Annotated in this window: 43 protein-coding genes and 1 pseudogene (1 of these 44 running past the window's edge); 30 read left to right on the top strand and 14 right to left on the bottom strand. The window is 58.1% G+C overall.

Annotated features, from left to right (window positions below; translation table 11 throughout):
* On the top strand, positions 1-374 hold the 3' portion of the coding sequence (gene nth, locus H8F21_RS26280; RefSeq protein WP_203477721.1) for an endonuclease III. It extends 265 nt beyond the left edge of the window; the window shows 374 of its 639 coding nt (coding positions 266-639); the start codon falls outside the window, past its left edge; the stop codon is at positions 372-374.
* A gap of 104 nt (positions 375-478) precedes the next feature.
* Positions 479-658: a PA3496 family putative envelope integrity protein gene (locus tag H8F21_RS26285; RefSeq protein ID WP_136474879.1), complete on the top strand. Its 180-nt coding sequence runs from the start codon at positions 479-481 to the stop codon at positions 656-658.
* Between the two features lie 94 nt (positions 659-752).
* Here the strand turns inward: H8F21_RS26285 and H8F21_RS26290 are convergent, their stop codons facing one another.
* Positions 753-1,379, bottom strand: a complete 627-nt coding sequence (locus tag H8F21_RS26290; RefSeq protein WP_136474878.1) for a response regulator transcription factor — start codon at positions 1,377-1,379, stop codon at positions 753-755.
* A gap of 426 nt (positions 1,380-1,805) precedes the next feature.
* On the opposite strand from H8F21_RS26290, the pseudogene H8F21_RS30185 reads away from it, so the two are divergent.
* Positions 1,806-2,027, top strand: a pseudogene (locus H8F21_RS30185) (hypothetical protein); the annotation flags it as partial.
* Between the two features lie 380 nt (positions 2,028-2,407).
* Here the strand turns inward: H8F21_RS30185 and H8F21_RS26300 are convergent.
* Both H8F21_RS26300 and H8F21_RS26305 read right to left on the bottom strand, forming a co-directional pair.
* Complete coding sequence (locus H8F21_RS26300) at positions 2,408-3,625, bottom strand: argininosuccinate synthase (RefSeq protein ID WP_136474877.1); 1,218 nt, start codon at positions 3,623-3,625, stop codon at positions 2,408-2,410.
* A gap of 129 nt (positions 3,626-3,754) precedes the next feature.
* Positions 3,755-4,696, bottom strand: a complete 942-nt coding sequence (locus H8F21_RS26305) for a flagellar protein MotY (RefSeq protein WP_203477733.1) — start codon at positions 4,694-4,696, stop codon at positions 3,755-3,757.
* Positions 4,697-4,826: 130 nt separating this feature from the next.
* Between H8F21_RS26305 and pyrC the strand changes: the two genes are divergently transcribed.
* Both pyrC and rnt read left to right on the top strand, forming a co-directional pair.
* A complete protein-coding gene (gene pyrC / locus H8F21_RS26310) occupies positions 4,827-5,873 on the top strand; it encodes a dihydroorotase (RefSeq protein ID WP_203477735.1) in 1,047 nt (348 codons plus the stop codon).
* Positions 5,870-6,538, top strand: coding sequence for a ribonuclease T (gene rnt / locus H8F21_RS26315; protein WP_136474874.1), 669 nt, complete (start codon positions 5,870-5,872; stop codon positions 6,536-6,538). Before pyrC ends, rnt begins: the two co-directional genes overlap by 4 nt.
* Before the next feature lie 62 nt (positions 6,539-6,600).
* On the opposite strand, the gene H8F21_RS26320 is transcribed toward rnt, so the two are convergent.
* Positions 6,601-7,203, bottom strand: coding sequence for a peroxiredoxin (locus H8F21_RS26320; RefSeq protein WP_136474873.1), 603 nt, complete (start codon positions 7,201-7,203; stop codon positions 6,601-6,603).
* Between the two features lie 235 nt (positions 7,204-7,438).
* On the opposite strand from H8F21_RS26320, the gene H8F21_RS26325 reads away from it, so the two are divergent.
* Together H8F21_RS26325 and bfr are read left to right on the top strand one after the other, a co-directional pair.
* Positions 7,439-7,657 carry a bacterioferritin-associated ferredoxin gene (locus H8F21_RS26325; RefSeq protein ID WP_136474872.1) on the top strand — a complete coding sequence of 73 codons (219 nt, stop codon included), beginning with the start codon at positions 7,439-7,441 and terminating at the stop codon, positions 7,655-7,657.
* A 198-nt stretch (positions 7,658-7,855) separates the two neighbouring features.
* Positions 7,856-8,326, top strand: a complete 471-nt coding sequence (gene bfr, locus H8F21_RS26330; RefSeq protein WP_116548853.1) for a bacterioferritin — start codon at positions 7,856-7,858, stop codon at positions 8,324-8,326.
* 66 nt (positions 8,327-8,392) lie between these two features.
* Here the strand turns inward: bfr and grxD are convergent, their stop codons facing one another.
* Together grxD and H8F21_RS26340 are read right to left on the bottom strand one after the other, a co-directional pair.
* Positions 8,393-8,728, bottom strand: a complete 336-nt coding sequence (grxD, locus tag H8F21_RS26335) for a Grx4 family monothiol glutaredoxin (RefSeq protein ID WP_203477737.1) — start codon at positions 8,726-8,728, stop codon at positions 8,393-8,395.
* Positions 8,729-8,819: 91 nt separating this feature from the next.
* Entirely contained in the window at positions 8,820-10,928 is a 2,109-nt protein-coding gene (locus H8F21_RS26340; RefSeq protein ID WP_203543491.1) for a molybdopterin oxidoreductase family protein, read from the bottom strand.
* Positions 10,929-11,307: 379 nt separating this feature from the next.
* On the opposite strand from H8F21_RS26340, the gene argF reads away from it, so the two are divergent.
* Both argF and H8F21_RS26350 read left to right on the top strand, forming a co-directional pair.
* On the top strand, positions 11,308-12,228 hold the full coding sequence (gene argF, locus H8F21_RS26345; RefSeq protein WP_203585646.1) for an ornithine carbamoyltransferase: 921 nt from the start codon (positions 11,308-11,310) through the stop codon (positions 12,226-12,228).
* Positions 12,225-13,334, top strand: coding sequence for an ABC transporter ATP-binding protein (locus tag H8F21_RS26350; protein WP_203543493.1), 1,110 nt, complete (start codon positions 12,225-12,227; stop codon positions 13,332-13,334). Before argF ends, H8F21_RS26350 begins: the two co-directional genes overlap by 4 nt.
* Positions 13,335-13,369: 35 nt before the next feature.
* Here the strand turns inward: H8F21_RS26350 and H8F21_RS26355 are convergent, their stop codons facing one another.
* Positions 13,370-14,149 carry a PhzF family phenazine biosynthesis protein gene (locus H8F21_RS26355; protein ID WP_203585647.1) on the bottom strand — a complete coding sequence of 260 codons (780 nt, stop codon included), beginning with the start codon at positions 14,147-14,149 and terminating at the stop codon, positions 13,370-13,372.
* A 92-nt stretch (positions 14,150-14,241) separates the two neighbouring features.
* Entirely contained in the window at positions 14,242-14,712 is a 471-nt protein-coding gene (gene ybaK / locus H8F21_RS26360; protein WP_203477763.1) for a Cys-tRNA(Pro) deacylase, read from the bottom strand.
* Between the two features lie 283 nt (positions 14,713-14,995).
* Here ybaK and H8F21_RS26365 point away from each other — a divergent pair, with 283 nt between their 5' ends.
* From H8F21_RS26365 to H8F21_RS26415, 11 genes are all read left to right on the top strand, one after another.
* Positions 14,996-15,847 carry an MIP/aquaporin family protein gene (locus tag H8F21_RS26365; protein ID WP_203477773.1) on the top strand — a complete coding sequence of 284 codons (852 nt, stop codon included), beginning with the start codon at positions 14,996-14,998 and terminating at the stop codon, positions 15,845-15,847.
* 66 nt (positions 15,848-15,913) lie between these two features.
* Entirely contained in the window at positions 15,914-17,413 is a 1,500-nt protein-coding gene (gene glpK / locus H8F21_RS26370; RefSeq protein WP_203477788.1) for a glycerol kinase GlpK, read from the top strand.
* A gap of 121 nt (positions 17,414-17,534) precedes the next feature.
* Positions 17,535-18,290 carry a DeoR/GlpR family transcriptional regulator gene (locus tag H8F21_RS26375; protein ID WP_203477791.1) on the top strand — a complete coding sequence of 252 codons (756 nt, stop codon included), beginning with the start codon at positions 17,535-17,537 and terminating at the stop codon, positions 18,288-18,290.
* 178 nt (positions 18,291-18,468) lie between these two features.
* Positions 18,469-20,007 (top strand): glycerol-3-phosphate dehydrogenase, encoded by a 1,539-nt coding sequence (gene glpD / locus H8F21_RS26380; RefSeq protein WP_203585648.1) that lies wholly within the window; start codon positions 18,469-18,471, stop codon positions 20,005-20,007.
* A 310-nt stretch (positions 20,008-20,317) separates the two neighbouring features.
* Entirely contained in the window at positions 20,318-21,250 is a 933-nt protein-coding gene (locus tag H8F21_RS26385; protein WP_203477795.1) for a glutamate/aspartate ABC transporter substrate-binding protein, read from the top strand.
* 99 nt (positions 21,251-21,349) lie between these two features.
* Complete coding sequence (locus H8F21_RS26390) at positions 21,350-22,096, top strand: amino acid ABC transporter permease (RefSeq protein WP_203477797.1); 747 nt, start codon at positions 21,350-21,352, stop codon at positions 22,094-22,096.
* Entirely contained in the window at positions 22,093-22,761 is a 669-nt protein-coding gene (locus tag H8F21_RS26395) for an amino acid ABC transporter permease (protein WP_203478320.1), read from the top strand. The genes H8F21_RS26390 and H8F21_RS26395 overlap by 4 nt, the downstream gene beginning before the upstream one ends.
* Positions 22,758-23,492, top strand: a complete 735-nt coding sequence (locus H8F21_RS26400; RefSeq protein WP_203477799.1) for an amino acid ABC transporter ATP-binding protein — start codon at positions 22,758-22,760, stop codon at positions 23,490-23,492. The genes H8F21_RS26395 and H8F21_RS26400 overlap by 4 nt, the downstream gene beginning before the upstream one ends.
* 68 nt (positions 23,493-23,560) lie before the next feature.
* Entirely contained in the window at positions 23,561-25,468 is a 1,908-nt protein-coding gene (gene aauS, locus H8F21_RS26405) for a two-component sensor histidine kinase AauS (protein ID WP_203543499.1), read from the top strand.
* Positions 25,465-26,790, top strand: coding sequence for a two-component response regulator AauR (gene aauR, locus H8F21_RS26410; RefSeq protein WP_203477803.1), 1,326 nt, complete (start codon positions 25,465-25,467; stop codon positions 26,788-26,790). The genes aauS and aauR overlap by 4 nt, the downstream gene beginning before the upstream one ends.
* A 32-nt stretch (positions 26,791-26,822) precedes the next feature.
* Positions 26,823-27,149 (top strand): GlpM family protein, encoded by a 327-nt coding sequence (locus H8F21_RS26415; RefSeq protein ID WP_168198509.1) that lies wholly within the window; start codon positions 26,823-26,825, stop codon positions 27,147-27,149.
* 13 nt (positions 27,150-27,162) lie between these two features.
* Here H8F21_RS26415 and H8F21_RS26420 read toward each other — a convergent pair whose 3' ends face one another.
* A complete protein-coding gene (locus H8F21_RS26420; protein ID WP_203477805.1) occupies positions 27,163-28,155 on the bottom strand; it encodes an alpha/beta fold hydrolase in 993 nt (330 codons plus the stop codon).
* A 206-nt stretch (positions 28,156-28,361) separates the two neighbouring features.
* Here H8F21_RS26420 and metR point away from each other — a divergent pair, with 206 nt between their 5' ends.
* Positions 28,362-29,279: a LysR family transcriptional regulator gene (gene metR / locus H8F21_RS26425; RefSeq protein ID WP_203543501.1), complete on the top strand. Its 918-nt coding sequence runs from the start codon at positions 28,362-28,364 to the stop codon at positions 29,277-29,279.
* A gap of 3 nt (positions 29,280-29,282) precedes the next feature.
* Here the strand turns inward: metR and H8F21_RS26430 are convergent, their stop codons facing one another.
* Both H8F21_RS26430 and H8F21_RS26435 read right to left on the bottom strand, forming a co-directional pair.
* Positions 29,283-29,921 carry a LysE family translocator gene (locus H8F21_RS26430; RefSeq protein ID WP_203477809.1) on the bottom strand — a complete coding sequence of 213 codons (639 nt, stop codon included), beginning with the start codon at positions 29,919-29,921 and terminating at the stop codon, positions 29,283-29,285.
* A 24-nt stretch (positions 29,922-29,945) separates the two neighbouring features.
* Positions 29,946-30,359 carry an NUDIX hydrolase gene (locus H8F21_RS26435; protein WP_203585649.1) on the bottom strand — a complete coding sequence of 138 codons (414 nt, stop codon included), beginning with the start codon at positions 30,357-30,359 and terminating at the stop codon, positions 29,946-29,948.
* Between the two features lie 143 nt (positions 30,360-30,502).
* Between H8F21_RS26435 and H8F21_RS26440 the strand changes: the two genes are divergently transcribed.
* Positions 30,503-34,801 carry a DEAD/DEAH box helicase gene (locus H8F21_RS26440; RefSeq protein ID WP_203585650.1) on the top strand — a complete coding sequence of 1,433 codons (4,299 nt, stop codon included), beginning with the start codon at positions 30,503-30,505 and terminating at the stop codon, positions 34,799-34,801.
* Positions 34,802-34,940: 139 nt separating this feature from the next.
* Positions 34,941-36,560, top strand: a complete 1,620-nt coding sequence (locus H8F21_RS26445; protein ID WP_203477816.1) for an FMN-binding glutamate synthase family protein — start codon at positions 34,941-34,943, stop codon at positions 36,558-36,560.
* A gap of 225 nt (positions 36,561-36,785) precedes the next feature.
* Here H8F21_RS26445 and H8F21_RS26450 read toward each other — a convergent pair whose 3' ends face one another.
* Positions 36,786-38,207, bottom strand: a complete 1,422-nt coding sequence (locus tag H8F21_RS26450; RefSeq protein WP_203477819.1) for an amino acid permease — start codon at positions 38,205-38,207, stop codon at positions 36,786-36,788.
* Positions 38,208-38,646: 439 nt separating this feature from the next.
* On the opposite strand from H8F21_RS26450, the gene H8F21_RS26455 reads away from it, so the two are divergent.
* The 3 genes from H8F21_RS26455 (at position 38,647) to H8F21_RS26465 (ending at position 43,288) form a co-directional block, all read left to right on the top strand.
* Positions 38,647-41,781: a biosynthetic peptidoglycan transglycosylase gene (locus H8F21_RS26455; RefSeq protein WP_203477822.1), complete on the top strand. Its 3,135-nt coding sequence runs from the start codon at positions 38,647-38,649 to the stop codon at positions 41,779-41,781.
* Positions 41,782-41,951: 170 nt separating this feature from the next.
* Complete coding sequence (locus H8F21_RS26460; protein WP_203477824.1) at positions 41,952-42,521, top strand: PadR family transcriptional regulator; 570 nt, start codon at positions 41,952-41,954, stop codon at positions 42,519-42,521.
* Entirely contained in the window at positions 42,518-43,288 is a 771-nt protein-coding gene (locus tag H8F21_RS26465; RefSeq protein ID WP_203585651.1) for a siderophore-interacting protein, read from the top strand. Before H8F21_RS26460 ends, H8F21_RS26465 begins: the two co-directional genes overlap by 4 nt.
* A 9-nt stretch (positions 43,289-43,297) precedes the next feature.
* On the opposite strand, the gene H8F21_RS26470 is transcribed toward H8F21_RS26465, so the two are convergent.
* Positions 43,298-43,951, bottom strand: coding sequence for a Pr6Pr family membrane protein (locus tag H8F21_RS26470; protein WP_203477834.1), 654 nt, complete (start codon positions 43,949-43,951; stop codon positions 43,298-43,300).
* A gap of 4 nt (positions 43,952-43,955) precedes the next feature.
* A complete protein-coding gene (locus H8F21_RS26475) occupies positions 43,956-44,180 on the bottom strand; it encodes a VF530 family protein (protein ID WP_203477836.1) in 225 nt (74 codons plus the stop codon).
* Between the two features lie 209 nt (positions 44,181-44,389).
* Between H8F21_RS26475 and H8F21_RS26480 the strand changes: the two genes are divergently transcribed.
* The 4 genes from H8F21_RS26480 to lon all read left to right on the top strand — a co-directional run bounded on the left by H8F21_RS26480 (position 44,390) and on the right by lon (position 52,982).
* A complete protein-coding gene (locus tag H8F21_RS26480) occupies positions 44,390-46,438 on the top strand; it encodes a TonB-dependent receptor (RefSeq protein WP_203477839.1) in 2,049 nt (682 codons plus the stop codon).
* 200 nt (positions 46,439-46,638) lie between these two features.
* Complete coding sequence (locus H8F21_RS26485) at positions 46,639-47,997, top strand: carbohydrate porin (protein WP_203477842.1); 1,359 nt, start codon at positions 46,639-46,641, stop codon at positions 47,995-47,997.
* Between the two features lie 30 nt (positions 47,998-48,027).
* Positions 48,028-50,436 (top strand): glucose/quinate/shikimate family membrane-bound PQQ-dependent dehydrogenase, encoded by a 2,409-nt coding sequence (locus tag H8F21_RS26490; protein ID WP_203585652.1) that lies wholly within the window; start codon positions 48,028-48,030, stop codon positions 50,434-50,436.
* A gap of 122 nt (positions 50,437-50,558) precedes the next feature.
* Entirely contained in the window at positions 50,559-52,982 is a 2,424-nt protein-coding gene (gene lon, locus H8F21_RS26495) for an endopeptidase La (RefSeq protein ID WP_203477847.1), read from the top strand.
* Positions 52,983-53,250: the final 268 nt, after the last annotated feature.

The following is a 53,250-nucleotide window of genomic DNA, read 5'->3' on the forward strand; positions in this document are numbered from 1 at the left end:
TAATCGAAACCTGTCGCTTGCTGGTGGAACAACACGGTAGCCAGGTTCCGCAAACACGCGAAGAGCTCGAAGCTTTACCTGGCGTAGGTCGCAAGACCGCCAACGTAGTGCTCAACACAGCATTCAGACAATTGGCAATGGCTGTGGACACGCACATTTTCCGCGTCAGTAACCGCACCGGCATTGCGCCAGGCAAGACAGTGCTTGAGGTTGAGAAGGCGCTAATGAAATTTGTGCCTAAACCCTACCTGCTCGATGCTCACCATTGGTTGATTCTGCACGGACGCTACGTATGCCTGGCACGCAAGCCGCGATGCGGCAGTTGCCGGATCGAAGACCTGTGCGAATACAAGCAGAAAACCTCTGACGATTGAGACGATAGTGAGAATTGAGCTCACTCGATTGAAAAAATCTTTTTTACCCGCTCATCAAATCTCGCTATAAGGTGCGCAAATGGCCTTTAGGCTTGGAGTGACATATGAGCACCGTTAAAGAAGACCTGGATGTAGATGAAGAAGTCTCTTCTGTTGAGTCAGACGATGTGGAACCGACTGTCGAAGTAGCGAAAATCAACCTCAGCAAGCGCCGTACCATTGATAACCTGCTGGAAGAACGTCGCCTGCAGAAACAGTTGGCTGATTATGACTTTGACCTCTGACACTCCGAAATTAAATTGCCAGTAAATGCAAACAGCTCAACAGTAGACGCTGCGGCAAAGCCTCCTTTAGGAGGCTTTGCCACTTTTGAAACCGTCAAAGCAAACCGTTGCGCTGCGCCAACTCGATGAGGTCAACCAGTGAGCGTGCGTTGAGCTTAAGCAGCAGGCGGGTCTTGTATGTGCTGACTGTTTTGTTGCTCAAGAACATGCCATCTGCAATTTCCTTGTTGGTTTTACCTCGCGCCAGTTGCTGCAGCACCATCATTTCTCGCCCTGACAGACGCTCGACCATGTCCGCCTCACTTGCTCCTCCCAGGTTGGTGCGCACCGAATGCAAGGCCTGGTTCGGAAAGTAGCTGTAGCCGGAGAGCACCGCCTTGATTGCACTGAGCAACTCAGTCAGGTCCTGCTGCTTGCAGACGTAACCCGCAGCACCTGCCTGCATGCAGCGCATCGAAAAATGGCCTGGAGCCTGCGAGGTCAATACCAGTACTTTGGCTCCCGGACAGGTGATGGTGAGTCGGGCGATGACTTCAAGGCCGTCAAGCTTGGGAATGCCGATATCAAGAATGACAATATCCGGATCATGTTCCCGTGCCAGTTGTAATGCGTCCACGCCATTATCCGTCTCCGCGATGACTTCATAACCATGCCGTTCCATCAGCATACGTACCGCCAGGCGAATGACCGGATGATCATCCACGATCAGCACTTTATTCATGGGCAGATCCAATTGTTCGCTATTCGATTTTTTTTGAGCTCGCACAATAGCCTAGTCACAAGACATATTGTATTGCGACACCCGCGAGCAAATGCACACAAAGATAAAACCTACAACTAATGAGGATTAATCCTACAAAATACATAAATCTGGACACTTAATACTTTTCCAGCAGTGCCTCTTAGTGGTACAGAAATAAACATCACAGCTCAAAATAGCACTTGAACACTCAAAGGTCTTCAGACTCAGCCCCTTTATACGTGCAGGAAATTTCCTTTAAAAGGGATCGATATATGCCGCGCGCTACAGGAAAACAGAAAAGCCAGGCAATAAGTTCCCCATCCAGAAACCCCGCCTAGTGCCAAGCAGCTGTACTTCTAGAAAAAATACAACTCGACTGGAAATGCCAAGGACGAGGAAAGCACTATGAGCAATGCAGAGCCCAGAAGCCCATTGACCATCATTGCAATATTCGCCGGAATAATCGAAGCGTCGGCACTTGCTTCATTACCGTTCCTCAGCGAAGAAAGCCAAACTACCTACACATGGTTTCTAGTGGGCTTCCCGTTTTTTCTTACTGTTCTTTTCTTTCTTACGCTGAACTTCAATTACAAATCTCTTTATTTGCCTTCCAATACCGAATCGGCGCCCACCTTCCCTGCTCATCTCTCTCTGGATTCTGCCCTGGACGTAGATGCATCGATAGGCGACCCGCTACTACCTTCAATGCAAATAAAGAAGGATGAGGCACTTACTAAAACTGAGGAAGAGGCGAGTCCCCAACCTGCTCAACGATCCGAGAAGCCATCGCAAAGTGTGCAGACAAGGGTAACCATTACTCTGAGTGGAACCAGGGCCAACCAACTGTGCGAGCACTTTGCAGCGCACGCACTTAAACAGGCGCAATTTCAAGGCAGCATATGGACGCTCTACAACATGGAAACTGGAACTCGCACCACCCTTACAACTCAATCATTCGACAGATAAAAAAAACCCCGGGCAAGCCCGGGGTTCTTTCAAACAGCCATTCAGATTAGCGAACGGCCCTTGTTTGCAGCTATACGCATGCGCAAAGCGTTGAGCTTGATGAAGCCTGCCGCGTCTGCCTGATTGTAAGCGCCACCATCTTCTTCGAAGGTCGCAATATTGGCATCGAACAGGGAGTCGTCAGACTGACGGCCAGTGACGATCACGTTGCCCTTGTACAGTTTCAGGCGAACGACACCATTCACGTTTACCTGGGAGGCGTCGATCATCTGCTGCAGCATCAGACGCTCCGGGCTCCACCAGTAGCCGGTGTAGATCAGGCTAGCGTACTTGACCATCAGCTCGTCTTTCAGGTGAGCGACTTCACGGTCCAGGGTAATCGACTCGATCGCCCGGTGCGCGCGCAGCATAATGGTGCCGCCTGGAGTTTCGTAGCAGCCACGGGACTTCATGCCGACATAGCGGTTCTCGACGATGTCCAGACGACCGATGCCGTTCTCGCCACCAATGCGGTTGAGGGTAGCCAGCACGGTTGCTGGCGTCATTTCAACGCCATCGAGGGCGACGATGTCACCGTTGCGATAGGTCAGTTCGATATAGGTAGGAACGTCGGGCGCCGCTTCCGGCGACTTCGTCCACTTCCACATGTCTTCTTCGTGTTCGGTCCAGGTATCCTCCAGCACGCCACCCTCGTAGGAGATGTGCAGCAGGTTGGCGTCCATCGAATATGGCGATTTTTTCTTGCCGTGACGCTCGATTGGAATGCCATGCTTCTCGGCATAATCCATGAGCTTCTCGCGGGACAGCAGGTCCCACTCACGCCAAGGTGCGATGACTTTAACACCTGGCTTGAGCGCATAGGCACCCAGCTCAAAACGTACCTGGTCATTACCTTTACCGGTAGCACCATGGGAAATGGCATCGGCGCCGGTTTCGTTGGCGATTTCGATCAGGCGCTTGGCGATCAGCGGACGAGCGATGGAAGTACCGAGCAGGTACTCACCTTCGTAAACGGTGTTGGCACGAAACATCGGGTATACGAAGTCACGCACAAATTCTTCGCGCAGGTCATCGATGTAGATTTCTTTCACGCCCATCGCCTGAGCCTTGGCGCGGGCCGGTTCGACCTCCTCGCCCTGCCCCAGGTCGGCAGTGAAAGTCACCACTTCACAGTTGTAGGTGTCCTGCAGCCACTTGAGAATCACCGAAGTATCAAGGCCGCCGGAATACGCCAGTACGACCTTTTTTACGTCCGCCATGCCATCACTCCACGGGGTTGTACGGAAAACCGTCGATTCTACCGACCTTGCAGAATAATTTACAGTGGGGCGACAGCTTGTGACGACAAAGCGACAGGAACTGTCGAGAGCGCGACGGACGGTCGCAGCTCAGGACTTAGCTGAAGGTTTGCCAGGGTCTGTTTGTGCTGCCGGGTTGACGGGGGGCTCAGAGGCTTTCTCTGCAGCTGTTTCAACCGGTGTCACGCGATCGAGTTGAATGTTCACCCGGCGATTGCGAGCACGATTGGCAGCTGAGTTATTAGCCGCCAGCGGATAGCGCTCACCATGAAAGCGCACGCTGATCTGGTCTTCAGCAATGCCATGCGCCTTGAAGTATTCCATCACTGCCAGGGCGCGGCGCCGGGACAGATCACGGTTGGTCAGGCGGTTGCCACTGTTATCGGAGTGTCCATCGATTTCAATCCGGTTGACCGTAGGGTCGGCCTTGAGGAACGCCAGGATAACGTCCAGGCGCGCTTTAGCGCTGGCGTCCAGTTCAATACCGCCTCCAGGAAAACCTACCCGTGCCTGACGTACCTGGTCATAGTTCATCGGCAACAGCTTGGCTGCACAGAGTTGGTAGTCACCGTAAGCCTTGCTGAACTTTACCGGCAACAAGCGTACTTCCATCGCCCGTCCGGCTTCGCCTGCATGGTTGCGAATCACGGTGCTGCGTCCGTCGAGCAGGCCATTGATCAGACGGCTGGCCTGGCCTTGGGTACTGGTGAACAGCACGCCACTGCGCGCCATGCGTACCGATCCCAGGTTGATATCGCCGCGCCCCGGCTGCCAGGGCGCTGCAGCGGCTAGAAGGGCGGCTGAGCCGCTGCCCAATACATTGCTACTTGAGCGCAATTGAAAAGTGGCTTGTTCACCAGCACGGCGCACGAACTCGCCGCTGCCGAAATCGGCAACAGGTTGAACAAGGCGGCATTCGAACTGATCGCCTTCGACCTTCCACTCAATATTCTCCAGACGCGTCTGGAAAGTGAGTGCCGTCGCAGGCAAGCAGGCAAACACACTGAGCAGGGCTAGATAACGCTGGCGCACGGGCGGCTCCACAGATTTTCACGGTATACCCGCAGGCTATCGGTCGAGCGCGGCAAAACTTGATAGCGAGTGCTCGCCCCCCGCTTTTCCGGTAGCATTCACCCTGAGTACGACCCGCCTGGAATCCCCAATGTCCGACCGCCTGACCCTCCTGCGTCCCGATGACTGGCACATCCATCTTCGCGATGGTGCTGTCCTGCCCCACACCGTTGGCGATGTTGCGCGCACCTTTGCTCGCGCAATCATCATGCCCAACCTGGTACCGCCAGTGCGCGATGCTGCCGAAGCTGGCGCCTATCGTGAGCGCATCCTGGCCGCTCGCCCAGCCGGTAGCAGCTTTGAACCGCTGATGGTGCTGTACCTGACTGATCGCACCCAACCCGAGGAAGTCCGGGCAGCCAAAGCTACTGGTTTCGTGCATGCGGCCAAGCTCTACCCGGCCGGCGCCACGACCAACTCCGATTCTGGCGTCACCAGCATCGACCACATCTTCCCCGTGCTCGAAGCCATGGCCGAAGTCGGCATGCCATTGTTGGTACACGGTGAAGTGACGCGTAGCGAGATCGACGTGTTCGACCGCGAGAAGCTGTTCATCGACGAGCATCTACGGCGCGTCGTCGAACGTTTCCCGACCCTGAAAGTGGTCTTCGAGCACATTACCACCCGTGAAGCCGTGCAGTTCGTCAACGAGGCCCCAGCCAACGTCGGCGCGACAATCACCGCCCAACACCTGCTGTATAACCGCAACCACATGCTGGTTGGCGGAATTCGGCCGCATTTCTACTGCCTGCCGATTCTCAAGCGCAACATTCATCAGGTGGCCTTGCTGGACGCAGCAACCAGCGGCAGCAGCAAATTCTTCCTCGGCACCGATTCGGCACCCCACGCCCGTCACGCCAAAGAAGCTGCCTGCGGTTGTGCCGGCTGCTACACCGCCTATGCGGCGATCGAGATGTACGCCGAAGCGTTCGAACAACGCAACGCGCTGGACAAACTCGAAGGTTTTGCCAGCAAGCACGGTCCTGACTTCTACGGCCTGCCGCGCAACACCGACACCATCACCCTGGTCCGCGAAAGCTGGACCGCCCCAAGTAGCTTGCCGTTCGGCGAGCAGACTGTTATCCCGCTGCGCGCCGGTGAGCAACTGCGCTGGCGCCTGCTGGAGGAAACTGCGTGAGTGAAGATCTGTACGACGACCAGGACGGTCCAATCGGTGGCCCTCGCCACCCAATGGCAGAACGTTTTCGCGGCTACCTGCCAGTAGTAGTGGACGTGGAAACCGGTGGTTTCAATTGCGCTACCGATGCCCTGCTGGAAATCGCAGCGGTGACCATCGGCATGGACGAAAAAGGTTTCCTGTTCCCGGAACACACCTATTTCTTCCGCGTCGAGCCTTTTGAAGGCGCCAACATTGAACAGGCTGCGCTGGAGTTCACCGGTATCAAGCTGGATCACCCTCTGCGCATGGCGGTAGGCGAGGAGTCGGCACTGACCGATATCTTCCGCGGCGTACGCAAGGCGCTGAAGGCCAATGGCTGCAAGCGGGCAATCCTGGTTGGTCACAACAGCAGCTTCGACCTTGGTTTCCTCAACGCAGCCGTTGCGCGCAACGACATGAAACGCAACCCGTTTCATCCGTTCTCAAGCTTCGACACTGCAACCCTGGCTGGCCTAGCCTACGGTCAGACAGTGCTGGCCCGCGCCTGCCAGAGTGCCGACATCGACTTTGACGGTCGTGAAGCCCACTCAGCGCGTTACGACACCGAAAAAACCGCCGAGCTGTTCTGCGGCATCGTCAACCGCTGGAAAGAAATGGGCGGCTGGCACGACTTCAACGACTGATGCTCGCACCTGCAGGCATAAAAAAAACCGGCCATATAGGCCGGTTTTTTTGTGGCTCGCTTTTACAGCTTGCCAGCGTTTTCGCTCAGGTAAGCAGCAACGCCTTCTGGCGAAGCGGTCATACCTTTGTCGCCTTTTTTCCAGTTTGCCGGGCAAACTTCGCCGTGCTCTTCGTGGAACTGCAGAGCATCGACCAGACGCAGCAGCTCGTCCATGTTACGACCCAGCGGCAGGTCGTTGATGATCTGCGAACGAACAACGCCTTTGTCGTCGATCAGGAACGCACCACGGAAGGCTACACCGCCTTCGGACTCAACGTCATAGGCCTTGGCGATGTCGTGCTTCATGTCGGCAGCCATGATGTACTGAACCTGACCAATGCCGCCAGCATTGATCGGGGTGTTACGCCAGGCATTGTGAGTGAAGTGCGAGTCGATCGAAACGGCGATCACTTCGACATTGCGGTCACGGAAATCGGCCATGCGGTGATCCAGAGCGATCAGCTCGGACGGGCAGACGAAGGTGAAGTCCAGAGGGTAGAAGAACACCAGGCCGTACTTGCCCTTGATGGCCGAGGCCAGGTTGAAGCTGTCGACGATTTCGCCATTGCCCAGAACGGCTGGAACGGTGAAGTCCGGGGCAGTTTTGCCAACGAGTACGCTCATTAGATATCTCCTGATGGTTTGAAACACGCTGTGCAGGCTGGCATCAGCCAGCTGACAGTGCAAAGGCCGGCCATGATACACCGCCTTGCGCTACTCGCCGAATTTCAGGCAGCGATCCCCTGCCTCAGTGCCATTGGTCGCTCTTGCTCACAGATGTGCAGATTGTGCTTTGACAAGCATTCTCATTAACATTAAGCTTCTTCGCATTGAGCCTCTACCAGTGATGGTCTGCCCTATGTATGTGTGTCTTTGTGTTGGTGTAACCGACGGACAGATCCGCGATGCGATCTATGAAGGATGCTGCAGCTACAAGGAAGTCCGAAATGCCACCAACGTGGCGAGCCAGTGCGGCAAATGTGCGTGCCTGGCCAAGCAGGTTGTGCGTGAAACCCTGACTGATTTGCAATTGAGCCAGGCTGCGCTGCCCTACCCTGTAGAATTTACTGCAGCATAAAACACCCTATTCCAAGAACCGGACCTAGCGTCCGGTTTTTTTATGCCTGTAATTCAACAAGTTAGGCTTAAAACGCGGAACACAAACATTCTTATTCCGATTAATTTTCATTTATTATTCAATAACTTAGGTTTGACAGTCGTAGTTGCCGGGCTCAAACTCTTGCTTATAGGCACACTTATAGGGCAGGACCCCATCATGAAAGGCGACGTTAGCGTCATCCAGCATCTCAACAAGATCCTCGGAAACGAGCTGGTCGCAATCAACCAATATTTCCTGCATGCGCGCATGTATGAAGACTGGGGTCTGGAAAAGCTCGGCAAGCACGAGTACAAGGAATCCATCGACGAAATGAAACACGCTGACAAACTGATCAAGCGTATTTTGTTTCTGGAAGGTATTCCCAACGTTCAGGACCTGGGCAAGCTGTTGATCGGCGAGCACACCAAGGAAATGCTTGAGTGCGATCTGAAGATCGAGCAAAAAGGCCTGATCGACCTCAAGGCGGCTATCGCTCATTGCGAAACGGTCGGCGACTTCGGTAGCCGTGAGATGCTCGAAGACATCCTGGAATCCGAAGAAGAACACATCGACTGGCTGGAAACTCAGTTGAGTCTGATCGACAAGGTCGGCCTGGAAAACTACCTGCAGTCGCAGATGGGCGAATAACCTCGTTTTCTCAGATCCAACAAAAAGCCCCGCATTGCGGGGCTTTTTGTTGGGCAAAGACCCGATTCAGGCCTTGGCAGCCTCAGCCTTGGCTGCAGCTTCCTTCACCAGGGTCTGCAGTTCGCCGTTGGCAAACATTTCAGCCATGATATCGGAGCCGCCAACCAGCTCACCACCAACCCACAATTGTGGGAAGGTCGGCCAGTTGGCGTATTTTGGCAAGTTGGCGCGAATTTCCGGATTCTGCAGGATATCCACGTAAGCGAACTTCTCACCGCAACCCATTACGGCCTGCGCGGCCTTGGCCGAAAAGCCGCACTGCGGGGCATTCGGCGAGCCTTTCATGTAAAGCAGGATGGTGTTGTTAGCAATCTGCTCTTTGATTGTTTCAATGATATCCATGAAGCACCTCGCGGCTGAACTTTCCGACCTGGTTGTCGGCACGGTGTCGCATTGTATCGGAAAGCCGAGCGCGACGCTCGGCTCACCGACATCAGGCGGCAACCACCTGCACAGGCACACCATTAAGCGCCGCATTGCCCGACACCGCATCACATTGACGCTCATCAGTCAGGTCGTTGGCACTGGCGCCAGGCTGGCCCCGGGCAATTTCCATATGCACCCCCGCACGGGCATGACCAAAGCCATGAGGCAGGCTGACCACTCCCGGCATCATGTCACTGCTAGCTTGCACCTCGACTTCAACTTCCCCGACCCGTGAGCTGATCCGCACTCGCTGACCATCCTGTAACTGCCGGCTGGCGAGATCATCCGGGTGCATCAGTAACTGATGGCGCGACTTGCCTTTTACCAACCGATGGAAGTTGTGCATCCAGGAGTTGTTACTGCGAACATGGCGACGACCAATCAACAGCAGTTGACCTGGAGCCAACGGCTGTTGCCGGGCTAAGCGCTGCAAATCCTGCAGAATTACCTCAGGTGCCGCCTGCAGCCGTTGATTGGCAGTCTTCAAGCGCAAGCCAAGGTTGGGTTGCAACGGCCCCAGGTCGACTCCGTGCGGATGCTGCTCCAGGCCCTGCAGCGACAACTTGAACGCGGATGCATCGCCATAGCGACCCTGGCGCAAACCAATATCGATCATTTGCGCCGGAGACACGGTCGGCTTCAGCGGCTTATCACTGATAGCAGAGAAGGCCTTGGCCAAGCCGACGAAGATCTCCCAGTCATGTAAGGCGCCCTCAGGTTTAGGCAGAACGGCCCGATTGAAGCGACTGACGTTGCGAACCGCCAGCAAATTGAAAGTGGCATCGTAATGATCGTTCTCCAACGCTGAAGTAGAGGGCAGGATCAAATCGGCGTATCGAGTGGTCTCGTTGATGTACAGGTCAATACTGAGCATGAATTCCAGGCCATCCAATGCGCGCTCCAACTGTCGGCCATTGGGTGTAGACAGCACCGGATTGCCAGCCACAGTCACCAGCGCCCTGACCTGCCCTTCGCCTTCGACCAGCATCTCTTCAGCCAACGCCGCCACCGGCAGCTCTCCAGCGTACTCGGGCAACCCCGATACGCGGCTTTGCCAGAGATCGAAATGGCCACCCGAAGTAGTCGCTACAAGATCCACCGCCGGTTCGGTACACAGGGCACCACCGACCCGGTCAAGATTGCCGCTGACCAGGTTGATCAATTGCACCAGCCAATGGCACAAGGTTGCGAAGGACTGGGTGGAAACCCCCATGCGCCCATAGCAAACCGCTTTGTCCGCGGCAGCAAAGTCGCGCGCCAACTGACGAATCACATGTGCATCGACGCCGCACAAAGGGCTCATGGCCTCGGCAGTGAATGGCGCCAACGCAGCCTTTACCTCTTCAAGGCCATCCACTGGCAATGCCGAGACGCGGGTCAGGCCTTCGGCAAACAGGGTGTTGAGCAGACCGCTGAGCAACGCTGCATCACCCCCCGGACGAATGAACAGATGCTGATCGGCGATGGCTGCCGTTTCGCTGCGCCGCGGATCGACTACCACCAGCTTGCCGCCACGAGCCTGGACAGCCTTGAGGCGCTTTTCGACGTCCGGCACGGTCATGATGCTGCCATTGGATGCCAGCGGGTTGCCACCCAGGATCAGCATGAATTCGGTGTTGTCGATGTCAGGGATGGGCAACAACAAGCCATGGCCATACATCAGATAGCTGGTGAGGTGCTGGGGCAACTGGTCCACTGAAGTGGCAGAAAAGCGATTGCGGGTCTTGAGCAGGCCGAGGAAGTAATTGCTGTGGGTCATCAAGCCGTAGTTGTGCACGCTCGGGTTGCCTTGATAGACCGCCACCGCATTCTGGCCATGCGCCTGCTGGATAGCCCAGAGCTTGCTTGCGGCCAGCTCGAAGGCTTCTTCCCAACTGATTGCCTGCCAACTGTCTCCCACTCGCTTATGGGGTGTACGCAGCCGGTCCGGATCGTTCTGGATATCCTGCAAGGCTACTGCCTTGGGACAGATGTGGCCGCGGCTGAAGCTGTCGTGATGATCGCCCTTTATCGAGGTGATGCGTGGGGCGGCATCAGGATCGTGGGTGATTTCCAGGGTCAAGCCGCAAATGGCTTCACACAGATGACAGGCACGGTGATGCAAGGTCTTGTTCATGGCCACCTCTTACTCGGGGGTCTGGGATGAAGATGACTATGAGCCTGACTTCGCTTGCGCACCAGCGAGGTTTGTCGCGTGAATCTTCGCCCATCAGGCGCGGCGATTCGGCCCGCATCCGGCAAGCGGGTTTGCCAAGGCGCTGGCAGGCAGTGTAAAACCTCTGTGTAACGTATAAAAAAAGCTTCTATCCAATGGGTTACGACACTACCTGATACATCGGTGACGAAACCCCCTCTTGGTATGGCGCGACATTTAATTATAGTATTGCGTCTTCCCCTAATTCGTCGCCCCGTGCGGCTTTCGCCGCAGGTCACTTCCGTTGTTTCAAAAAACCGGTATGACTGATCTGCGGTCTGTTGCAAAAAGGTAGTCAAAAATGAGCGCTAGGCACTTTCTCTCCCTGATGGATTTCACACCCGAAGAACTGCTCAGTGTGATCCGTCGAGGTATCGAGCTGAAGGACCTGCGTAACCGCGGCGTACTGTTCGAACCGTTGAAAAACCGCGTGCTGGGGATGATCTTCGAAAAATCCTCGACTCGTACGCGCCTGTCGTTCGAAGCCGGCATGATCCAGCTCGGCGGCCAGGCCATCTTCCTGTCGCCACGGGACACCCAACTGGGCCGAGGCGAACCGATCGGCGACTGCGCCATTGTCATGTCGCGCATGCTGGATGCGGTGATGATCCGCACCTTCGCCCACAGCACCTTGACCGAATTTGCGGCCAATTCCCGCGTACCGGTCATCAACGGCCTGTCCGACGACTTGCACCCGTGCCAGTTGCTGGCCGACATGCAAACCTTCCTCGAACACCGTGGCTCGATCCAGGGCAAAACAGTGGCCTGGATCGGCGATGGCAACAACATGTGCAACAGCTATATAGAAGCGGCCATCCAGTTCGACTTCCAGCTGCGTATCGCCTGCCCGGCCGAATTCGAACCCAACCCACAGTTCCTGGCCCAGGCCGGTGACCGCGTACAGATCTTCCGCGAACCCAAGGACGCGGTACTGGGCGCACATCTGGTGAGCACCGATGTCTGGACTTCCATGGGTCAGGAGGAGGAAACTGCACGTCGTCTGGCCTTGTTCGCGCCTTACCAGGTAACGCGCGAACTGCTCGACCTGGCAGCACCCGATGCCCTGTTCATGCATTGCCTGCCCGCCCACCGTGGCGAGGAAATCAGTATGGACCTGCTCGACGACCCCCGTTCGGTCGCCTGGGACCAGGCTGAAAACCGCTTGCATGCACAGAAGGCGCTTCTCGAATTTCTTGTTGAACCGGCCTATCACCACGCATGAGTCAACCTTTACTGCTTAACCTGCGCGAGCTCGCCTGTGGCTATGGCGAGCAGCGCATCGTCCAGAACCTAAACCTGCACCTGAATGCCGGCGACATTGGTTGCCTGCTGGGCTCCTCGGGCTGCGGCAAGACCACTACCCTGCGCGCCATCGCCGGTTTCGAACCGGTACACGAAGGTGAAATACAGTTGGGCGGCGAGGTTATCTCCAAAGCCGGTTTTACCCTGGCACCGGAGAAACGCCGAATAGGTATGGTGTTTCAGGACTACGCGCTGTTCCCACACCTGACCGTCGCCGAGAACATCGCCTTCGGTATTGCCAAGCATCCGCAACAGCACCAGGTGATTGAAGAAATGCTCGAGCTGGTCAAGCTCGGCGGCCTTGGCAAACGCTATCCTCACGAGCTTTCCGGGGGCCAGCAGCAACGAGTTGCCCTTGCCCGTGCGCTGGCACCCGAGCCACAACTGCTGCTGCTCGACGAGCCATTCTCCAACCTCGATGTGGAGCTGCGCCGCCGTCTCAGCCATGAAGTACGCGATATTCTTAAAAGCCGTGGTACCAGCGCAATTCTGGTAACTCACGACCAGGAAGAAGCGTTCGCCGTAAGCGATCATGTCGGCGTCTTCAAGGAAGGTCGCCTGGAGCAGTGGGACACGCCGTATAACCTCTACCACGAACCATTGACCCCATTCGTAGCCAGCTTCATTGGCCAGGGCTATTTCATTCGTGGCCAGTTGACCAGTCCGGAATCGGTGCGTACCGAGCTCGGCGAACTGCATGGCAACCGCGCCTACAGCATGACACCTGGCAGCGCCGTGGATGTGCTACTGCGACCCGACGACATCATTCACGCACCGCATAGCGAGCTGAAGGCGCTGATCGTTGGCAAAAGCTTCCTCGGCGCATCCACCCTGTATCGACTGCAACTGCCCACCGGCAGCCAACTCGAGGCAATCTTCCCGAGCCACAACGATCATCAGGTGGGTAGCGATGTGGGGATTGAAGTGGCGGCGGATCACCTGGTGGTATTTGCCGTGCCGGGCAGTGTCGCAGCGCAACTGCCGGCACCTGAGAACGGTGTTCGCCGCTATAGCTCGGCGGTCTGATCCAGACCCATCGCGGGGCAAACCCCGCGATGTTGCTAGAGCATCAAGGTTCCACTGGCCACACGCCTTGCGTATCCGCCAATCTTTACTCGATCCCCTTCCAGTCTGCAAAACAACGCCCCGCCTCGACTTGAACACTGAAACGCTCGCAGCTCTGCCTTGCCCAATCGATTCGCCCAGTACGGCGTCAGACTACAGTGAGTCGAGCCCGTAACCGGGTCCTCGGGGATGCCTATTCCCGGGGCAAAGTAGCGCGAGACAAAATCGTGGTCGATGCCCGGCGCCGTGACAATCACCCCGAGCCCCGGTAGTTGTGCCAAAGCGGCCATGTCCGGGGTACAGGCCCGCAACACTTGCTCGGACTCGACCACAACCAGCAACTCCGCAGTTTTCCATACTTCCAGCACTGGGCACCCCAGCGCCTCGGCCACCGGCACATTCTCGACCAATGGCTGCGGATCGCTACGTGGGAAATCCAACAGCAAGCGCTCGCCCTCACGGGTGACACCCAGGGGGCCGGATCGGCTTTGAAACTGCAGCCGCTCACTGGGCTCTTTATAAACGTCGAACAACACGTGGGCACTGGCCAAGGTTGCATGACCGCACAACGGCACTTCAGTGGTCGGGGTAAACCAGCGAATCTGCCAGCCTTCGGCGTGGGGAACCACGAACGCAGTCTCGGCCAGATTATGTTCAGCGGCAATCTGTTGCATCAGCTCATCGGCGAGCCAGCTATCAAGGCGATAGACTATGGCCGGGTTACCGGCAAAGGGGCGGTCGCTGAAAGCATCGACCTGATGGAATTCAAGCTGCATGGGACGACTCTCTGTATGGCGGGCCGCAGAGCATGCCCTGTCAGCACTGGCGGTCACCAGAGACAGAATCGCCCGATTTCGAGCATACAGATTCAGCCGCGGGCAATGGCCGCGAATTTCGCCTGCGTATGTTCGGCAAGCACGGCAGCAGACAACTCCACCTCCAGGCCTCGGCGCCCGGCACTGACGAAAATTGTTTCAAAGGATTGAGCCGATTGGTCAATGAACGTGCGCAAACGCTTTTTTTGTCCCAGCGGGCTGATACCACCCAGCAGGTAGCCGGTGGAGCGTTGGGCGGCCGCTGGATCAGACATTTCGCACTTCTTGACGCCCGCCGCATGCGCCAGGCCCTTCAGATCCAGACTACCGCCGACGGGGACAACAGCCACTAACAACTCCCCCTTTTCACTGCTAGCCAACAAGGTCTTGAACACCCGCACCGGCTCAAGATTGAGCTTCTCGGCTGCTTCCAGTCCGTAGGACGCTGCTTTGGGATCGTGTTCATAGCTGTGAATTTTGTGTTCGGCGCGAACTTTTTTCAGCAGATCCAGGGCGGGGGTCATGCGCGACTCCAAACAGATAGTTGAATACTTTTTCGCCGGCTACTTTAGGTCAAAACCCGCGCATCAACCAATGCCCCTTAACGCCACCAATAGTCAGATTGTGAACGACGGTTCACTTTCGACCTTTGACATAAGCGTTTCTTGTCTATATTTTTTCGATTCTGAATATAGCTATGCCCCGATAAGGTGCATTTCCTGCCGCTGCCTGACTGAAATGGGGATTTCTGTCGGGTTTTTGTCGAGCGCTCACTGCGCCTCACAACAACAAGAACCGAGGTAACGAATGACGACTGCTCAGCGACAACCAACACTTCCAAGTCAGTGCATGGCCGAATTCCTCGGCACCGCCCTGCTGATCTTCTTCGGCACCGGCTGCGTAGCCGCGCTCAAGGTCGCAGGCGCCAGTTTCGGCTTGTGGGAAATAAGCATCATCTGGGGCGTCGGCGTAAGCTTGGCGATTTACCTGACAGCCGGGGTTTCCGGCGCTCACCTGAACCCTGCGGTGAGTATCGCCCTGTGGTTGTTCGCAGGCTTTGAAAGGCACAAAGTACCCTTCTACATCATTGCCCAGATCGCCGGCGCCTTTTGTGGCGCAGCGTTGGTTTACACGCTCTACAGCAATCTTTTCTTCGATTTCGAACAAACTCATCAAATGATCCGCGGCAGCCAAGCCAGCCTGGAACTTGCCTCGGTATTCTCGACGTACCCACACCCGGCGCTGTCCACTGCTCAGGCCTTTCTGGTCGAAATGATCATCACTGCGGTGCTGATGGCAGTGATCATGGCCCTGACCGACGACAACAACGGCCTGCCGCGAGGCGCCATGGCGCCCTTGTTGATCGGACTGCTGATTGCCGTGATTGGCAGCGCAATGGGCCCGCTGACTGGCTTTGCCATGAACCCTGCCCGTGACCTGGGACCCAAACTGATGACATTCCTCGCTGGATGGGGCGAAATCACCTTTACTGGCGGACGTGACATTCCCTATTTCCTGATTCCAATTTTTGCGCCGATCATAGGGGCGATCCTTGGGGCCGCCCTTTATCGCGGCGTCATCGCCCGCAACTTGCCGGTTGCCGAGAGCGACAACGCCCAGACCGACGCCATCCCTCAGGGCAAGACCCAGGCATCCTGATGCCGGATCGGCGAGCCAGGCTCGCGCTGCTCTGATAACCACCCTATTTAGTGCAAGGCCACCGACATGACAGACACCCACGACAAGAACTACATCATTGCCCTGGACCAGGGCACGACGAGTTCACGGGCCATCATTTTCGACCGCGACGCCAACGTGGTAGGCACCTCGCAGCGCGAGTTCGCACAGCATTACCCGCAAGCTGGCTGGGTCGAGCACGACCCCATGGAAATTTTCGCCACTCAGAGCGCGACCATGGTCGAAGCGCTGGCCCAGGCTGGCCTGAGTCATGACCAGGTAGCCGCCATCGGCATTACCAACCAGCGTGAAACCACCGTGGTGTGGGACAAGGAGACCGGCCGGCCGGTGTACAACGCCATTGTCTGGCAATGCCGCCGCAGTACGGAGATCTGTGAACAGCTCAAGCGTGACGGGCTGCAGGAATATATCCGTGAAACTACCGGCCTGGTCACCGACCCTTACTTCTCCGGCACCAAGCTCAAGTGGATACTCGATAACGTCGAAGGCGCCCGCGAGCGCGCCGAGCGTGGCGAGCTGCTATTCGGCACGGTCGACAGCTGGCTGATCTGGAAATTCTCCGGCGGCAAAGTGCATGTCACTGACTATACCAATGCCTCGCGCACCATGCTCTTCAACATCCATACCCTGCAGTGGGATGAGAAGATGCTTGAGGTGCTGGACATCCCTCGGCAGATGCTTCCGCAAGTTCGCGGCTCGTCGCAAGTCTACGGGCACACCAAGAGCGGCATTGCGATTGCCGGTATTGCTGGCGATCAGCAAGCGGCGCTGTTTGGACAGATGTGCGTGGAACCCGGCCAAGCCAAGAATACCTATGGCACAGGCTGTTTCCTGCTGATGAACACGGGCGACAAGGCGGTAAAGTCCTCCCACGGCCTACTGACTACCATCGCTTGCGGCCCACGTGGCGAAGTGGCCTATGCATTGGAAGGCGCAGTCTTCAACGGCGGCTCCACTGTGCAGTGGCTGCGTGACGAACTGAAGATCGTCAATGACGCCCATGACACCGAATACTTTGCCAGCAAGGTCAAAGACAGCAACGGCGTCTATCTGGTACCCGCCTTCACTGGCCTGGGCGCGCCCTACTGGGACCCTTACGCCCGTGGCGCATTGTTCGGACTGACCCGTGGCGTGAAAGTCGATCACATCATCCGTGCCGCGCTGGAATCGATCGCCTACCAGACCCGCGACGTTCTCGATGCCATGCAGCAAGACTGCGGCGAGCGCTTGAGCGAACTGCGTGTGGACGGCGGTGCAGTGGCCAACAACTTCCTCATGCAATTCCAGGCCGACATTCTCGGTACCTGTGTCGAACGCCCACAAATGCGCGAAACCACCGCCCTGGGCGCTGCTTACCTGGCGGGTCTGGCCTGCGGTTTCTGGAGCAGCCTGGATGAGTTACGCGGCAAAGCAATCATCGAGCGCGAGTTCAGCCCACAGCTCGATGAAGCGCAGAAAGAGAAACTGTATGCCGGCTGGCTGAAAGCGGTGGATCGTACCCGTGACTGGGAACCGCACGAGGAATAGGCACTAACTGCAAGTTGGGCGCTACAAGCTGCAAGGGCAAGCCGATCATCTTGTAGCTTGCAGCTTGTAGCTTGAGCTGCTTTCATGGCGCAATTTGCCCGGCAGCCCCAAAGGACCGCCCATGAACCTCCCACCACGCCAACAACAAATTCTCGAACTGGTCCGCGAGCGCGGCTATGTCAGTATCGAGGAAATGGCGCAGTTATTTGTCGTTACCCCGCAAACCATCCGCCGTGATATCAACCAGCTTGCCGAGGTAAATCTGCTGCGCCGTTATCACGGCGGCGCCGCTTACGACTCAAGCATCGAGAACACCGCCTACGCCATGCGCGCAGACCAGATGCGCGACGAAAAGCAGCGTATTGCCGAAGCTATCGCGGCGCAGATTCCCGATCACGCCTCACTGTTCATCAACATCGGTACCACGACCGAGTCGATCGCCCGTGCCCTGCTCAATCACAACCACCTGAAAATCATCACCAACAACCTGCACGTAGCCTCCATCCTCAGTGCCAAGGATGACTTCGAGGTGCTTCTGGCCGGTGGCAATGTCCGCCGTGACGGCGGCGTGGTTGGCCAGGCCAGTGTCGACTTCATCAATCAATTCAAGGTCGACTTCGCCCTGGTAGGTATCAGTGGTATCGACGAGGACGGCAGCCTACTGGATTTCGATTATCAGGAAGTACGGGTATCCCAAGCGATCATTGCCAACGCCCGCCAGGTCATCCTTGCGGCCGACTCGAGCAAGTTCGGCCGCAACGCCATGGTGCGCCTCGGCTCGATCAGCCTGATCGATTGCCTGGTCACCGATCATTCTCCTGTTCCAGCCCTCACTCATCTGCTCAACCAGCACAAAATCCGCCTGGAAGTGGTTTGACAGCCCAGCTGCCACCGCACGGGTGGCAGCGCCAATGTTCGTAAATTTTCATTTCCCTGTCATCTGATCAGTATTTTCTATTGAAAGCGACTGGCAGCCTGCATTCTGTTGCGCTACTATTTTCGCAAATGAACATTGATGTTCAAAATCGATACTAGAGTTCTTGAGGACGCCGCCCGTGCCGCAATCCAGCTTGTCATCGCCTCCCCTTGCCGACATCTATGACCTCGCCGTAATTGGCGGCGGTATCAACGGCGTCGGCATTGCCGCCGACGCGGCCGGGCGCGGCCTCTCGGTTTTTCTCTGCGAGAAGGACGACCTGGCAAGCCACACCTCGTCGGCCAGCAGCAAGCTGATTCACGGCGGCCTGCGATATCTGGAACACTACGAATTTCGCTTGGTGCGTGAAGCGCTGGCTGAGCGTGAGGTCTTGCTGGCCAAAGCCCCGCATATCGTCAAGCCGATGCGCTTTGTGCTACCACACCGCCCGCACTTGCGCCCCGCGTGGATGATTCGCGCCGGCCTGTTTCTTTACGACAACCTGGGTAAACGCAAACAGTTGGGTGCTTCACGCAGCCTGCGCTTTGGCCCAGGCAACCCGCTCAAGCCGGCAATAACCCGCGGCTTCGAGTACGCCGACTGCGCGGTCGATGACGCGCGCCTGGTCGTGCTCAACGCCATGGCGGCCCGTGAAAACGGGGCTGATATCCGTACGCGTACCCGCTGCATCAGCGCTCAACGCGTTGATGGTGTGTGGAACGTAGTGCTGGAACACGCCGATGGCAGCCAAAAATCGATTCGCGCCCGTGCGCTGGTCAATGCCGCCGGCCCATGGGTTGCAAAGTTCATTCAGGACGACCTCAAGCTCGACGCGCCTTATGGCATCCGCCTGATTCAAGGCAGCCACCTGATCGTGCCGAGACTGTACGAAGGTGAGCACGCCTACATTCTGCAGAACGAAGACCAGCGCATCGTGTTCGCCATCCCGTATCTGGAGCGCTTCACCCTGATCGGCACAACCGATCGCGAATACACCGGTGATCCGGCCAAGGTGACGATTACCGAAGGCGAGACGGACTACCTGCTTAACGTAGTCAACGAGCATTTCAATCACCAACTCAGCCGTGCAGACATCCTCCACACCTACGCGGGCGTACGTCCGCTGTGCAACGACGAATCTGACAATCCATCGGCTGTGACTCGTGACTACACCTTGGCACTGTCCTCCAGTACTGGAGAAGCACCTCTGCTTTCGGTGTTTGGCGGCAAGCTGACCACCTACCGCAAACTGGCTGAATCGGCCATGGCCCAACTCGCGCCTTTCTTCACCCAGATGCGTGGAAGCTGGACCGCCAGCGCCACGTTACCGGGAGGTGAAAACATGACTACCCCGCAGGCTCTGACCGATACCATCCTGGCGCGTTGCGGCTGGCTGCCAGCGGAAATCGCCAAGCGTTGGGCGCTCACATACGGCACACGAGTTTGGCGCGTGCTCGAAGGCGTTGAAGGTCCCGAGGACCTGGGTGAAGCCATCGGCGGCGGCTTGTTCACTCGCGAAGTGGACTATCTGTGCAGTGATGAATGGGCCGTCAGCGCTGACGACATCTTGTGGCGCCGGAGCAAACTGGGCTTGTTTACCAGCACGCTTGAGCAGCAGGCACTACGCGACTACTTGCAACGCCTAGAGTTGAGCAGGGCGCGCGCTCAAGCGGCCTGAAGTCGGTAACACATCGCGGGGCAATCCCGCTCCCACTGCGCCCCGTGGGAGCGGGATTGCCCCGCGCTTCATTCGGTTTTCCGAACACTGCCGTACAATGCATTCGGCCAACCGGACAAACCAGCCTGCCCCATGCTTGTCATAAAAGATTAACCCCTCGCTTTTACAGGCCCTTGTGATCGAAATCACGGCTTGGCACGACTCATGCTCTACACTCAGTACCCGAATGCGCAACGCTTCATTGCAGTGTTCGCTGAACGAAAGAGCCCGCCAACGGCTCCATAAAAAAAACAACGTCGAGGAAATTTTGATGCGTATCGTTCCCCACCTGTTGGGCGCAGCTATCACAGCTGCTTTGATCAGCACGCCAGCTGCAGCCGCTGAGCTGACCGGCACCCTGAAAAAAATCAACGACTCGGGCACCATTACTCTGGGGCACCGCGACGCTTCTATCCCGTTCTCTTACATCGCCGACGCTTCGGGTAAACCCGTCGGTTACTCCCATGACATTCAATTGGCAATCGTTGAGGCTCTGAAAAAGGACCTGAACAAGCCGGACTTGAAGGTCAAATACAACCTCGTCACCTCCCAAACCCGTATTCCGCTGGTTCAGAATGGTACCGTTGACGTCGAGTGTGGTTCGACCACCAACAACGTCGAGCGCCAGCAGCAAGTGGCGTTCTCGGTCGGTATCTTCGAAGTGGGTACTCGCCTACTGACCAAGGCCGAAGACGGTAAGCCGGAAAACGCCAAGTACAAGGACTTCCCTGACCTGGCCGGCAAAAACGTGGTAACGACCGCGGGCACCACTTCCGAGCGCATCCTCAAGTCGATGAACGCCGACAAGCAGATGAAAATGAACGTCATCTCGGCCAAGGACCATGGCGAGTCCTTCCAGATGCTCGAGTCCGGCCGCGCCGTAGCCTTCATGATGGATGACGCGCTGCTCGCAGGTGAAATGGCCAAGGCCAAGAATCCAAAGGGCTGGGCAATCGTAGGTACTCCACAGTCCTATGAAATCTACGGCTGCATGGTTCGCAAAGACGACGCACCGTTCAAGGAAGCCGTCGACAAGGCCATCGTGGCCCTCTACAAGTCGGGTGAGATCAACAAGATCTACGACAAATGGTTCAATCAGCCAGTCCCACCAAAGGGCCTGAACCTGCAGTTCCCGATGAGCGACGAGCTCAAGGCGCTGATCGCCAACCCTACCGACAAAGCTGCAGACGAAAAGAAGTCCTGATCCCCAGCTAGTTAGTGTCTAACCTTTCATCCGAGGGCGCCTTGCGCCCCCGGATGCTCGAAGGTGCCCGTGAAACAACCGATCTGAGGGGAGATCCCGATGAATTACAACTGGGACTGGGGCGTATTCTTCAAGTCCACTGGCGTGGGCAGCGAGACCTATCTGGACTGGTACATCACCGGTCTGGGCTGGACTATCGCCATTGCCGTTGCCGCCTGGATCATCGCGCTGTTGCTGGGCTCTGTGCTCGGTGTCATGCGTACCGTGCCGAACCGTCTGGTGTCGGGTATCGCCACCTGCTACGTGGAACTGTTTCGTAACGTACCGCTGCTGGTGCAGCTGTTCATCTGGTACTTTCTGGTGCCAGACCTGCTGCCCGAAGGACTGCAGGAATGGTTTAAACAAGACCTGAACCCGACCACTTCGGCGCTCATCAGCGTAGTGATCTGCCTGGGCCTGTTCACCGCAGCGCGTGTTTGCGAACAAGTGCGCACCGGTATCCAGGCGCTGCCACGCGGTCAGGAAGCCGCCGCCCGTGCCATGGGCTTCAGCCTGCCGCAGATCTACTGGAACGTACTGCTGCCGCAGGCCTACCGGATCATCATTCCGCCGCTCACCTCAGAATTTCTGAACGTCTTCAAGAACTCCTCGGTCGCCTCGCTGATTGGCCTGATGGAGTTGTTAGCGCAAACCAAACAGACCGCCGAGTTCTCGGCAAACCTGTTTGAAGCCTTCACCCTTGCGACACTGATCTACTTCACCCTGAACATGAGCCTGATGCTGCTGATGCGCATGATCGAGAAGAAGGTCTCGGTACCCGGCCTGATTTCCGTGGGGGGCAAATAATGGACTTCAGTGGAATCATTCCGGCCCTGCCAGGGCTGTGGAACGGCATGGTCATGACCCTGCAACTGATGGTCATGGGCGTGATCGGTGGTATCGCGCTGGGTACCGTCCTGGCATTGATGCGGCTCTCTTCGAGCAAGCTGCTGGCCAATATTGCCGGTGCCTACGTCAACTACTTCCGCTCCATCCCGTTACTGTTGGTGATCACCTGGTTCTACCTGGCGGTGCCATTTGTACTGCGCTGGATCACCGGTGAAGACACGCCAATCGGCGCATTCACCTCCTGCGTCGTGGCATTCATGATGTTCGAGGCAGCGTACTTCTGCGAAATCGTCCGGGCTGGCGTGCAATCGATCTCCAAAGGTCAGATGGGCGCTGCCCAGGCCCTGGGTATGACCTACGGCCAGACCATGCGCCTGATCATTCTGCCCCAGGCATTTCGCAAGATGACCCCGCTGCTGCTGCAGCAGAGCATCATCCTGTTCCAGGACACCTCGCTGGTCTACACCGTCGGCCTGGTCGACTTCCTCAACGCGGCACGTGCCAACGGCGACATCATCGGACGCTCCAACGAGTTCCTGGTGTTCGCGGGCGTTGTCTACTTCGTCATCAGCTTCTCCGCTTCCTTCCTGGTCAAGCGTCTGCAGAAAAGGATAACCGTATGATCTCCATCAAGAACGTCAACAAATGGTACGGCGACTTCCAGGTTCTGACCGACTGCAACACCGAGGTCAAGAAAGGCGAAGTGGTTGTAGTCTGCGGCCCTTCGGGCTCGGGTAAGTCAACCCTGATTAAATGCGTCAACGCCCTGGAACCCTTCCAGAAAGGTGACATCGTCGTCGACGGTACGTCGATTGCCGACCCCAAGACCAACCTGCCCAAGCTGCGCTCGCGGGTCGGCATGGTGTTCCAGCACTTCGAGCTGTTCCCGCACCTGACTATCACCGAGAACCTGACCATCGCCCAGCGCAAGGTACTGGGTCGCAGTGAAGCGGAAGCAACCAAGAAAGGCCTCTCCCTGCTCGACCGCGTAGGCCTGAGCGCCCACGCTAAAAAGCACCCTGGGCAACTCTCCGGTGGTCAACAGCAACGGGTAGCCATTGCCCGCGCCCTGTCGATGGACCCGATCGTCATGCTGTTCGATGAACCAACCTCGGCCCTGGACCCGGAGATGGTCAACGAAGTGCTCGACGTAATGGTCGAACTGGCTCACGAAGGCATGACCATGATGTGCGTAACCCATGAGATGGGCTTCGCCCGCAAGGTTGCCAATCGGGTGATCTTCATGGACCAGGGCAATATCATCGAGGACTGCCAGAAGGAAGCCTTCTTTGGCGACCCGACAGCGCGCCACGAGCGTACCCAGCACTTCCTCAGCAAAATCCTGCAACACTGAGGTAATGACCAGCACCCTGCGCCGACGCAAGACGGACACAGGGTGCTGGCCGTACTAAGGCCACTGTGATGAAATGCGACCCTACGCTCTTTCGCCCAGCCAAGCCTGACCTTGCCGTGAAACCCCGCCTGATCCGACAACTGCTGATTCCGCCCTTGATCATCCTGCTGATGATCGGCCTGGGCATGGCTGGCTTCCTGATCAGCGAACACAACGGCATTCGTAGCTTGAGCGAATCCGGCGAGCGCCAGCTTGAGCTGCACGCACGCGGCGTCGAAAGCGAAATCAGCAAATACACCTATCTGCCCAGCCTGCTGGAGCTTGAAAACAGCGTTTCGAGCCTGCTGACCGAACCCGATGGCGATTATCGCCAGACAGTCAACGAATACCTCGAAGGTCTCAATCGACGTAGTCGCAGTCGAGCAATCTTTGTGCTCGATACCACCGGCCGGGTCCAGGCCACCAGCAATTGGCGCGATGTCGACAGTTTCCTCGGTGAGGACCTGTCTTTCCGTGCCTATTTTCAGCAAGCCGTACGTGGCCAACCTGGACGCTTCTACGGTATTGGCAGTACTACCGGAGAACCGGGCTACTACCTCGCCCATGGGCTGGAGGAACACGGCAAGATCATTGGCGTCGCGGTGATCAAGGTGCGCCTTGAAAACATGGAAGAGCGTTGGCAACGGGCGCGCCTGGAAGCCTTTGTCAGTGACGAAAACGGCATCATTATTCTCTCCAGCGATCCGGCCCGGCGCCTCAAGTCCGTGCGCCCGCTAACCCCGGAAATCAAGGAACGCCTGGCCCGCAGCCTGCAGTATTACTGGTGGCCGCTCAATGAACTGCAGCCTCTGTCGCGCGAAACCCTGGCTGACGGTATCGAAAAACTCAGCTTTCCAGCCAACGCCGAGCTCGACGATGGGCGTCGAGAAGTAGCCTTCCTGGCCCAGACCCGTCGTTTGAACGACACGCCCTGGCATTTCACCTTGCTTACTCCGCTGCAGGACCTGCGCCGCGAGTCGATCATCCAGGGTGTACTGGTAGCGGTGGCCTTTGCCTTGTTGACCATTGTCTTGATTGCCTGGAATGAGCGCCGCAAGGTTATCGCCACCCGCCTTGCCGCGCGTGAGGCGCTTGAGGAAGCCAACAGCCAGCTGGAGCGTAAAATCACTGAACGCACTGCTGACCTGCGCGCCAGCAACGATCGTCTCAAGGGTCAGATTCGTGAGCGGCGCCAGGCCGAACAAACCCTGCGCCATGCCCAGGACGAGTTGGTCCAGGCAGGAAAACTCGCGGCCATCGGCCAGATGTCCACCAGCATTGCCCATGAGTTGAACCAACCATTGGCTGCGCTACGCACACTGTCGGGCAATACTGTGCGCTTTCTGGAGCGTGGTGCCCTGGAAACCGCCAGCACCAACCTGCTCACCATGAACGATCTGATTGACCGCATGGGGCGCATTACCGCCAGCCTGCGCTCGTTTGCCCGACGTGGCGAAGACAGCGGTCAAGCTTCGCTGGGCAAGGCAGTCGACGCCTGCCTGCAGGTACTTGGCAACCGCATTGCCGGCTGCCACTTGAAGCTGCACAGCCAGTTTGACGACCACAAGCTGGCTATCGACCAGACTCGCCTCGAGCAGATTCTGGTCAACCTGATTGGCAACGCGCTCGACGCCATGGCCGCCCAGCCCAAGCCAGAACTGTGGCTCGAAGGGGAGTTGCAGGGCGACAAGTATCGCTTGCGGGTACGTGACAACGGTCATGGCATCGACGATGAAACCCGCAAGCACCTGTTCGAACCGTTTTTCACCACCAAGCCGGGAGAGCATGGTCTGGGCCTGGGTCTGACCCTGTCCGCCAGCCTCGCCGCCGCTGCCAAAGGTAGCCTGAGTGTCGAGCACCCTGCCAATGGCGGCACGGCGTTCGTGCTTGCGCTTCCGTTGGTCAACGCCCCTACAGAATCTGTCGAGTCCCTATGAATCAAGCGCCTCTTACCGTCCTGATCGTCGAAGACGACCCGCATGTGTTGCTCGGTTGCCAGCAGGCGCTGGCGCTGGAAGATATCGCCTGTGAAGGCGTCGGCAGTGCCGAGGAAGCCTTGCAACGCATCGGTGACGATTTCGCCGGTATCGTGGTCAGCGATATCCGCCTGCCCGGTATCGATGGCCTGGAGCTGCTCAATCGCCTCAAGGCCCGCGACGCCAGCCTGCCCGTGGTACTGATCACCGGACACGGCGACATTGACATGGCTGTCGGGGCGATGCGTAACGGCGCCTACGACTTCATGGAGAAGCCCTTCGCGCCGGAGCGTTTGGTCGAAGTAGTACGCCGTGCCCTGGAACAGCGTGGGTTGTCGCGCGAAGTTTTCGCCTTGCGTCGGCAACTGGCCGAGCAAAGCACCCTGGAGGGCCGGATCATTGGCCGCTCCCCCGCCATGCAGAACTTGCGTGACTTGATCGCCAACGTCGCCGACACCTCTGCCAACGTCCTGATCGAAGGTGAGACAGGTACTGGCAAGGAGTTGGTTGCCCGCTGCCTGCACGATTTCAGCCGCCGCCAGGCTCAACCTTTCGTTGCCCTGAACTGTGGTGGTTTGCCGGAAAACCTGTTCGAAAGCGAGATATTTGGCCATGAGGCCAACGCCTTCACCGGAGCTGGCAAACGCCGTATCGGCAAAATCGAGCACGCCAATGGCGGCACACTGTTCCTCGACGAAGTCGAAAGCATGCCGATCAACTTGCAGATCAAACTGCTGCGGGTATTGCAGGAACGAACCTTGGAGCGCCTGGGATCGAACCAGAGCATTCCTGTCGATTGCCGGGTCATCGCAGCAACCAAATCCGATCTCGACGCCTTGGGTCAAAGCGGACAGTTTCGTAGCGACCTGTACTATCGCCTCAACGTTGTAACCCTGGAGTTGCCGCCGCTGCGCGAGCGTCGGGAAGATATCCTGCAATTGTTCGAACACTTCCTGCAGTTATCGTCGTTGCGCTTCGATCGAGAAATTCCGCAGCTGGACAGCCAGACCTTGTCGCGCCTGATGGCCCACGACTGGCCGGGCAACGTACGGGAACTGCGCAACGTTGCTGAACGTTACGCCCTGGGTTTGCCAGCGTTCAAAAAAGCTGGCGCCAGCAGCAACCAGGGCCTGGGGTTCGCGGAAGCTGTGGAGGCGTTTGAACGCAACCTGCTCAGTGATGCCTTGCAACGCACTGGCGGCAATCTTAGCCAGGCCAGCCAGGAACTGGGCATGGCCAAAACCACCTTGTTCGATAAAGTCAAAAAATATGGCTTGGGTTGACCGGCCCGAATACGAGATAAAACGTGGATTTGATACTCAAAGCTTGCCTGGGCGCCGCCGTGGTGGTGATTCTTGCCGCCCTGGCGAAAACCCGTAATTACTACATCGCCGGGCTGGTTCCGCTGTTCCCGACCTTTGCCCTGATCGCCCACTACATCGTCGGCAAAGGCCGTTCGCTGGAAGACCTGAAGACCACCATTCTCTTCGGCATGTGGTCGATCATTCCTTACTTCGTCTACCTCGCAGCGCTTTATGTACTGGTCGATCGCATGCGCCTGGAGCTGTCGTTGGCGCTCGCGGCAGTGGCCTGGCTTGTGGCTGCGACGGTGCTGGTCGGTGTATGGGTGAGGTTGCACTGAACCTTGCCGGTGATCAAAACACGGCCAGATGCGCATCCATTAGCCGCTGCGTTTTCAGGTAGGGCAATATCGCTGCCAACAACGGCGCTTTGAACTGTGCCTGAAAACGATGAGCAAGCCCGGGAATCAGGCGCAATTGGCTACCGCGGATATGCGCAGCCAGATGCACCCCATGCATGACCGGCAGCAGCGGGTCTTCGGTACCGTGTACCACCAGCGTCGGCAGACGCAGATCATCCAGAAGCTCGACCCGGCTAGGCTCAGCAAGAATCGCCATGATCTGACGCTTGCCGCCTTCAGGGTTGAAGGCACGGTCATAGGATTGCGCCGCCTGTTGCAACAGCGCCTGACGATCATCCGCGACCTGTGGGCTACCCAAGGCGGCGAGCAGATCAGCTTGCTGCTCAATGGCCACCTCACGCGTGGGCGCCCCGCGCCTTGCCAACAACTGCACCAAGGCTGGGCTCGGTAAAGGCAAGCCCTTGGCACCGGAGCTGGACATGATCAAGGTAAGGCTTTCGACCCGCTGCGGTGCCAGCGCTGCCAGGTGCTGAGCGATCATCCCGCCCATGCTTACACCAATTACGTGAAAACGCTCCACATGCAGCGTGTCCATCAGGCTCAAACCATCTTCAGCCATATCGGTGAGCGAGTACGGCGCAGCAACGGAAAGCCCCAGTTTGTAACGCAGCAACTGATAGGTAAGATTGGCGCTGGACGGAGCCTGGCTCCACCGTGTGAGGCCAACATCACGGTTGTCATAGCGAATGACCCGAAAGCCCTGCTCGCACAACGCAACCACTACCTCATCGGGCCAGTGGATCAACTGGCCGCCCAGTCCCATCACCAATAGCAATGCTGGATCCGATTCCCGACCAATGCTTTGGTAGGCCAGGCTCAATGCCGGCAACTGTGCGTGTTGGGTGGCGACATCGATGTCACAACGGGACGCCGCTAACGCTGGAAAAGCGCTGATCAGCGCCAGAAAAAACAGAAATGCCCGCATGAATAAAACACCAGAATGCAAATCCCCAGTAGAACGAGAGTCTGATGACTTTCATGCGGGCGCGCTGCCACAAAACCGTGACCGTTTAATGACAGGCGCTGAACGGTTGAATGTCCAGTCGAGGATCGAAAGCTCGACACACGCAACATCATGAGACAAACTCATGCAGTTCGATTCAATCACAAAATTTATTCATGGAGCCGCTGGTGCTGGAAATTCGCCACCTCAAAACCATGCACGCCCTGCGCGAAGCCGACAGTTTGGTCGAAGCTGCCGAGCGTCTGCATTTGACCCAATCCGCGCTATCCCATCAGTTCAAGGAACTGGAAGAGCGCTTGGGCATGCAGCTGTTCATGCGCAAGACCAAACCGATTCGCTTCACCAGCGCCGGGCTGCGCCTGCTGCAACTGGCTGACGCCACCCTGCCCCTGTTGCGTGGCGCCGAACGTGACATCGCGCGACTGGCCGGTGGCACTGCTGGGCGCCTGCACATGGCCATTGAATGCCACAGCTGCTTCCAGTGGCTGATGCCGACCATCGATCAGTTTCGTGACGCCTGGCCCGAAGTCGAGTTGGACCTTGCCTCAGGCTTTGCCTTTGCCCCCCTGCCGGCACTGGCCCGCGGCGACCTGGACCTGGTGGTAACGTCCGACCCGGTGGAGCTCCCAGGGCTCACGTATGTACCGTTGTTCACCTACGAAGCCATGCTCGCCGTCGCCAACCAACACCCCTTGGCCAGCAAGCCCTACATTGTTGCCCACGACCTGGCCGGTGAGACGCTGATCACCTATCCGGTAGAACGTGACCGCCTGGATATCTTCACCCGCTTTCTGGAACCCGCCGACGTGGAGCCTGCACAAGTGCGCACGGCTGAGCTAACAGTGATGATGATGCAACTGGTGGCCAGCGGTCGCGGTGTCTGCGGCATGCCGCACTGGGCCCTGCACGAGTACAGTTCGCGTGGCTATGTGAAAGGCAAGCGCCTGGGCGACAAGGGCTTGTTCGCCACGCTGTATGCAGCAGTGCGCACCGACATGCTCGACGCGCCCTACATGCGCGATTTCCTGCTCACGGCGAAGGACACATCGTTCTCAACCCTTGATGGCGTCAGTGCGGTTCGCTAGGCCTCAGGCAAGCTTGCGCTGCTCCTGCACCAGGCGCAGCGCAAGGCCCGCAAGAACGAAGCCCATTACATAGCGCTGCACCATCAGCCACAGCGGATACCGCACGAACCAGGCAGCCAAACCGGCGGCGAACACAGCAATCAGCAAATTTACCGTGAAGCTAACGGCAATCTGCGTCAGCCCCAGGGTCAGGCTTTGAAGCATGAGTGAGCCATGTTCCGGGGAGATGAACTGCGGCAGGATCGACAGGTAGAACATCGCTACCTTGGGATTGAGCAGACTGGTCAGAAAACCCATCGTCATCAGCTTTACCGGTGAATCCGGGGTCAACTCACGTGCCTCGAACGGTGAACGTGCGCCAGGTTTCACCGCTTGCCACGCCATCCACAGCAAATATGCAGCACCTGCCCACTTGAGCAGGTCGTAACCCATCGGCACAGCCATGAACAATGCGGTCAGACCCACCGCGGCTGCCGTCATGTGTACCAGAAAACCTGCTACTACCCCTACCAGCGAGGTTATCCCCGCCACTCTACCCTGGCAGATAGAGCGTGAAATCAGATAGATCATGTTCGGCCCAGGGGTGAGGACCATCAACAGGGCGGCACCAGTGAACAGTAGCCATTCGTGAACGGGGATCATAGGCATTCCTTTGCAAATGGGAGCTTAGCCAGGCTGGCTGGCCATTGTGCGGTACAGGGGCAAAATCAGGTCTCGGGTCAACGGCGCCAATTCGAGGCTCAGTTGCTTGCGTGCAGAAATCCAGACCACCTCTTCAATCTCGGCAGCAGGCTCGACGGGCATTGAAGTAAGCACCTGGAACAGCTCGGCCTGAACTTCAAAACCCGGTTCGTTAGCCGCTGCTGCGCTGAATTGTCCTAGCGGATGGGCGTCCTGGGGGTCGATCTGCAGCCCCAACTCTTCGAACAGTTCACGTGCCAGGGCCACGACCGCTTGTTCGTCGCCCTCGATCTTGCCGCCGGGTTGCATGAAGGCCTGGGTGCCGCGTTTGCGCACCAGCAGGGTTCGACCTTGTGGATCGAGAAGGAGCGCGGCGGCAATGCGGATGATTTTGCTCATGGGAGGCTCGTGTTTCAGAAAGCAGGCAAGGATCACATGCTCGAGGCGTTGTTACAATCCAATCGCGGGGCAAACCCCCAGCGCGAATGTCGGTCTGACGAACGTGCCTTGCAACCCTGCGCCAGTAGCCGCATATAACAATTATGAACCTGCCCGCCTTGAACCACCCGGAACTGGACGCCTTCCACCCCGCCGTGCGAGCCTGGTTCCAGCGACGCTTTGCCACCGTCACGGCCGCCCAGGCCCGCGCCTGGCCATTGATTCGCCGCGGGCATTCGTTGCTGGTGGCTGCGCCCACCGGTTCAGGCAAGACGCTCACAGCCTTTCTGGCGATTCTCAATGAGCTGTTCGAGCAGGGATTGGCCAGCGGCCGTTTACCTGATCAAACCCAGGTTATCTATGTCTCGCCACTGAAGGCGCTGTCCAACGATATCCAGATCAACTTGCAAGCACCGCTGGCAGGTATCAATGAAGCCCTGGTCGAACAAGGCCTCGAGCCCCTGGCGATTCGCACTGCAGTGCGCAGCGGTGATACCTCGCAGAAAGAACGCACTGCCATGCGTCGCCAAGCACCTCATATTCTGGTGACCACCCCGGAATCCCTGTATGTACTACTCGGTTCCGAATCTGGACGCCTGGGCCTTGCTAATGTTCATACGGTAATCGTCGACGAAATTCATGCCTTGGCTGGAAACAAGCGTGGCAGCCACCTGGCCTTGAGCCTGGAGCGGCTACAGGCCTTGTGTGGCAAGCCGCTGCGCAGGATCGGGCTGTCCGCCACGCAACGTCCGGTGGAACGAGTGGCCGAGTTTCTGGTAGGCAAGGAGCGCACCTGCGCCATTGTCGATATTGGCCACGCCCGTACGCGTGACCTGGCACTGGAAGTGCCTCCCGTGCCACTGGGCGCGGTTATGGCCACCGATGTATGGAGCCTGGTTTACGACCGCCTGGCGAGCCTTGCCCGCGAGCACCGCACCACCCTGGTATTCGTCAATACTCGGCGCTTGGCCGAACGCGTGACCCGGCACTTGAGCGAGCGCCTGGGCGCCGAAGCCGTAGCGGCGCATCACGGTAGCCTGGCCAAGGAATATCGCCTGGATGCAGAACAGCGCCTCAAGCGCGGCGAACTACAGGTATTGGTTGCCACCGCATCGCTTGAGCTGGGGATCGACATCGGTGAAGTCGAGCTGGTTTGTCAGATTGGTTCGCCTGGGTCGATTGCAGCCTTTCTCCAGCGCGTCGGCCGTGCCGGACACCAGGTCGAGGGCACCCCCAAGGGCCGTCTGTTTGCGCTATCACGCGACGATTTGATCGAATGTGCAGCGTTGCTCGACAGCGTGCGTCGGGGTGAGTTGGACCTGCTGCAAATCCCTCGGGCACCACTGGATGTGCTGGCCCAGCAGATCGTTGCCGAAGTCAGTTGCCAACCCTGGCAAGAGCAGGCGCTGTATGACTGCCTGCGCCAGGCCATGCCTTATGCCGATCTGGACCTGGCGCACTATCAGGCGCTACTGCGCATGCTCGGTGAGGGTTTCAATGGCCGCCAAGGTATCCGTAGCGCCTACCTGCATCGCGATGCCGTCAATAACAGTCTGCGCGGCCGACGGGGCAGCCAACTGACCGCGTTGACCAGTGGCGGCACCATTCCTGACAACGCTGATTATGCGGTGCTACTTGAACCCCAAGGGCTGAACATCGGCAGTGTCAACGAAGACTTCGCCGTGGAAAGTATCGCCGGCGACATCTTCCAACTGGGTAACACTTCCTATCGCATCCTGCGGGTGGAGGCCGGCAAGGTTCGGGTTGAAGATGCCCGGGGCCTGCCGCCGAGCATTCCTTTCTGGCTTGGCGAAGCGCCTGGGCGCAGCGACGAGTTGTCGTTCGCCGTCGCCCGTCTGCAGGGTGAAATAGATCAACGCTTACGTGCGTCAGCGGGGCATTTGCCAGACATTCTCACCTGGTTGCAGGATGAAATTGGCCTGGCTCCGGACAGTGCCGAGCAATTGCTCGAATATCTGGCCGGCACCTGGAAGGTATTGGGCGCGTTGCCTTCACAGCAGACCCTGATCATGGAGCGTTTTTTCGACGAGTCCGGTGGCACCCAACTGATCATCCATACCCCCTTTGGCAGCAGGATCAATCGCGCCTGGGGCCTGGCACTGCGCAAACGCTTTTGCCGAACCTTCAATTTCGAACTGCAAGCGGCCGCCAGCGAAGATACCATTGTGCTGTCGCTGTCGGCGAGTCATAGCTTTGCCCTCGACGAAGTGTGGCGCTACCTACCAAGCAACAACGCCGAGTCAGTCCTGATTCAGGCGCTGCTCGATGCGCCGCTGTTTGGCGTACGTTGGCGCTGGAACGCTGGCGTGGCGCTGGCCTTGCCCCGGTTTGTAGGCGGACGAAAAGTGGCGCCCCAGATACAGCGGATGAAAAGCGAAGACCTGATTGGCGCAGTGTTTCCCGATCAGATTGCCTGCCTGGAAAACATCGCCGGTGAACGGCAGATCCCCGATCACCCACTGGTTGAACAGACACTCGACGATTGCCTGCATCAAGCCATGGACAGTGAAGGCTGGATAGCGTTGCTGCGGCGCATCGAACAAGGCCAGATCAACCTGATCAGCCGTGATCTACCAGCCCCTTCGCCCTTGGCCTCGGCGATTCTCAATGCACGCCCCTATACCTTTCTTGATGATGCACCTTTGGAGGAGCGCCGTACTCAGGCGGTGCACAGTCGACGCTGGAGTGATGTGCAAGGCAGTGATGACTTGGGAGCCCTGGATCCCGAGGCCATTGCTGCGGTCGAGAATGAAGCGTGGCCTGCACCTGCCCGTTGCGATGAAATGCATGAGGCGCTGATGAGCCTGGGCTGCATCAACCAGCATGAAGCATCGGTCAATCCGCAATGGCTGGCCTGGCTTGATGAACTGCAGCAGACAGGGCGAGCCTGTAGCCTGCGATTGGAGGGCGGCCAAATCCTTTGGCTGGCTCGCGAGCGCCAGATGCTGCTGCGTGCCATCTACCCCAACGCACGGCTGACCCCGGCAATTGAAGCCCTGCCTGGTTTCGACCAGCCCATTGTCAGTGACGCGGCGCTAGTGGAAATACTGCGGGCCCGTTTGAGCGGTTTCGGCCCGCTGACACTGGAGCAGATCGGCGCGCCGTTACAGCTACCTGCCAGTGCTCTGGAGCAGGCCCTGGCACGTCTTGAGGGCGAAGGCTATGTAATGCGCGGCTATTTCTGTCCTGGCCAGCAAAACCCGCAATGGTGCGAGCGCCACCTGCTGGCACGTATACACCGCTACACCGTCAAGCGCCTGCGACGGGAAATCGAACCCGTCAGCCTCCAGGACTTCATGCGCTTTCTATTCGATTGGCAGCACGTTTCGTCGACTCATCGCCTGCAAGGTCCAGCCGCACTCAGCGAAGCACTCGAGCGGCTCGAGGGCTATCCCGCAGCCGCCTCAGCCTGGGAAAGCGATTTACTGCCCAGCCGGATAAAAGACTACAGTCCGCGCTGGCTGGACGAATCCTGTCGCGCCGGCAAGCATGTCTGGGCGCGCCTGGCCCCGGGAGCCGCCAGCAACACCCTGCGCAGCACACCTTTGGTACTGTTGCCGCGCCCGCAACTGAACCTGTGGCGCAGCCTCAGCCCTGCCCTGCAAAGCGACGGCCTGAGCCTGCGAGCGCAACGGGTACACACAGCCCTGAGTGAACACGGGGCATTGTTTTTCGATGAACTGCTCAGCGATGCCCATTTGCTTGCCAGTGAACTGGAAACAGCCCTGCAAGAGTTGGTGGCGGCAGGACTGGTCAGTGCCGACAGCTTCGCCGGCCTGCGCGCCCTGATCACTCCGGCCAGTAAACGTCAGGGTCGCAGTCATCGTCGTGGTCGCGGGCCGCTGTTCGGTGGCATGGAAGACGCTGGACGCTGGGCCTTGCTACGCAAGGTCCATGTTTCGAGCAACCGTGATGAGAGCCTGGAGCATATCGCCCGCACCTTGCTGCGTCGCTATGGCGTGATCTGCTGGCGACTGCTGGAGCGCGAGGCCGACTGGTTACCCAGTTGGCGTGAACTGCTGCGTTGTTACCATCGGCTGGAAGCCCGCGGCGAAATTCGCGGTGGGCGCTTCATCGCGGGCCTTGCGGGCGAGCAGTTCGCCCTGCCCGAAGCCGTGGCGCTGATGCGTGCCGTGCGTAAACGGCCACTGGATGGCAGCCTGGTCGCCATCAGTGCCAGTGACCCATTGAATCTGCTCGGTACACTGCTTCCTGGCAACAAAGTTCCGGCCGTGAGCGGCAACCGTTTGCTGTATCGCGATGGCCTGCCTGCCGCCACCTTGATTGCCAGCAAAATGCAAATGCTCGTTGATGTGCAACCGACTCAACACGGTGAACTTCGCGACCGCTTGATCCGTGAGCCGGGGCAGCAAAACGGATAGCACCTACGAGAATGATTTTCATTACAAAAAACACGCCGCAAACGTTCATGTTCATGGGCTAGCGCTGGTGCAACCAACCGGGCTATGGTCGGGGTTTGCCCAGGCCCTGAGCCTGACCGCGCCATAGCAAGGAACCCGTATGAGCCTGTCACTTCTCAGCCGCTACGCCTTTTTCGCCGCTTGCGTATTATTCACCCTGGTAAGCCTGCCTTTCCTGCATCACGAGTGGCTTTGGCCGTTCACGCTGACGACCGCCGTACTTAGCCTTATCGGCCTGTTCGATCTGTTGCAAAGCCGTCACGCAGTACGACGTAACTACCCGATTCTGGGCAACATCCGCTACTTGGTCGAAGGTATTCGGCCAGAAATTCGCCAGTACCTGCTGGAAGCCGACAGTGATGCCCTGCCCTTCTCCAGAGCGCAGCGCTCCCTCGTTTATTCCCGCGCCAAAAGCGAATCATCCGACAAGCCATTTGGCACCCTGATCGACGTCTATCAGTCCGGTTTCGAGTTTATAGGCCACTCCATGCGCCCAGCGCCGCTAAGCGATCCGGCGGCCTTTCGGGTGATTGTCGGAGGCCCACAATGCACTCAACCTTACTCCGCCTCGGTCTTCAACATCTCGGCCATGAGCTTTGGCTCACTCAGCGCCAACGCCATCCGCGCCTTGAACCAGGGTGCCAAGCTGGGCAATTTCGCCCATGACACCGGTGAAGGCAGCATCAGCCCCTATCACCGCGAACATGGCGGCGATTTAACCTGGGAGTTGGGCAGTGGCTATTTTGGCTGCCGCACTTCAGAGGGGCGCTTCGACCCGGAACGTTTCGCCGAACAAGCGCGCAACCCGCAGGTGCGCATGATCGAGATCAAGTTGAGCCAGGGTGCCAAACCCGGCCATGGCGGTATTCTGCCCAAGCATAAGGTCACGCGCGAAATTGCCGAGACGCGCGGAGTGATGATGGGCGAAGACTGCATTTCACCCTCGCGTCACAGCGCCTTTTCCACGCCGATCGAGATGATGCAATTCATCGCCCAATTGCGCGAGTTGTCAGGCGGCAAACCGGTTGGCTTCAAGTTTTGTCTGGGTCACCCGTGGGAGTTCATGGGCATCGCCAAAGCCATGCTGCAAACCGGCATCCTCCCCGACTTCATCGTCATCGACGGCAAGGAAGGCGGTACCGGTGCAGCGCCAGTGGAGTTCACCGACCATATTGGCGTACCCCTACGTGAAGGCCTGCTGTTCGTGCATAACACCCTGGTAGGGCTGAACTTGCGCGACAAGATCAAACTGGGTGCCAGTGGCAAGATTGTCAGTGCCTTCGACATCGCCAGCGTGTTGGCTATCGGTGCCGACTGGGCCAACTCGGCTCGAGGCTTCATGTTCGCTATTGGCTGCATCCAGTCGCAGAGTTGTCATACCAATAAATGCCCCACTGGCGTCGCCACCCAGGATGCCCTGCGCCAGCGCGCGCTGGTGGTGCCAGACAAGGCCCAGCGGGTCTTCAGCTTTCACCTCAGCACCCTCAAGGCGCTGGCCGAAATGCTCGCTGCGGCGGGCCTTGATCACCCCTCGCAACTGGAGGCCAAGCATCTGGTCCGTCGCGTCTCGGCTACCGAGATCAAGCTTTTCTCGCAGCTGCATGTATTTCTCAAACCAGGCGAATTGCTCCGCGCAGAGGTTAACGGCGAGTTTTATTCGCGCATGTGGCAAATGGCTCAAGCGGAGAGTTTCGAGCCCCGCAGCGATGTAGCGGCTTGAGTGAAACCTTGCCAGGCAAGTAACCAGGCAACTGGCCGAATAGCTTTACCCGATCAACAAGACCAACCTACACCGGCCCGTATCCTGCACTTCCCGGCCCTGGCCTATTGCACTGCCACAAGGCAGATGAGTACACACCTGGCTGGCCCGGCAATGTTTTCGAATGGGGCGCCAACCTAAAGCCCACTCCCTGGAGGAGTGGGCTGGCTCCGCGATTTCGCTACATTACGACGCAGAACGCGCCAACTGAACGTTGTCAGCTTTTGGCGCCAGTTTGAAGGCGTAGTAGAGCACCGTCAGCATCACCAGGAACGCTGGGCCAATGTACAGCGCCACGCGGGTCTCCTCGAAGTAAGCCATCAGGCCAACCACAAGAATGAGGAACGCCAAGGCAAGGTAGGAGCTCAGCGGCCACAGCCACATACGGTATTTGAGCGCGGCACGTTCGGCATTGCTCAGGCCAGCACGGAATTTCAACTGCGCCAGCAGGATCATCACCCAAGTCCAGATTGCCCCGAAGGTTGCAATGGCGGTAACCCAGACAAAGACTTTTTCCGGCACAAGATAGTTGGCCAGAACGCCCAACAGCAAGGCAGCGATGGACAACAGCAGGGCATTACGCGGCACGCCATTGCTCGAGGTACGGGCGAAAGTCGCCGGTGCCTGACCGTTTTGCGCCAGGCTGTAGAGCATGCGCCCGGTGCTGAAGATACCGCCGTTGCACGACGACAACGCAGCGGTGATCACCACGAAGTTGATGATACCGGCAGCCGTCTTGATGCCCAGACGTTCGAAAGTCATTACAAACGGACTGCCCTGGCTGCCGATCTCGTTCCATGGGTAGATCGACAGGATCACGAACAGTGCGCCGACATAGAACAGGAGAATACGCCAGAACACCGAGCCAATGGCCTGGGGAATGGTCTTTTGCGGGTTGCGTGCTTCCCCAGCGGTCAGGCCGATCATTTCTACGCCCAGGTAGGCAAACATCACCATCTGCAACGACATCAGTACACCGGTCACGCCATTTGGCATGAAACCGCCGTTGCTCCAGAGGTTGGACACACCCACCGCCACTCCCTCATTGCCGAAGCCGAAAGCAATGACGCCGATGCCCCCCAGGACCATGGCAATAATGGTGACAATCTTGATCAGGGCGAACCAGAACTCGAACTCGCCGAAAGCCTTGACTGCAATCAGGTTGATTGCGCCCATGCTGCCCAAGGCCGCCAAGGCCCAGATCCAGCGCGGTACGTCAGGGAACCAGATGCCCATATAGATGGCGACTGCAGTGATTTCTGCCACGCACGTTACCAGCCACAGGAACCAGTAGTTCCAGCCGGTCAGAAAGCCCGCCAACGGGCCAAGGTAATCCTGAGCATAACGGCTGAAAGAGCCTGCAACCGGATTATGTACCGCCATTTCACCAAGGGCGCGCATGATCACCAGGATCGCCAGACCACCGATGATGTAAGACAGCATGATTGCCGGTCCGGCCATTTCAATGGCTTTGGCCGACCCCAGGAACAGGCCGACACCGATACAGGCGCCCAGCGCCATCAGGCGAATGTGTCGCTCGCCGAGTTCTCGCTTGAGTGGACCGCCCTGAGCGGTCTCACCGTGAGAGGGATGGTTGCCGACTGGCATAGAGATACAACCTCATTTTGTTATTGGATATAGACCGTTCGTGCAGGCGTGGCACCACCGATAGGCTGGGTACGCTGCCTTGCCGGGCACCACCTTGTGAGCGGTCCCGTCCGCAGACACGCAAGTTGTCGGCGAAGCGAAAGGGGCGAGCAGTATAGAAAGGCCCCTAAAGGGCATTTCACTATAAAAAGCGCGATATTCGGAAAGAACTCTTGGCAAAGACCGCTTCAACAGAGGGGTAAACCCCGTGTTTTCTCCAGACACTCAAAAAGGGCGGCTAACATAGCACCAAAAAAGGGCATTACAACCTCCACCAAAGGTGCAATTCCCACTGCGTTTTTTGGAAAAGCCCTACAACGTTTACAAATTTTTCACCATATCCGCTCACCGTCTAAGCTTCAGGCAAGTAATACGAAAATACGTAGCCGGGCTGAAAACTATGGGCGCATTGTGGCAATCGGAACCTAAGAGTAAGGAAACTCCCACTGAACCTCTTGAAGAATCGCCATTGCCGAAAAGCCCTCGCCAACGTCGTTTATGGTGGCGGCTGTTCTGGGTGGTGTTGCTGCTCGCCCTGATCGCGCTCGGCCTTGCCATCGCCAACGAAATGCACACCTCTCGCCTGCAATCACGCGAGCTGAGTCAACTTGCCTCGACCTTGACCTACTCCCTGCAACCAGGACCGAGCGACGCGATCATTTACCCTGGAGACGGGCCGTTCGATAAACGTCTGGGCTATAGCGCATTGGGAGACTTCCTGCCGCGTCTGCTCAAGCGCGACTACGTGATCAGCGAACAGGTGCACTTCTCCCCGGCCTTAATGAACTACACAGAGCACGGTTTCTTCGTGCCCTATAAAGAAAAGATCCAGACTGGCCTTTCGATAACCGACTGCAAAGGTGATGTGCTGTACCAATATCACTACCCGCAGTATCTCTATCCAGACTTCGACTCCATCCCTTCGGTGATCGTCAACAGCCTGCTATTCATCGAAAACCGCGACCTGCTCGACCCTGACGACCCCAATGCCAACCCAGCGGTGGACTGGCCGCGCTTTGCCAAGGCGGCATACAGTCAGGTAGCCAGATACTTGGCCCTGCCCGGCCAGTCCGCCGGTGGCAGCACCCTGGCCACCCAGTTGGAAAAGTATCGGCATTCGCCAGACGGCCTCACCGTCTCGGGCGGCGAGAAAATCCGCCAGATGATTTCAGCCAGCGTGCGTGCCTACCAGGGCGGCCCGCAAACCATAGAAGCGCGCCAACGCATTGTGCGTGACTACCTCAACAGCGTTCCGCTTTCAGCCGTGCCCGGCCACGGTGAAGTGCATGGCATGGCCGAAGGCCTGAGGGTCTGGTACGGCGCAGATTTCGCTCAGGTCAATCAAGCCCTGGCGGCAACCGAAACCGATCCTGCGAGCATGGCCGCGCGCGGCCTGGCGTTGCGCCAAGTGCTGTCATTGATGATTGCCCAACGCCGTCCCTCGCATTTTCTGTCAAAAGGACGCAATGAACTGGCCGAGTTGACCGACAGCCACATCCGCGTTCTGGCAGCCAGCAACGTCATCGATCGCCCCCTGGCCAACGTCGCGCTGGCGAGCAAACTGATTTATCGCGATTGGGTAGCCCAACCGACCATCCAGCCCATCGTAACCAACAAGGGCATCAGTGTGGCTCGCAGTCGCCTGTCCCTGGCGTTGGCTCGACCGCTGTACGATCTCGACCGCCTCGATCTGTCTGCCACCAGCACCCTGCAATCGGACCTGCAAGGACAAGTCAGCCAATACCTGAAGGATCTCGCCGACCCAGCCATTGCCGAGAAGCTCGGCCTGTTTGGCGAACGCTTGTTGACCCCGACCAGCACGACCCAGGTGCGCTACAGCTTCACCTTACTCGAACGCACCGCCAATGGCTCACGGGTGCGGGTGCAAACCGACAGCACCGACCAGCCCTTCGATATAAACGAGGGCAGCAAGCTGGAACTGGGCTCCACCGCCAAGCTGCGAGTACTTACCAGCTACCTGGAAATCATCGCCGAACTGCATGACAAGTACGCAGCCACTGCGTCCGCAGACCTTAAAAAGGTCGAGGTTGCCGAACTGGACTTCATCACCCGCTGGGCCATCGACTATCTGATTCAGAACAAGGACCGCAACATCACCGCGATGCTGGATGCAGCGCTCAACCGCAAGTACTCCGCCAGCCCTGGAGAGGCGTTCTTTACCGGCGGCGGCATGCATGTGTTCAATAACTTTCGCAAAGAAGACAACCGCCGCATTCCGACACTCAAGGACGCCCTTCGTGAGTCGATCAACCTGCCATTTATCCGTTTGATGCGTGACTTGGTGCGCTACAGCACCTATCAGACGCCAGGCAGCAGCATCAAACTGCTCAAGGATGATGCCGAGCCTCGCCGCCAGGAATATCTGGCCCGATTCGCCGACAAGGAAGGCACCGACTACCTGCGCAGGTTCTGGAAAAAGTACCAGCGTAAATCCTCGCAACAGCGTTTGGACACGTTTCTCGATAGCTTGCGAATTACGCCCATCCGCCTCGCTGCCGTACACCGCTACCTGTTTCCCGAGGCCGACCAGGCCACCTTCAATGCCTTTGTCCGCGCCCACCTGAAAAAACAACTGCAGGAAACCAAACGCGCTCCGACCAAGCAGGACACGGTAACCGATAAGCGCCTGGACGATATGTACTACGCGTATGGTCCCGGCAAATTCGACCTGCCTGATCAAGGCTTTGTCGCCAAGGTCCATCCTCTGGACCTGTGGTTGCTGGGCTACCTGCTGAACAACCCTACGGCCAGCTTTCAGGATGCCGTACAGGCCAGTCAGTTCGAGCGTCAGGAGGTCTACGGCTGGTTGTTCAAGAGCCGCCACAAAGGGGCTCGCGACAGCCGCATTCGTACCCTGGTCGAGATCGAAGCCTTCCTCGATATTCATCGCCGCTGGAAGCGCGTCGGTTATCCCTTCGACCATCTGGTCCCTTCGCTCGCCACCGCCATCGGTAGTTCCGGCGATCGTCCGGCTGCACTGGCAGAGCTGATCGGGATCATTCAGAACGATGGCATTCGGTTGCCTACATTGCGCATCGATACCCTGCACTTTGCCGCTGATACACCTTACGAAACTCGCCTGGCGGGCGATCCAGACCTGGGCCAACGCGTATTGTCGGTGGAAGTTGCACAGGCGTTGCGCGGCGCCCTGTCACAAGTAGTCGATGCCGGTACAGCTCGACGGGTATCTGGAAGCTTCAAGTTAAACGATGGCACGCCAATGGTCATGGGTGGCAAAACCGGCACCGGTGACAACCGTCTTGAAAGCTGGGGCGCGGGGGGGCGACTACTGGGGTCCAAAGCGATCAACCGTACCGCAACCTTTGTGTTTTTCCTGGGTGACAACCACTTCGGCACCCTCACCGCCTTCGTTCCCGGACGTGCTGCCGAATCCTTCAAATTCACCTCGGCTCTGCCGGTTCAGGTGCTCAAAGGCATGGCTCCGATCCTCACGCCCTACTTGCAACCCGGTAGCCATACCCTGTGCAAAGCGCCGCAAGTGGCGCAAAAGTAGCGCTTTGCAACCTAGGCCCAGGCTCGCGATAGGGCACGGGCGTTGAGTTGTTCAGTACGACCGCTCATCACTTCAGCCTCCGACATGAGAAGCATTCTCAATATCATGTTTGCTTTAAGATATATCTTGAGTAATATCTAAAGATACATCTAACGCAAACGGAGATTCCCATGCGTGACCATCACACCCACCGCGACCATGGTGACCGCCATGACGGCCAGGAGCGTCGTCACAGCCGCGAGCGTGGCGACCGTGGCCCGCGGGTCTTCGCCCCCGGTGATCTGAAACTGCTCTTGTTGTCGATGCTTAGTGAACAGCCCTGTCACGGTTACGACCTGATCCGCCAGATCGAAAGCCTGTTCGGCGGCAACTACAGCCCGAGCCCGGGGGTTATCTATCCAACCCTCACCTTTCTTGAAGAAAGCGAGCTGATCGTCGGCCAGGTGCAGGGCAGCAAGAAGCTCTACAGCGTTACCCAGACGGGCCTGCAATCCCTTGCAGAGCAAGCCATAGCGCTGGACGGCGTGCGCATGCGCATTGAAGTCAGCAAACGCTCCCTGTGCGGACACGATCGCCCCCAGGAAATCCACGAAGCAGTACACAACCTGCGCCACGCCTTGCAGATGCACAGCGGCCGCTGGAGCCCGGAAGAAATCGAGCGGGTACGTACCTTGCTCAACAACACCGCCAAAGCCATCGTCGCAGGAGCGCCTGCGACTGTTACGGAGAACCCGCAATGAGTGCCAGCGAAAACAACGCGATCCATCGCGTAAACCATGAGATCAAGCAGCGTCGCCTCGACGTACTGCGGGTTACTGATTTAACCCCACGCATGCGCCGCATAACCCTGGGTGGGCCGCAGTTACAAGGTTTCACCAGCGTTGGCAGCGACGATCACATCAAACTGATGTTCGCCTGTTCGCCAGCAGAACAAGCTGCGCTGGACAACCTCGACTTCAGCCGCGAGGGCGTACGTCCAACCATGCGTGAGTACACGCCGCGGCGCATCGATCTGGCCGCTGGTGAGATGGACATCGATTTTGTCCTGCATGGCGACGGCCCTGCCTCGACCTGGGCTGCCCAGGCCGAAGTCGGCCAGGTCCTGAACATTGCCGGTCCACGCAGCTCGATGGTGGTACCGGACATCTTCGACAGCTATGTGCTGATCGGCGACGAAACAGCGATCCCGGCCATTGCTCGACGCCTGGAAGAGCTACCCGCTACCCGCAAGGTGCTTGCGGTCATCGAAATCGAAGATGCCGAGGAACAACAACCGCTGCAAAGTCAGGCACATCTGGAAGTGGTCTGGGTTGAACGCCATCGGCAGAACTTGCTGGAGGTGGTGCAAAAACTAAACCTTCCGGAAGGTCGTGTGTACGCCTGGGTCGCCCTGGAAAAGGCACTGACGCGAAAGGCCAAGCGTTTACTGATTGACGAAAAAGGGCTGAAGGACGATCAGGTGAAGGCCGCCGCCTATTGGCGACTTGACCCTAACGACAACGATTGACAGGCGACATCAGGGTTGCGTCCTGGCTTTGGCCAGGCGCCCGCCCTGCCAGCGATCCAGGCCTATAATCAGCAGACCAATACCGATAAAGCCGACAAGAATTGCCAGCGCATTGAGCAACACCTGGCCATAACCAAGCTTGACCACATCAAAGAAAGGATAGGGGTAAGCCCCAATCGACTGCCCGCGCAACAGCGCATAGGCAAAATACCCCACCGGATACAACAACCAGGCACCCAGGTGCTTGAGCCGCAGGCTGCCCTTTTCTACGCAACACCACCAGAAGATGACAAATACCACGGGCATGACATCGTGTAGTAATTCATCGGCGAGCCACTGCCAGCCTTGCGGATGCCACAGGTGACGCAGCAAGAGGCTGTAGGCGAGCCCGACCAGCACGATACTGGCAGTCACACCGGAACTGACTGCAGGGGCGAGAAAAAAACCTCGCCCGCTACCAGGCCTGCCGAACGCAGCATGGCTCAGCACCACCGCCACCAAGGTATTGCTCAATACTGTGAAGTAACTGAAATACGTGATCAGGCCGCCAATCAGGCTTGCCTGTTCATCCCAGCGCGCCAGCAAAACCAGGTACAGCTGAATCGCCAACGCGCTCCAACCGAGGATGGCTGCCAGGCCGACAACGACCTCGCGCCGAATCATGCTGTTAACGGCGACCGCGCTGCAACTTCAAGTACAGCCGCTCGACTTTTTCCCGGGCCCAAGGTGTGCGGCGCAGAAAAGTCAGGCTCGACTTGATGCTTGGGTCGCTCTTGAAGCAGCGAATGTCGATGCGCTCGGCCAACCCTTCCCATTGGTAATGCTCCACCAGCGCGGTAAGGATCTGCTCCAGGGTTACGCCATGCAGTGGATTGGGGGTGGCTGTGGTCATGCCTGTGCTCCAGCGAATCAAAGGTGCGCACCTTAGCCCAGGGGTGGGCTGACTACAAACATTCTAGTGCAGGCTCGCTCACTTCAGCGCCAGGCGCAGACAAACCGCGTCGTAGAGCACACCGAGCCATGAAGATTCCTCCGTGACAGTGATTAAAGCAATGTTATATTGTATCAATACTAAAACACTGCCCAGGATACTCGCTGCCCATGCGTCGCTTGCCGCTTCGACACTCCCCCCTTACCGCCGCCCTGTTACTGGCTTCACCCCTGAGCCAGGCCGTGGAGCTTGCCCCTCAGCTCATTACTGCCAATCCACTGGGCAATAGCACTTTGGCCTCCCCCAGTACGGTACTCGAAGGTGACGAACTGACCTTGCAACAGAAAGGCAGCCTCGGCCAAACCCTGAACAATCAGCCCGGTATCGCCTCGACCTGGTTCGGACCCGGCGCCAGCCGCCCGGTAATTCGTGGCCTGGACGGCGACCGCATTCGTATTCTGCGCAATGGCGTCGGCGCTCTGGATGCCTCGTCTCTTTCTTACGATCATGCCGTACCGCTAGACCCCGCCACCGTTGAACGCATCGAAATAGTGCGTGGCCCAGCCGCCCTGCTCTACGGTGGCAATGCCATTGGCGGAGTCGTAAATAGTTTCGATAACCGCATCCCCACCTCTCCAATCGACGGTATTCACGGTGCGGGGGAATTACGTTATGGCGGCGCCGACACTACCCGTAGCAGCGCCGGCAAACTGGAAGCAGGTGATGGCCGCTTTGCCTTGCACGTAGACGCCAACAGCCGGCAGTTCAACGACCTGCGCATTCCCGGCCACGCGCGCAGTTCCAAGGTTCGCGATGCCGACAACCCGGGTAGCCGGCATAAACTCGACAACAGCGACGGTCGCCAGGACGGCGGTGCTGTCGGTGGTGCCTACCATTGGGAGCATGGCTACACCGGCCTGTCGTATAGCCGTTACGACTCCAATTATGGTTCGGTGGCCGAGCCCGGCGTGCGCCTGGACATGCAGCAGGATCACTACGGCTTCGCCTCGGAGCTGCGTGATCTCGATGGCCCTTTCAGTTCACTGAAATTCGATGCCGGCTACACCGATTACCAACACCGCGAACTGGAAGGCGGTGAGGTCCATACCACTTTCAAGAACAAAGGATACGAAGCACGGGTAGAAGCCCGGCATCAGCCTCTGGGACCCGTAGAAGGCGTGATCGGGGCTCAAGTCAGTCGCAACGAGTTTTCCGCCCTGGGCGAAGAAGCCTTTGTGCCGCAGACCGACACCAACAGCGTTGCGCTGTTCATGCTCGAGCAGTGGCAGGCCACCGAGCGCCTGGACCTGAGCCTGGGTGGGCGCCTGGAGCACACGCGAGTGGATCCCGACAGCCAGGGCAGCGAACGCTTCGCCCATGCCGACAGCGCCAGCAGCTTCACCGCCGCCAGTCTGTCGTCCGGTGCGGTTTATGAATTAACGCCAATCTGGTCGCTGGCAGCAACGTTGGGTTACACCGAACGTGCGCCAACGTTCTACGAGCTGTACGCCAACGGCGCTCACGTCGCGACCGGTACTTATGAAGTCGGCGATTCAGACCTGGGCAAAGAAAAAGCGATTTCCAGCGACTTGGCCTTGCGCTTCGACAATGGCGTGCACAAAGGCAGCGTCGGTTTTTTTTACAGCCATTTCCGCAACTACATCGGTTTGCTGGCCAGTGGCAACATGCGTGAAGGACATGACCACGACCATGGTGATGCCGATCATGATCATGACCACGACCACGCCGCTGACGTACCTGAATACCTGTACAAGGGCGTACGCGCACGCTTCTACGGCATCGAAGCCCAGGACCGTTGGCAACTGGCCGAAAATCACTTGGGTAGCTTTGCCCTGGAGCTATCCGGTGACTACACCCGGGCCAAAAACCTCGACTCCGGGGAAGACCTGCCACGCATCGCCCCACTGCGCTTGAACAGCGGTCTGTTGTGGGAGCTGGACCGCTGGCAGGCACGGGTTGACGTTCAGCATGCCAGCGCCCAACACCGTAAACCGGCCAACGAAACCAGCACCGATGGCTACACTACGCTGGGTGCCAGCCTGGGCTATCGTTTCGACGTCGGCCAAAGCCAGTGGCTGGCATTTGTTCGCGGCGAAAACCTCACCGATCAGACCGTGCGCTACGCAAGCTCGATCCTGCGTGACATCGCACCTGCACCCGGCCGCAGTGTCGAAGTAGGCTTGCGCACCACCTTCTGATAACCACCGTTGCCGGACTGTTACCGTTCCGGCAACGGTGCCTCTTGTTGAATTGACTTTTTTTCTTACAAGTTCATCTATATCCTCCCCGCCTCACGCTGAACCGCTTCAGTCGATCCCCCCACAACCCTATCGCCGCAGATCTCCACGATGGGGTGTATGTGTCGTTTTTTTCAATAATCAAAAGATAGCGCTATCTCATGCCTCCGATTCATCGTTTCCGCATTTTTCCCACCACTCGAACGCTGCTTTCGAGTCTGGCCATCGCCGGCTTGGCTCCCTGCACTCAGGCCGCAGCGATGTTCGCCAGCAATTCGCCCTGGATGCTTGGCGATTGGGACGGCAACCGCACGGAGCTTGCCGAGCGCGGCTACGACTTCACCTTGGGTTACACCGGCGAAACAGGCGCAAACCTACACGGCGGTTATGACGATGACGCAAGCGCTCGCTACAGTGGGCAGTTCACGCTGGGCACGCACCTGGATTTGCAGAAAATTCTCGGCTGGCAGGACAGCGAGTTCCAATTGACCGTTACCCAGCGTCATGGCGACAACATCAGCAATGATCGCATCAATGATCCGCGGGTCGGCGGCTTCACGTCTGCCCAGGAAGTGTGGGGACGCGGCCAAACCTGGCGGCTGACCCAGATGTGGATCAAGCAGAAGTACTTCGACGGTGCCCTGGATGTGAAATTTGGCCGATTCGGTCAGGGCGAAGATTTCAACAGCTTTCCCTGCGACTTCCAGAACCTGGCCTTCTGTGGCTCACAGGTGGGTAACTGGGCTGGCGACATCTGGTACAACTGGCCGGTCAGCCAGTGGGCATTGCGGGTCAAGTACAACCTCACCCCCGACCTTTACGCACAGATCGGTGTCTACGAACAGAACCCGTCCAACCTGGACCGCAACAACGGCTTCAAGCTCAGTGGCAGCGGCACCCAAGGCGCAGTAATGCCGGTCGAACTGGTATGGACGCCGGCAATCAACGGTCTGCCAGGGGAATATCGCGCGGGTTACTACTACAGTAATGCCAAAGCAACTGATGTCTACAAGGACAGCAACGACCAGCCAGCAGCATTGAGCGGCCAGGCTTACCGCAGCAGTTCGAGCAAGCACGGCTTCTGGCTGGGTGCCCAGCAGCAGCTGACGTCGCTGGCCTCCGACCATTCGCGTGGCCTGAGCGTGTTTGCCAATGCCACGTTGCATGACAAGAAGACCAACGCCATCGACAACTACGTTTCAGCAGGTGTGGTGTACAAGGGGCCCTTCGATGCCCGCTCCAGGGACGACTTCGGTTTCGCCCTGGCACGTGTGCACGTCAACCCTGCCTACCGCAAGAACGCCAAGGTGCTGAACCAGGCCAATGGCGTCAGCGCCTACGACGACCCCCTGTTTCGCCCGATCCAGAACACCGAGTACAGCGCCGAGCTGTACTACGGCATTCACCTCGCCGACTGGCTGACCATACGCCCGAACCTGCAGTACATCCGTCACCCCGGTGGCGTCAGCCAGGTCGACGACGCGTTGATCGCTGGGATCAAGCTTCAGAGCAGTTTTTAATCGCCCTTTCCATTTAACGGAGAACACAAGATGAGCACAGAAGGTGCCTTGAGTAGAACCCGCTGGCTGCCGCGCCTTATTGGCGTGCTGTTGCTGCTGATGGGCCTGGCCCTACTGGTGGGCGGCATCAAATTGAGCCAACTCGGCGGCTCGTTGTATTACCTGATTGCCGGTATCGGTTTCGCCCTGTCCGGCATCCTGCTGCTGGCACTGCGTCGGCTTGCCCTGGGGCTGTACGGTGCAGTACTGCTCGGCAGTACCTTGTGGGCACTGTGGGAAGTGGGCCTGGACTGGTGGCAACTGGTCCCACGCCTGGCGCTGTGGTTCGCCCTGGGGGTAATCCTGCTGCTGCCATGGGCCCGCCGCCCACTGCTCGGCAACCCGTCGAAAATCAATCCGGCCCTGTTGAGCCTGGCGGTTGTCCTGTCGGGTGCCACCGCCGTGGCCAGCCAGTTCACCCACCCAGGCGAAATCAAAGGCAAGCTGGGTCGCGACAGCACAGGTTTGAGCAGCACTGCGCCTCAGATGCCCGATGGTGAATGGCAGGCTTACGGCCGCACCGAGTTCGGTGACCGTTACTCCCCGCTGCGCCAGATTACCCCCGACAATGTGCATAAGCTCCAGGAAGCCTGGCGCATCCGCACCGGCGACCTGCCTACCGACAACGACCCGGTGGAGCTGACCAACCAGAACACGCCACTCAAGGTCAACGGCATGCTCTATGCCTGCACTGCGCACAGCAAGGTACTGGCCCTGGACCCGGACACCGGCGCCGAAATCTGGCGCTTCGACCCGAAGATCAAGAGCCCGACAGGCTTCAAGGGCTTCGCACACATGACCTGCCGTGGTGTCTCGTATTATGACGAGAACAACTACGTCAATGTTGACGGCAGCCCTGCGCCGAAGATCTCCGATGCTGGTCAGGTTGTTGCCCGCGCCTGTCCGCGCCGCCTTTACCTGCCTACCGCGGATGCCCGTCTGATTGCCCTCAATGCCGACACCGGCAAAGTCTGCGAAGGCTTCGGCAATCAGGGGGTCATCGATTTGACCACTGGCATCGGCCCGTTCACTGCTGGCGGCTACTATTCCACCTCGCCTGCGGCGATCACCCGCGAACTGGTGATCATTGGCGGACATGTAACCGATAACGAGTCGACCAACGAGCCGTCCGGGGTGATCCGCGCCTACGATGTGCACGACGGGCGCCTGGTGTGGAACTGGGACAGCAACAACCCGGATGAAACTGCGCCCCTGGCCGCGGGCAAAACCTACAGCCGCAACTCGGCGAACATGTGGTCGCTGGCCAGTGTCGACGAGAAACTGGGCATGGTTTTCCTCCCCCTGGGCAACCAGACACCTGACCAGTGGGGCGCTGATCGCACCCCGGGTGCTGAAAAGTTCAGTGCAGGTATCGTTGCCCTGGACCTGGCCAACGGCAAAGTGCGCTGGAACTACCAGTTCACTCACCACGACCTGTGGGACATGGACGTCGGCAGTCAGCCGACCCTGCTCGATCTCAAGACCGCAGACGGGGTTAAACCGGCGTTGATCGCCCCGACCAAGCAAGGCAGCCTGTACGTGTTGGACCGTCGTGACGGCACGCCGATCGTGCCGATCCACGAGATCCCGGCCCCTCAAGGTGCGGTAGAGGGTGACCACACCGCACCGACGCAGGCCCGTTCGGAGCTCAATCTGCTTGGCCCGGACCTGACCGAACAAGCCATGTGGGGCGCCAGCCCGTTCGACCAGATGCTTTGCCGCATCCAGTTCCGCGAACTGCGCTACGAAGGTCAATACACCCCACCCTCGATCCAGGGCAGCCTGGTGTATCCGGGCAACGTTGGCGTGTTCAACTGGGGAAGCGTCTCGGTCGATCCTGTGCGCCAGCTGCTGTTCACCTCGCCAAACTACATGGCGTTTGTGTCGAAGATGGTGCCGCGCGAGCAAGTTGCTGCCGGCAGCAAGCGCGAGAGCGAAACCAGCGGCGTACAGCCCAACACCGGTGCCCCTTACGCGGTCATCATGCACCCGTTCATGTCGCCACTGGGCGTGCCTTGCCAGGCACCTGCCTGGGGCTACGTCGCCGGTATCGACCTGACCACCAACCAAGTGGTGTGGAAGCACAAGAACGGCACCAGCCGTGACAGCTCGCCGATTCCGATTGGCCTGCCCATTGGCGTGCCAAGCATGGGCGGCTCCATCGTTACCGCCGGCGGTGTGGGTTTCCTAAGCGGCACCCTGGACCAGTACCTGCGCGCCTATGACACCAACACCGGCAAGGAATTGTGGAGCTCGCGTCTGCCAGCAGGCGGCCAGGCCACGCCAATGACCTACACCGGCAAGGACGGCAAGCAATATGTGCTGGTGACCGCCGGTGGCCACGGCTCGCTGGGCACCAAAATGGGTGACTACGTAATTGCTTACAAATTGGCTGAATAGGCCCTAGCTACAAGCGACAAGCTGCAAGCTGCAAGTCCCGCAATCCCATCTTGCAGCTTGTAGCTTGAAGCTTGGAGACTAAGTCCCCATCTAAGCACCATAGCCATTTTCGCAGGTGCCCCATGAGTGATCAGCAGGATCTACCGGAACAACTCGAGGCTTATGCCAAACTCGAGCATCCTGAAGCCTCCGCTAAAACAGGCCACAACCTCGCCCTGCCCGACCAGCAACTGCCGGAAAGGGTCTATGTAATTCCGATCCACAACCGCCCGTTCTTTCCCGCGCAGGTACTGCCGGTCATTGTTAACGAAGAGCCCTGGGCTGAAACGCTGGATCTGGTTTCCAAGACTCCCCATCATTCCCTGGCACTGTTCTATATGGACACCCCGCCAGAAGATCACCGCCATTTCGATACGTCAGCCTTGCCGCTTTACGGCACCTTGGTGAAGGTCCATCACGCCAGCCGCGAGAATGGCAAGCTGCAGTTCGTCGCTCAGGGCCTGACCCGAGTGCGCATTCGTACCTGGCTCAAGCATCATCGCCCCCCCTACCTGGTCGAGGTCGAGTATCCGCGTCAACCCAGCGAACCGACCGACGAGGTGAAAGCCTACGGTATGGCCCTGATCAATGCGATCAAGGAGCTTCTGCCGCTCAATCCTTTGTACAGCGAAGAGCTGAAAAACTATCTCAATCGCTTCAGCCCCAACGATCCGTCGCCGTTGACCGACTTCGCCGCGGCACTGACTTCGGCCACCGGCAAGCAATTGCAGGAAGTGCTCGATTGCGTGCCCATGCTCAAGCGCATGGAGAAAGTCTTGCCGATGCTGCGCAAGGAGGTTGAAGTCGCTCATTTGCAGAACGAGATCTCTGCAGAAGTGAACCGCCAGATCGGCGAGCATCAACGCGAGTTCTTTCTCAAGGAACAGCTCAAGGTCATCCAGCAAGAGTTAGGGCTGACCAAAGATGATCGCAGCGCCGACCTGGAGCAATTCGAGCAGCGCTTGCAAGGCAAGACATTGCCGGCAGCCACAAAAAAACGCATCGATGAAGAAATGGGCAAGCTGGCCATTCTGGAGACAGGTTCGCCAGAGTACGCGGTCACCCGTAATTACCTGGACTGGGCCACCGCCTTGCCATGGGGTGTCTATAGTAAAGACAAGCTTGACCTCAAGCACGCACGAAAAGTGCTCGATCAGCACCATGCCGGTCTCGACGATATCAAGGACCGGATCCTGGAGTTCCTCGCCATCGGTGCCTGGAAAGGCGAAATCAGCGGCTCCATCGTTCTGCTGGTAGGCCCACCTGGGGTGGGTAAAACCAGTGTCGGCAAGTCGATCGCGCAATCTTTGGGGCGACCGTTTTACCGTTTCAGTGTTGGCGGCATGCGCGATGAAGCCGAAATCAAGGGGCACCGACGCACTTACATCGGCGCACAACCTGGCAAACTGGTGCAGGCGCTGAAAGACGTCGAGGTCATGAACCCCGTGATCATGCTCGATGAAATCGACAAGATGGGGCAAAGCTACCAAGGTGATCCTGCCTCAGCCTTGCTCGAAACCCTCGACCCCGAGCAAAACGTCGACTTCCTCGACCACTATCTGGACCTGCGTCTGGACCTGTCAAAAGTGTTGTTCGTGTGCACGGCCAACACGCTGGACTCGATTCCCGGTCCGCTGCTTGATCGCATGGAAGTCATTCGTCTATCGGGTTATATCACTGAAGAAAAGCTGGCCATTGCCAAACGCCACTTGTGGCCAAAACAACTGGAAAAAGCCGGTGTCGCCAAGACCAGCCTGAGCATTACTGATGGCGCGCTGCGCACTGTCATTGAAGGCTATGCTCGCGAGGCCGGAGTCCGCCAACTGGAAAAGCAGCTCGGTAAACTGGTACGTAAAGCGGTGATGCAACTGCTGGAAAACCCGCAAGCCAAGATCAAGATCGGCCCCAAGGATCTGGAAGCTTCTCTGGGCATGCCCGTGTTTCGCAGCGAACAGGTGCTATCGGGCAAAGGTGTGATTACGGGCCTCGCCTGGACCAGCATGGGCGGCGCTACGCTGCCAATCGAAGCCACCCGCATCCACACCCTCAACCGCGGCTTCAAGTTGACCGGGCAGTTGGGCGACGTGATGAAGGAGTCGGCCGAAATTGCCTACAGCTACGTCAGCGCCAATCTCAAACAGTACGGCGGTGACCCGGCCTTTTTCAATGAAGCGTTCATCCATCTTCACGTACCTGAGGGCGCCACACCCAAGGATGGGCCAAGCGCGGGCGTGACCATGGCCAGCGCACTATTATCCCTGGCCCGAGATCAGACCCCGAAAAAAGGAGTGGCCATGACCGGCGAGCTTACCTTGACCGGGCAAGTGCTACCCATCGGCGGAGTGCGCGAGAAAGTGATTGCAGCGCGCCGGCAGAAAATTTTCGAATTGATCCTTCCGGAGGCCAACCAAGGAGATTTCGAAGAGTTGCCGGATTATCTCAAGGAAGGCTTGACCGTGCATTTCGCCCGGCGCTTCAGTGACGTAGCGAAAGTCTTGTTTGGCTGAAAGGTGGGTTGAAAAGGTACAGCGCGGGCTGAAAAGCACGCGCCGTGCCTATTTCATTAGAAACTCTTTTGAATCTCAGCAACGACAAATTGCGCATAGTCGCGCAAAGTAACCAGCAGTTTGTTCAACGCTTGGGCACCCGGCGGCCTCAAGGAGCAAGTGCAACAGTCAGTTAAAAAATCGGAGCGTGCTAATTACGAAATTGAACGAGATACCGCCTCCGAAGCATCGCGATCGTTTGGCGTCTGAGCGAACCGAGCCATCCCGG

Source organism: Pseudomonas arcuscaelestis, assembly GCF_016881005.1.
GTDB lineage: Bacteria > Pseudomonadota > Gammaproteobacteria > Pseudomonadales > Pseudomonadaceae > Aquipseudomonas > Aquipseudomonas arcuscaelestis.

Excerpts from the sequence above, each read along its gene's own strand:
- H8F21_RS26285 (WP_136474879.1), top strand. The coding sequence starts at position 479 with ATGAGCACCGTTAAAGAAGACCTGGATGTAGATGAAGAAGTCTCTTCT.
- H8F21_RS26290 (WP_136474878.1), bottom strand. The coding sequence starts at position 1,379 with ATGAATAAAGTGCTGATCGTGGATGATCATCCGGTCATTCGCCTGGCG.
- H8F21_RS26300 (WP_136474877.1), bottom strand. The coding sequence starts at position 3,625 with ATGGCGGACGTAAAAAAGGTCGTACTGGCGTATTCCGGCGGCCTTGAT.
- pyrC (WP_203477735.1), top strand. The coding sequence starts at position 4,827 with ATGTCCGACCGCCTGACCCTCCTGCGTCCCGATGACTGGCACATCCAT.
- H8F21_RS26320 (WP_136474873.1), bottom strand. The coding sequence starts at position 7,203 with ATGAGCGTACTCGTTGGCAAAACTGCCCCGGACTTCACCGTTCCAGCC.
- H8F21_RS26325 (WP_136474872.1), top strand. The coding sequence starts at position 7,439 with ATGTATGTGTGTCTTTGTGTTGGTGTAACCGACGGACAGATCCGCGAT.
- bfr (WP_116548853.1), top strand. The coding sequence starts at position 7,856 with ATGAAAGGCGACGTTAGCGTCATCCAGCATCTCAACAAGATCCTCGGA.
- grxD (WP_203477737.1), bottom strand. The coding sequence starts at position 8,728 with ATGGATATCATTGAAACAATCAAAGAGCAGATTGCTAACAACACCATC.
- H8F21_RS26340 (WP_203543491.1), bottom strand. The coding sequence starts at position 10,928 with ATGAACAAGACCTTGCATCACCGTGCCTGTCATCTGTGTGAAGCCATT.
- argF (WP_203585646.1), top strand. The coding sequence starts at position 11,308 with ATGAGCGCTAGGCACTTTCTCTCCCTGATGGATTTCACACCCGAAGAA.
- H8F21_RS26350 (WP_203543493.1), top strand. The coding sequence starts at position 12,225 with ATGAGTCAACCTTTACTGCTTAACCTGCGCGAGCTCGCCTGTGGCTAT.
- H8F21_RS26355 (WP_203585647.1), bottom strand. The coding sequence starts at position 14,149 with ATGCAGCTTGAATTCCATCAGGTCGATGCTTTCAGCGACCGCCCCTTT.
- ybaK (WP_203477763.1), bottom strand. The coding sequence starts at position 14,712 with ATGACCCCCGCCCTGGATCTGCTGAAAAAAGTTCGCGCCGAACACAAA.
- H8F21_RS26365 (WP_203477773.1), top strand. The coding sequence starts at position 14,996 with ATGACGACTGCTCAGCGACAACCAACACTTCCAAGTCAGTGCATGGCC.
- glpK (WP_203477788.1), top strand. The coding sequence starts at position 15,914 with ATGACAGACACCCACGACAAGAACTACATCATTGCCCTGGACCAGGGC.
- H8F21_RS26375 (WP_203477791.1), top strand. The coding sequence starts at position 17,535 with ATGAACCTCCCACCACGCCAACAACAAATTCTCGAACTGGTCCGCGAG.
- H8F21_RS26385 (WP_203477795.1), top strand. The coding sequence starts at position 20,318 with ATGCGTATCGTTCCCCACCTGTTGGGCGCAGCTATCACAGCTGCTTTG.
- H8F21_RS26390 (WP_203477797.1), top strand. The coding sequence starts at position 21,350 with ATGAATTACAACTGGGACTGGGGCGTATTCTTCAAGTCCACTGGCGTG.
- H8F21_RS26400 (WP_203477799.1), top strand. The coding sequence starts at position 22,758 with ATGATCTCCATCAAGAACGTCAACAAATGGTACGGCGACTTCCAGGTT.
- aauS (WP_203543499.1), top strand. The coding sequence starts at position 23,561 with ATGAAATGCGACCCTACGCTCTTTCGCCCAGCCAAGCCTGACCTTGCC.
- aauR (WP_203477803.1), top strand. The coding sequence starts at position 25,465 with ATGAATCAAGCGCCTCTTACCGTCCTGATCGTCGAAGACGACCCGCAT.
- H8F21_RS26420 (WP_203477805.1), bottom strand. The coding sequence starts at position 28,155 with ATGCGGGCATTTCTGTTTTTTCTGGCGCTGATCAGCGCTTTTCCAGCG.
- H8F21_RS26430 (WP_203477809.1), bottom strand. The coding sequence starts at position 29,921 with ATGATCCCCGTTCACGAATGGCTACTGTTCACTGGTGCCGCCCTGTTG.
- H8F21_RS26435 (WP_203585649.1), bottom strand. The coding sequence starts at position 30,359 with ATGAGCAAAATCATCCGCATTGCCGCCGCGCTCCTTCTCGATCCACAA.
- H8F21_RS26440 (WP_203585650.1), top strand. The coding sequence starts at position 30,503 with ATGAACCTGCCCGCCTTGAACCACCCGGAACTGGACGCCTTCCACCCC.
- H8F21_RS26445 (WP_203477816.1), top strand. The coding sequence starts at position 34,941 with ATGAGCCTGTCACTTCTCAGCCGCTACGCCTTTTTCGCCGCTTGCGTA.
- H8F21_RS26450 (WP_203477819.1), bottom strand. The coding sequence starts at position 38,207 with ATGCCAGTCGGCAACCATCCCTCTCACGGTGAGACCGCTCAGGGCGGT.
- H8F21_RS26455 (WP_203477822.1), top strand. The coding sequence starts at position 38,647 with ATGGGCGCATTGTGGCAATCGGAACCTAAGAGTAAGGAAACTCCCACT.
- H8F21_RS26460 (WP_203477824.1), top strand. The coding sequence starts at position 41,952 with ATGCGTGACCATCACACCCACCGCGACCATGGTGACCGCCATGACGGC.
- H8F21_RS26465 (WP_203585651.1), top strand. The coding sequence starts at position 42,518 with ATGAGTGCCAGCGAAAACAACGCGATCCATCGCGTAAACCATGAGATC.
- H8F21_RS26470 (WP_203477834.1), bottom strand. The coding sequence starts at position 43,951 with ATGATTCGGCGCGAGGTCGTTGTCGGCCTGGCAGCCATCCTCGGTTGG.
- H8F21_RS26475 (WP_203477836.1), bottom strand. The coding sequence starts at position 44,180 with ATGACCACAGCCACCCCCAATCCACTGCATGGCGTAACCCTGGAGCAG.
- H8F21_RS26480 (WP_203477839.1), top strand. The coding sequence starts at position 44,390 with ATGCGTCGCTTGCCGCTTCGACACTCCCCCCTTACCGCCGCCCTGTTA.
- H8F21_RS26485 (WP_203477842.1), top strand. The coding sequence starts at position 46,639 with ATGCCTCCGATTCATCGTTTCCGCATTTTTCCCACCACTCGAACGCTG.
- H8F21_RS26490 (WP_203585652.1), top strand. The coding sequence starts at position 48,028 with ATGAGCACAGAAGGTGCCTTGAGTAGAACCCGCTGGCTGCCGCGCCTT.
- lon (WP_203477847.1), top strand. The coding sequence starts at position 50,559 with ATGAGTGATCAGCAGGATCTACCGGAACAACTCGAGGCTTATGCCAAA.